The sequence below is a fragment of the Novosphingobium sp. SG919 genome, assembly GCF_012932495.1.
GTDB lineage: Bacteria > Pseudomonadota > Alphaproteobacteria > Sphingomonadales > Sphingomonadaceae > Novosphingobium > Novosphingobium rhizosphaerae.
The window spans coordinates 280,004-337,674 of record NZ_JABCNG010000006.1; the positions used below are offsets into that span (position 1 = coordinate 280,004).

The window sequence follows — 57,671 nt, forward strand, 5'->3', positions numbered from 1 at the left end:
GGGCAGTGCAACCGGCGGATGAAGATTTTCGACCGTCATGCTGCAATCGACCTCTTCCCTGATCCCGCCCGACTTGCTGCTGCGGGCTTATCGTGCCGGAATCTTTCCCATGGCCGATAGCCGGGACGATCCCGAAATCTATTGGGTGGAGCCACGGCTGCGGGCGATCCTGCCGCTCGACGGGTTCCACTGCTCGCGGTCCTTGGCGCGGACATTGCGGCGGGAGCGGTTTACCGTGACGTGCAATACCGCCTTCGATGCGGTGATCGATTCGTGCGCGGCGCCGCGCGATGGCGCGCAGGACAGCTGGATTTCACAGCGCATCCGCGAAAGCTATCGCGCGCTGCACGCACTGGGCCATGCCCACTCGATCGAGACCTGGATCACCGGGGCGGACGGGCAGCGCGAGCTGGTGGGCGGGCTCTATGGGGTGGGCTTTGCCCGCGTCTTTTGCGGCGAGAGCATGTTCAGCCGGCAAAGCGATGCGTCGAAAGTGGCGTTGGCCTGGCTGGTCGCGGCGCTGCGCCAGGCGGGCGCGGTGCTGCTCGATTGCCAGTTTTCCACAAGTCATCTCGCCTCGCTGGGCGCGGTGGAAATTCCACAAGCCGAATATCTGCGCCTGCTGGACGAAGCAGGGCGTTATGCAGCGCCTGGTTATTCCGTGGTCGAATCGCCCGGAGTGCCCGCGTCTTCCTCCACCGGCGCATCGTCGGCCGCAGGAGCATCATCGGGTTCGGGCGCCGCAGCAGCGGGCTTGCCAGCCGGCTTTGCCGCGCTCTTGGCCGCAGCGGCCGAAGCGGGGCTGTCTTCCTCGCCCGGGAACTTCATCGCGCAGTCCTTGACCCAGACATCGTAGACCGGGTGCTCGACCACGTTGAGCGAAGGCGAATTCTTGAACAGCCAGCCCGAAAACACCTTGTGCCAGGTGAGCTTCTGTTCGGTCGTCGCACGCTCTTCGACATAAAGCTGCACGAAAGCCCCGGTTTCGGCCGGGTCTTCCCATGGCGCGGTGCGCTCGCAGGTAGCCAGGCGCACGATGGCATTGCCGATGCGCCGCGCCTCGCCCGAACGCAGCACGATGTCCTGCGTGATATTGTTGCGCTTGTTGAGGAAGCCAAGCGTGGCCACGCGATCCTTGACCGGTGTGCCGAGCTCGCTTTCGGCTACGCCGCCGCTGGCTGCGGGCACTGGCGCGGCCGCCGTCGCCTCACCGGGCGGGGCCGTTTCGGCCGGCTCGCGATTGCAACCGGCCAGGGCGCCGCCCAGCAACAGGACGCCGCCAGCCAGCACGACCGCGACCGACGGCGCGCGGGCGCGCATCAGCCTTCAGGCGACCAGGCTTCGTAATCGCCGGTAGCGGCGGCGCGATGGCCGCCCCGCTCCAGCGCGCCCTGGGGGCGATAGGCCTGGGCCGTGCCCGTGGCATTGGGCGTGAATTCCACCTCCCAGATGCGCGGCGGCGGCAGGTTGCTTTCCGGCACGCCATCAAGCGTGCCGTGCAGCCAGCCGTGCCATTCGGCCGGCACGCGGCTGGCATCGTTGGCGCCGTTGTAGATCACCCAGCGACGCTCGCGCCCCTGGAACGGGTGCCCCTTGGGGAACGGCTTCTTCGCCCGGTAATACTTGTTGCCCTGGGCATCGTGCCCCACCAGTTCGCCATGGCGGGCGCTGTCGAGCAGGGTGCCGAAGGTGGCGCCGTTCCACCAGGTGAAGATCTTGCCGAGAATGCTCATGAAGCTCTTGTTCCAGTTGCAGCCCGCCGCTGACGGGCCATTTCGCCCCTAGCCCCTGAAAGGGGGAGTCGGCAAGGGTCTGTTGAAAGGGCTTGGGGTCCGTTTGGGAAATGCGCGATCGTGCAGTTTCAGCGCGGCCCCGGCCCGCTTACCACGCCACCTTGTCACCGGGCTTGAGCCCGATCTGCGCGGCGCGGCCGCCGTTGAGTTCGAGCACCGCCCCCGCCGGACCGGACGACGGCAGTGCGGTCAGATCGTAAGGCACGGCGTTGGCCGCCACATTGAGCACGCGGTGGTTGGCGCCGATGAAGATGATGTCGAGCGGGATCACCGTGTTCTTCATCCAGAACGCGGCCATGCGCGGCGGGTCCATCGGAAAGATCATGCCTTCGTCAGCGCCCATCGCGGTGCGAAACATCAGGCCCTTTTCCTGCTCTTCGCCCGAAGCGGCCACTTCCACGCGGAATTCATGGCGGCCGGACTTGGTGGCGATGGCCAGCGGAATGACCTTGAGGCCCGAAATCGGGTGCACCGTCACGGCGCCCGTGGGCGCCGCCAACGCATCGGACTTGTGGTGCCCGGCATCCGCAGTTGCCGGCGAGCATGCCATGGCGCCAGCGGCAAGAGCCAGCACCGCGCCCATCATGCCCATCTTAATCGTCTGCTTCATAAACCCAATCTTCCGCTTCGCGTTCGCCCGCTGCATCCACCAGCGCGCGGGCCATGGCAAGGGGGTGCCCTGCCCTGAGAAAAATGCCGACCTGCTTTTCGCGCAAGGCCGGCTCGATCCGCCCCTCGGCATCGCGCGGGCCGAACGGGCCAAGCCGCCGCTTGCGCGCCAGGGCCAGCGCGGCGGCCCGCGCATCCTGCCGCGAACCAAGCGCATCGTCGCGAAGATCGGCGGCGATGCCGGCATGGCCCAGATCCTGGGCAATGCGGCGCGCGCCCAGCCCGCGGCGGCGCAGACTGGCCCCACGCATGCGGGCATAGCCTTCGTCGCTGACATAGCCGGCATCCGCCATCCGGGCCACGATCGCGGCCACATCGGGCGGGACGGGCGAATCTTCTGCCCAGCCCCGTTCGCGCAGCTTGCGATTGAGATAAGCCGCCAGCTTGCCCGTGCTGGTGGCAAACCGCGCGACGTATCCCAAGGCCATTTCATCGAGCAGGGCAGCATCGAGCGGCCGGGCGGGACGGGACTTGCGACGATCTGGTACAGGAGGGCGGTTCACGCCATATTCGTGCCACACTCCGGATTAAATGAGAACCTCGGCTTACGGTTTCTTGACCAATGGGGCTTGCGTCCAGACGTTCCCCAAGCAAGGAGCCACGGCCAGTCAGCCGCCATTCACCGCATCGCGCGGAAGTGGCGGACCTGGCACAGACTGTTTTCATTTCCGGGGTTCCGCATGACCGTTTCGGCCGCCGTCGCAGAAAAGATGGCTCTTGTTCCAACGCCCAATGACGATGCGCAGCCGCGCCGTTACGCGGACTTTGCCACGTTTTGCGATGCGCTGGACTATGCCGCGCAAGGGGAGCGGGGGTTCAACTTCCACGACCCGCGCGGCACGCTGAAGCAGGTCTATCCGTTTTCGCAGCTGCGCACCGATGCGCTGGTCGCCGCTCGCCGCCTGGTGGCGCGCGGGGTGAAGCCGGGCGACCGGCTGGCCCTGATCGCCGAAACCGGCCCGGAATTCGCCGCGCTGTTCTGCGGTGCGGTCTATGCCGGCGCCTGGCCGGTGCCGCTGCCGCTGCCCACCAGCTTTGGCGGCAAGGAAAACTATATCGACCAGCTGGCCGTGCAGCTGGCCAGCTCGGATCCGTGCCTGCTGGTCTATCCCGGCGAGCTGGCCGAGATGTGCGGGCAAGCCGCCGCGCGCCAAGGGTGCCCGGGGCTGAGCTGGGCACAGTTCGATGATGGCGCGCTTTCGGATGACGCGCTGCCTGCGGCCGATCCCGACGCGATCTGCTATCTGCAATATTCCAGCGGCTCCACCCGCTTTCCCCATGGCGTGGCCGTGACGCACCGCGCGCTGCTGGCCAACCTGGCCGGGCATTCGCACGGCATGGAAATCGGCGATGGCGATCGCTGCGTCAGCTGGCTGCCGTGGTATCACGACATGGGCCTGGTCGGCTGCTTCCTCTCGCCGATCGCCAACCAGGTTTCGGTCGATTACCTCAAGACCGAGGATTTCGCCCGCCGCCCGCTCGCCTGGCTCGACCTGATCAGCCGCAACCAGGGTACCACGCTCTCCTATTCGCCCACCTTCGGCTATGACATCTGCGCCCGCCGCATTTCCAGCCAGACCAACGTGGCCGAACGGTTCGACCTGTCGCGCTGGCGCGTGGCCGGCAACGGCGCCGACATGATCCGCCCCGACGTGATGCAGGGCTTCGTCAACGCCTTTGCCGATGCCGGGTTCAAGGCCAGCGCCTTCCTGCCCAGCTATGGCCTGGCCGAAGCGACGCTGGCCGTGACGATCATGCCGCCGGGCGAAGGCATCCGCGTGGAACTGGTGGAAGAAGAACGCCTTTCGGGCACCCCGCGCGACTTGTCGCGCCCGGCCCGCTATCGCGCCATCGTCAACTGCGGCTTGCCCGTGCTGGGCATGGACGTGGCGATTCGCGGCGAAAATGGCGAAGCGCTGGAACATCACCACATCGGCAAGGTGTGGTGCCGCGGCTCGTCGGTCATGCACTCGTACTTCCGCGATCCGGAATCGACCGATGCCTGCATGGTCGATGGCTGGCTCGACACCGGCGACATGGGCTACGTCAACGCGCAGGGCTACCTGTTCATCGTCGGCCGCGCCAAGGACATGATCATCATCAACGGCAAGAACCACTGGCCGCAAGATATCGAATGGGCGGTGGAGCAGTTGCCCGGCTTCCACCAGGGTGACATTGCCGCATTCTCGGTGGAAACCGAAAACGGCGAAGAGACCCCCGCCGTGCTGGTCCACTGCCGCGTGTCCGACCCCGAAGAGCGCGTGAAGCTGCGCGACCAGATCCGCGACAAAGTCCGCTCGATCACCGGGATGAACTGCGTGGTCGAACTGGTGCCGCCGCGCACCCTGCCGCGCACCAGCTCGGGCAAGCTGTCCCGCGCCAAGGCCAAGAAGCTGTACCTTTCGGGCGAGATCGAGCCGTATAGCCTGGCGGCTTGAGGCTGCGCACACGCGGGGAGGCATAGGCCCCTCCCCGACGTTTCTCGCAGGCATATGACGTTCAGGCGGCTGGGACACATTCCACGCCGCCTGGCTCAAGATACCGGTTCAGTCTGCTCGGCAATGCGCCAGCCGCCATCGCTGAAACGGTAGATGTGCTGGGAAATGCAGCGCTCCTGTTGGGCGCAGTCATCGCGCACGATCTTGGCAAAACGTTCGAGGCTTTCCCCATCGGGCATCAGCCTGACCAGCACGAAGCCATCGGACACGACCGTAACCATCAGATCGGGGCCAACCGCCTTGGCCAGGCGGGCAAACGCAGAGCGCTGCACCAGAAGGCTGCCGAGGTAATCATAGCCTTCAAAGCCGACACCGCTGGCCTTCACCTGATCGGGCCCTGGCAGGGAAGGCAGGTGCGCGGCGGTCTGCTGTTCGGCCAAGGCCCAGGCCTGTTCCTCACCCAAGCCCAGTTGCGCCAGTTGCGAGCCGGTCACGATGCCGGTGGTTTCCGGCGCATCCATGGCAAGAATGGCAAAGAGATCATCGCCGATCCGGCGCAGGTAGGCGGTCGGCGTGCCATCCTTCTGCGGTGGCATTGCCCTGATCTGGTCGGCATAGCCCTGCCCCCGGACAATCACGCGCAGGCCTTCGCGTGAAAGCACCGGCGACGGCGCCAGAACCTTCGCCAGAAAGGCGCTCTTTACCTGCGAGCAGGTTGCCCTGTCGTTGGCCTGGCAGAACTGCCATATCCGGTCGAGGTTGATCATGACGTCATCCTCACCCTGCCGGATGATCTGAAGCTGGAGCGGATCGCTGGGGGTGGCAACCAGCTTTGCCTTGGGCAGGCGCCGAGCCATATCGGCCATGACGTCGGCGCGAAACTGTTCCGGGCTTTGTGCATGCAGCGGCTGGCCTGCCAAAGCCATGACCACTAAACCGAAATAACCCAACCCCCGCATACTGCACTTCTCCCCGTGCCGAGGTTGGCATGGCGCGGCGAGCGCGCCAAGTTTTTTCACCCCATTTCAGAACGGAATTTCGGCCCCGTCCCAAGCCCATAGCTTGCCGCTGTCGGCGGGTTTCAGCTTGTTCAGCACGGCCAGCATGGCGTTGGCGGAATAGTCCGGCGTGAACAGCTTGTCGGGGCTCACCCCGCGCTGGAACGGCGCGGACAGGGCCGTATCCACCGTACCGGGATGGAGCGCCGCAGCAACCGCCTGCGGATGGCTGCGCGCCAGTTCGATCGCCAGGCCGCGCAGGAGCATATTGAGCGCCGCCTTGGCCGCGCGATAGCCGTGCCAGCCGCCCAGGCGGTTGTCGGAAATCGAACCGACGCGTGCCGACAGCACGGCGAACACGCCGCGGCGTTCGCGCGGCAGCAGCGTGGGGATCTGGGCCATGACCAGGGCCGGGCCGATCGTGTTCACGGCAAACTGCTGGGCCAGCGCCGCGCCGCGCAAGCCGCGCACGCTTTTTTCGGGGCCACTGCCATCGGGCAGAGTCAATTGCCCGGTGGCGACGAGCACCATGTCGAGCGGGCCGGATCGGGCCAGGGCTTCACAAGCCCGCGCCACGCCGGGTTCATCGCCGTAATCGAACGTGAAGGGTCTAACCTTGGCCGTGGCAGCAATGGGGCGGCGCGCGCCCGCGTGAACCACTGCAATATCGTCTCGCGCCGCCAGCGCGGCGACCAGGGCCGCACCGATCCCGCCCGATGCGCCGAATACCGCAACCTGCCTGCCACCGTCCGTCATGCCAGGAATGTGGGAGCGCAGGCCGGCACTGTCGACCAGCCCGAAAGGACGGATCAGGCCACGTCGGCAACGCCCGCCGTGTCCCCGCATTCGTCGAGCGGGAGGTCTTCACGCAAGCGTGGGTGATCGAGCAGGAAGCCCTGCACCTGGGTGCAGCCGACCGAGCGCAGGAATGCCAGTTGCGCTTGGGTTTCCACCCCTTCGGCCAGGATCGGCACTTGCAGCGATTCGCCGATGGTGATGATCGCTTTCAACAGCATGCGGCCCTTGGGCTCCACATCGTAGGTCGTCACGAACGAGCGATCGATCTTGATCTTGTCGATCGGGAACAAGTTGATCGCCTCGAGCGAGGAATAGCCCACGCCGAAATCATCCACGGCAATCTGCACGCCCAGCGCTTTCAAGCGGCGCATCGCATGCAGCGCGCGATCGCGATGGGTGATCAGCGCGGTTTCGGTGAGTTCGAGTTCCAGCCGCGCGGGCGAAAGGCCGGTATCGACCAGAATCTGGTGCACCAGCCGATCGAACTGCGGATCGCACAGCTGCACTGCCGAGACATTGACCGCCACGCGCACCGGCTGCGGCTCACGCGCGGCGAGCTGGCAGGCCTCGCGCAGGACGAACGCCCCGATCGGGCCGATCAGGCCGGTTTCCTCGGCCAGGGGAATGAACACCGCCGGGCTGATCAGGCCGCGGGTGGGGTGGATCCACCGCGCCAGCGCTTCATAGCCCACCACCGTACCGGTCATCGTGTCGTGCTGGGCCTGGTAATGCACCACGATCTGGCCCCGCGCCACGGCAAGGGCGAGATCGTCAAGCAGCGCGACCCGGGTGCGCGAGGGCTCGTCGCTCTGCGGGTCATAGCGGGTATAGGCAACGTGCGGATCGGCCTTGGCCCGGCGCATGGCAAGATCGGCATTGCCCATCAATTCGTCGACGCACGAGCCATCTTCGGGCGAGAGCGCATAGCCGATGCTGCCACCCGTGCCCAAGACCAGATCACCGTCGTGCAGCGGTGTGGCCAGCGCGCAGGCGAGGCGCGAGAGGAAATCTTCGATGTCTTCGCTCTGCGACACCAGGCGGCAGGCGGCAAATTCATCGCCATGCAGCCGCGCGACATGCTCACCAGGCTGCAGTGCCTGGCGCAGCGCGCGCGCGACGGTGCACAGCAGGGCATCGCCCGCCTCGCGCCCATGGCGATCGTTGATCGCCTTGAAGCGCACCAGGTCGATCATCACGCACAGTGCCGCCGGCGGTTCGTCTGCCGTACCAGACAGCCCGACCGGCGCCATCGCCGGCCCAGCGCGGGCAGTGCCGGCCTCGACCAGCAAATGCTTGAGTCGCTCGGCAAAGGCACCACGATTGGGCAGGCCCGTCAGGCTATCGTGCGTGGCGAGGAAGGCATTGTATTCGGACAGCGCGCGCTTTTGCACCAAGGCCTGGCGGAACTGCTCGAGCGCGGTGCCGATCCGTCCGAATTCGTGGCTCGTGGCCAGACTCTCCACCGGTCGGTCGATGTTGCCATGGGCCATGCGCAGGGCAATCCGCTCCACCCGCCGCAGCGGGCGCAGCAAGGCCCGCCGCAGCCAGAGCGAGAGCGCCAGCAACGCGGCCAGCGCCACGCATACCAGCCACGTCACTTCATCAAGGAACATGCGCCGCCAGTGCGCACGCTCTGCCGCCATGTTCGCCTGCGCGCTGTAGACACCGATGACCTGCCCTGGGCGCAACGCGCCTGGTCCGGCGCCATGGCAGGCAACACAGCGCGCGTCGGCCGCGACGCCCTGGCCCAAGATCACCGGGCGCACGATGCGCACCGTGTCGCCGCGCGTGTCGATCAGTTCGCGCCTGCGCGCAAGGCCTGCCTTGTCGAGCGCATCACGCGGCGGTTCGATCGTGGCCGCGCCGCGGCGCGCCTGCCAGTACATCGTCTCGGCGCTCATCGCCATCCACACCTGGACATTGCCTTCATCGCGCGAAAAGGCGCTCATGGTCGCATCGAATGCGCGGGTTGCACCATCGTCGTCCGACAACGTCGCGCGGTTGAGCATGGATTGCACATGGAGCGTGGAAAGCAGATCGATTGCGCTTTGCGCCCGGCGCGTGGCGGCGTCGCGGATACTGTTGTCGGCCCGGACGATGGAAAAGACCACGCTGGACAGCAGCATCGCCACCAGGATCATCGCCACGCCAGCCAGCACCCCGCCAGCCAGCGAGCCGGGCCGACGGGTACGGGCTTCGGCCCCAATCAATCCGGCAGAAACTGCTCCAGGCATGACATCGCTTTCCCCGTGCCTTGCGCGCAAGGCCCCACTCCAAGGCGGCTTTATCCATCGGGGTTTCACGTTGCCTTGCCGGCCATTTCCGCAGGCGCGCGGATGCCGGGGCTATGCCCCTGTTAACCTTGCCACAGTTGCCGCCGGGCGAAATGCATGGGCCGTTCATCCGATCGGCCTTGCGCCGGGCGCATGCCGGGGCCATCTTCCCGCGGGGCGGCAAGCCCATGCCCGCCCATGCAAGACAGGATCGCTTGATGGCCTCGACCCCCTCCGCCGCAACCGCAAATCAGGCTGACATCGGCCAGGCTGCCACCATCACCCTGACCCCGCCCGATCCCGTGCCCGTGGTCGCGCCGCACCAGGCCGCCGGGCTGGTGCCGGTGGCCGAGGAAACGCGGAGCAAGCTGGAAGCCAAGGCGCAATCGTTCGTGGACGAATTGCTGGCGCAGGATGCCGCCAGCCCCGAATTCGGCAAGCGGGTGGACCAGTTGACCGCCATGGGACGCAAGGAAATCGCCCAGGCGGCGGGGATGTCCAACCGTTTCCTGGACCGGCCGATCCGGGCGATGGACAAGGATTCGGGCGTGGGCGCCGATCTGGCCCAGCTGCGCCGGACGATCGAAGACCTCGATCCCGCGCGCAAGGGCGCGCTGTCTTCGCCGCGCAAGTTCCTGGGCATCATCCCCTTTGGCAGCAGCATGAAGAAGTACTTCGACGGCTATGTTTCGGCCCAGGGGCACATCAAGGCGATCCTGGAACGGCTGGCCGCCGGCAAGGACGAACTGCTGATGGACAATGCCGCGATCGACGTGGAGCGGCAGAAGCTGTGGGAAGCGATGGGCCAGCTTGAGCAGATGATCGCGATTGCCCGCCTGCTCGACACCAAGCTGGAAGATGCCGCTGCCGACCTGGATCACACCGACCCGGCCAAGGCCAAGGCGATCCGCGAAAGCGCGCTGTTCTATACCCGCCAGCGCGCGCAGGACCTGCTCACGCAGATGGCCGTGACCGTCCAGGGCTACCTCGCGCTGGACCTGGTCAAGAAGAACAACGTGGAACTGGTCAAGGGCGTGGACCGTGCCAGCACCACCACCGTGGCCGCGCTGCGCACCGCAGTGACCGTGGCCCAGGCGATGACCAACCAGCGCCTGGTGCTCGAACAGATCACCGCGCTCAACACCACCACCGCCAACATCATCGATTCCACCGGCAAGCTGCTGCGCGAGCAGACCGGGCGGATCCACGAGATGGCGGCTTCAAGCACGATTCCCTTGGAAACCCTGCAGCGCGCGTTCCAGAACATATACGACACGATGGACACGATCGACACGTTCAAGCTCAAGGCGCTCGACGCAATGAAGCAGACGGTCGATACGCTTTCGGGCGAAGTGGAAAAATCCAAGGGATACATCGCGCGCACCGAAGGCGCGGCGCGGAACCAGGCGCAGGCCAGCGCGCCTTCGCTGCTGAGCTTGGAGGGGTGATGATTTCTGGCGTTGCCGGTGGCTCCCACCACGCCCCGACTCCCTCTTGTGAAGAACAGGGGGAGCAGACTGCCCTGAACAGCCGCCTACTGCTTCGGGTAAGGAGATCAGGGTGGTGGATACCGAGCGCAAACTTTTCACAGGCCCAACCATGACCGCATCCCAATCAGACCTTATCCTGCGCGAAGCGCGTGCCAGCCTGGCGCACCAGCGCGCCGGGGGCCGACGGCGCTCGATCGGCGTGCGCTCGGCCGAGCTCAAGCGGCAGCACGTGGCGAAAAAAGCCGCGCGCATGGCCATGGCCGTCGGCGCGGTGCTGGTGGCTGCGATGGCCGTGGGCCTGGTGATCGACGGCATCGGCTTGCTCGGCCTCTTGCTCACCATCCTGGCGGTAATCGGCGTGCTGGGTTTCTTTGCGACTTATCCGCGGCTCAAGGTGCCCGACCTCGCCAGCATCAACCGCGGCGACGTGCGCACCATGGTGGGCCGCACGCAATTGTGGCTGGAAGCGCAGGCACCGGCCCTGCCCGCCCCGGCGGTGCGGCTGGTGGACCAGATCGGCGGCCAACTCGATGGGCTGGGCCTGCAGCTTGAAGGGATCGACCAGGCCGAGCCAGCCGTGGCGCAAGTGCGCAGCCTGGTGGGCGAGCATCTGCCCGGCATGGTGGAATCCTGGCGGCGCATTCCTCCCCACTTGCGCCAGGAAGAGCGCGGCGGGCGCAATGCCGACCAGCAACTGGCCGATGGCCTGGCCAAGATAAGCGGCGAGATCGACGAGATCACCCGCCAACTGGCCGCCGGTGACATCGATGCCCTGGCCATTCGCGGCCGCTATCTTGACTATCGTTATGGCAATGCGCTGGAAGGCGCGGACGCGGCGCCGGCCCAATTGCCCCCCCTGGATCCGGCTCGGCCGGTGGAGACGAAATAATGCGCATTGCCCTGCCCCATACCCTTGGCAAGGACGAAGTCCGCACGCGCCTGCACACGCGCCTGGGCGATGCCTCGGGCAAGGCGAGCGAACTGATCGGTGGCATGGCCCAGGTGGAAACCGCCTGGACCGACGAGGATCACCTGACCATGACGGTTTCGGCGATGGGCTTTACCATCCCCAGCCATGTGACCCTGGAAGAAAGCCAGGTGCTGTTCGACGTGGATATCCCGGCCGGGCTGGGCTTTGCGCGCGGCATGATCGAAGGCATGATCCGCGAAAAGGGCGAAAAGCTGCTGGCCTGAGTGTTGGGGGAGCGGGCCGGTGTCGCAACGCCGAAACGAAGTTTCGGCACAGAGAATCACAAATCCTTGCGTTCCAGCTCCAGCAATTCGGGCGGCAGGCGCAGCGTGCTGGCAACCAGGCGGGTTTCCAGCAGCAGATAGATCAGGGCGATCATCAAGAGCGCGATGGCGATGAAAAAGGCCGTGGCCGTCACGTCACCCAGATGGGCGATGCCGGTCATCTGGGAAAAGAACAGCGATCCCACCGTCACCCCGATACCCAGCCCCGAAAGCACGAGCAGCAGGAGCGCGCGGCCGATTAGCTGGATGCGGCGATCGACATAGCGCATTTCCACCACCACGGCATCGTGGGCAAGGCCGGTGGTTTCCGCGTGCAATTTCTGCAGATGGCGCGAGCGATCGACAATCCGGCCCAGGCGGGTGGTGAGGATATTCATGATGTTGCCGATCGCCACCAGCACGAAGACCGGGGCAAGCGACAACTGGATGGTCTGGGCGATCATGCGGCCCTTATTGCCGCGATGACCGCCCGATGCGCAAGCGCGCTCATTCCATCAGTTTGAGGATATCGTCCACACCAATCGTGGCAAAGCCTACCGCGCTATCGGAAATGCCATAAGGCACCAGCAGGTTGTCTTCCACCATCAGCGCACCGCACGTGTAGACGACGTTGGGCACATAGCCATAGCGATCGGCATCGATCGCGGTGAGCAGCGGCACCTTGCTGCGCGCGATGACCTTGGATGGATCATCGCGATCGAGCAGGGCACAACCCAACGCATACTTGCGCATTGCCCCCACCCCGTGGGTAAGCAGCAGCCAGCCCTGGTCGGTGAGGATCGGGCTGCCGCAATTGCCGATCTGCACGAATTCCCAAGGGAACTTGGGCTCCATCAACAGGACGCCGTCATCGTCCCAGCAATCCAGCCGGTCAGAGCGCAGGAGGAACAGGTTCTTGCCATCCTGGCGGCCGACCATGGCATAGCGCCCGTCGATCGTCTGCGGAAACAACGCCATGCCCTTGTTGCGCCCGGCGCGGCCCTGGATGGGCTCCAGCCGGAAGCGACGGAAATCGCGGGTGCGCAGCAATTCCGAACGGATCGCGCTGCCCGAATAGGCCGTGTACGTGCCGATCCACTCGTATTCGCCATCGCCATGGTCAAAGCGCACGAGGCGCAAGTCTTCCAGCCCGCCGCGCTGTTGCTCGGTAATCGGGAAGATCACGCTGTTCGACAGGCTGCTTTCGGCGTGGCGATGCAGCCAGACGCCCTGGTCGCTTTCGTTGCTGCCAGCGGCAAGCGGCGCGCTGGCATCGGGCAGCATGGCGGTGGCAAAGGCACTCTGCGGCCAAAGCTGGAACGTACCGTCTTCGTATACCACGCCTTCGCGGAACACGATCGAGCTGATGTGCCCTTCGCCCACGGCGCGCAGGCTCATCACGAAACGCTGCGCACCATCCACCATGCCCGACTGGTCGGGATGGGGCACGATCGACGGGTTCATCAACGCGGCGGCCGCGTAGGTGTATTCGTGGCAGAAGTACGCACCGATCAGGCGCCGCCGGATGGGCGGAATGGCGCCGTCGTCCAGATCCAGCGCCTGGCGCACTTCGGCATAGCGCTCTTCGAACAACTGCTCGGTCTGCCAGTGGCGCTCCTCGAAATCGTGGAGCACCCGGGCATATTCGTCGGCCGCATCGGCTTCGTCGAGCGAGAGAACGTCCTTTACCAGGCGCGCGGCGCGCGATCCCCCGCCAGCGCCGCCCTGCCAGCCCAGATGAAAGGGCCGCAGGACAACGCGCGAAGGATCGGCATGGAGCCGCTGCTCAAGAATTCGCAAGCCGTTGCTGGCCGAGGGCGGGTTGGCCCCCGATCTGGCCGGCGAGAGGCTGGGCTTTGTATGCTCGGTCGCCAAGGACACTCCTTACCTTGCTGGTTTGACCAAGGGCCTGGGTTTCGCTGCCAACGCGCGGCGCCGCTGCGCGTTCCAGCCCGGCCAGCGCATAATGCGCCAGCTGGAATGCCAGGATCGATTCGGCCCCGCAATTGGCATTGACGCCGCGCGGGGTGATCCCGTCGCGACAACGCCCGCTGACCAGATCGCCCAGAGCCAGGCTCCGGTCGTTGGCACCCAGGAACCAGCGATAGGCCGCCTGGGCATGCCCACGCCACAAAGCGCGGGCCGAACCATCGGTATCTGCCTCACCATCGGCGTCAAGCGCGTGCCATGCCGCGGCGCAGGCTTCCACTGCGGCCCAGGCTTCCAGCGGCTGCTGGTCGAACGGCTTGGCTTCGTATGTGACGGCATGGGGAGGGGTAAAGGTTTCCGATCCGATGGCACGGAACTGTCCTTTGGCGGTGGTCTGTTGCGCCACGATGAACCGCAAGGCCTCGATGCCGCTTTCCAGCCAATCTGCCCGCTTTGTCAGATGGCCCGCCCGAATGAGGGCCTCAGGCAAGCGCGGATTGTCATAGCCCAGCATGGCCTCGAACCACGCCCAGTCCGGGCGCCTGCCCTTGGCCAGCAGCGCGTGAAGCAGGGCACCGCCACGCTCCACCAAGGCGCGGCTGGGGCCGTGATCGGGCTCCACGGCGAGCACGTGGACCGCGCCCAGGATGGCAAAAGCCATGCTGCGCGGATAGTCCACCTGGCCCAGCGGCCCGACAGCAATATCGTACCACTGGCGCGCCCACTGCCGGAGACCGGCATCGGGGGCATGGGCCACGGCGTGGCCCAAGGCCCACAGCGTGCGGCCGTTGCTGTCGTCCGAGCCCACGTCCTCGCACCATGAGCGATCGAAGGCCATGAAATTGCGGAAGCGCCCGGCCTCGGGATTCCACGCATGCTGGATGAACGAGGCGAATACCGTGGCCCAGCGCTGCCGCTCTGCCAGGGGAATGCCATCGGCCACGCCCATGAGCATCAACGCACGCACGTTGTCATCCAGGCAATAGCCATGGCGGCGGTCGGGCACGGTGCCGATCGCGTGCTGGAGCATGCCGGTGCTGTCGCACATCGCCCAGACGCCGCTGGCGCCCGGCGTAGCGGTGAGCGGAACCTGCAGCGGTGCGATCGCCGCCACGGTCTTGACCAGTTGCGCGCAGCCCTCGGCAAATCGCGGCCAGATGGTTTCGCGCCCGCGCGCATAGGCACGGCGTTGCATCGCATCGAGCGCCTGCGAATCGCCAAGCAAGGCGTTGACCGCGCGGGCGAGCGCGGTGGCCGAACGCGGCGGCACCAGGGCGCCCACGCCATCGGCCAGCAACTCGCTGGCATGGAGATAGGGGGTAGACACCACGGCCTTGCCCAGCGCCACCGCATAGCTCAGCGTGCCCGAGGTGGACTGCTGAAGATTGGGATAGGGCGTGAGGTAGATGTCGCAGGCTTCAAGCTGGTCGAGCAGTTCGCCGGTTTCGAGGAAGCGGTTGTCCCACAGCACATGATCGGCCACGCCCAGATCACGGGCAAGGTCCATCAGGCTTTCGCGATAGGCTTCGCCTTCGGCGGCAACCAGGTTGGGGTGCGTGGCGCCCACGATGCGATAGACCGTGTTGGGATGCTGGGCGACGATCGCCGGCAGTGCCTCGATCGCGGTTTCCAGGCCCTTGCCCTGGCCAAGCAGGCCAAAGGTCATGATCACGTTCTTGTCGGCCAGGCCAGCGCGCGCCTTGAATTCGGCGCTGCGCCCGAACGGCCGATCGGGTGCGCCATGGGCAATCACCGTGACCCGGGCGGGATCGACGCCATAGACACGTGACAGAACATCGCGGCCGTGCTCGCTCATCACCATCACGCCGCTGGCGCGGGCCAGGATATGTTCGAGCACCGCACGCTGCTGGGCCGAAGGGTCGGCCAGGACGGTGTGCAGCGTGACGATCAGCGGCGCTGCCACACGGTCGACGAGTTCGAGAACCAGCGCGCCCGAGGCGCCGCCGAAAATGCCGTATTCATGCTGAAGCCACACGGCATCGACCGCATCCTCGTTGATGCGCCGCGCTGCGGTACGATAGTCCTCGGCACGGTCAGAGCGGATCACGCTGCGCGCCTGGGGATAGGCATGCGGCTCGGTCGGGCTATCGATCACATGGAGATCGACCGACAGCTCGGGATGGTGCAGGCCCAGTTGCTCGAACAAGTCGGTGGTAAAAGTGGCAATGCCGCATTTGCGCGGCGCAAAACCGCCGATCAGCGCCAGTCGGCGGGCCGGCTGGCGAGCGCCATCGGCGGCGAAGAAATCAAGCACGGCCCCTGCCACAGGGGTGGCGCGCCGCAGGGAATTGGAAAGGTCGCTTGTCATCTGGCTGGCTCGCCCCGAAATCTGTCTGTTCGATGAACCAAACGATGCAGACCGGATAAAGTTGCATTGCGCTGCAACGCCATCCGATCGCGAGCCACTGATTTTGTCGCTGAAAAAGGGCAGTTCAAGGGTGTGGCGATGCAAAAATTATCGCATGTTGGCAAATGCCGCGCCCCGTCGCTAGGGCGCCCACCAGCGCTGGCGCCAACCATAGTCGGCGGCCACCGGCTGCCCCTGCGCATCGCGCGCCGGACGGAAGCGGAAGCGTTGCATCGCCAGGCGGCAGGTGATGGCATCGGCTTCATCGTTGCCGCTGGGCTGTTGCACGCGGCAGGCGGAGGGCGTGCCCTGGGTATCGACACGCAGCACGATCACCACTTGGCGGCCGGCACGATCGGCGCGCCCGGCGGCGGGATAATCGCGCGTTGCGGTAATGTCGCCGGCGATCTTGGCCACGCCTTGGGCCAGGCCAGCGCCGTCGCCCGTGCCGCCCGAACCACTGCCGGTGCCGCTTCCCGCCGTGCCACCGCCCGTGCCGGTGCCGGCTGCGCCTGCGCCCGATCGCGTGGCATCGCCGTTGGCAGCCACCGGGGCCGCGGCCAGCGCGGGGATGACGATGCGCGGGGGCGGCGCAATGATCGCCTTGGGCCGGGCCTTGCGCCCGATCGCGCCGGTTGCCCCCGCTTCCGCGTGGCTGGGCGCGGGTGGCGGCGTAGGCTGGCGTGTTGGGCTGGGCACGGGCGCGGGCGGGGTAAAGACCACCAAGGCCGAAACGGGCAAATGCAGCGCGGGCATGCCCCCCGCAAGGCCCTTTACCAAGGCCAGAATCAGGCCCACGTGCAACAAGGCAACCGCGCCGCCAATGGCCAGATGGCGTTTCCAGCGCGCGTCCCTGGCGCTTTGGCGAATCACGTAGGAAGCCATGGCGGAGGCATAATCGTTCGCAGGCCAATCGGGTTCCCGGCGGCACGACACGGGCAAAAAACGGGACAGGGCGTTGCAACCAGGGGATAGACCCCCGCGATGCCACCCATTTCGTATCATCGGCAGTTTCGCCAATCCCCCATATGCGGTAGGCTTTGGCAAAGATGGGGTGCTGCCAGACCGTGCGTTCGGCCTGCGACAGGCGCCACCAAGGATTGAGCGCATGAGAATTCTGGTTGTCGAGGACGAGCCCTTGCTCGCAATGCTGCTGGAGGAAAACCTGGCAGACCTCGGCCATGACAAAGTGACAGCGGTGGCCACGGTGGACCAGGCGCTTTCGGCACTGGACGAAGGCCCGGTGGACGCCGCGCTGCTCGACTTCTCGCTGGGCAGCGACACCACGTCAGTGCCCGTTGCGTTGCGCCTGCGCGAAGAAGGCACGCCGTTCTTCTATCTTTCGGGCCACGCTTCGTTCGATCCCGATTCCGGCGCGCCCGAAGCGCCGATGCTGCCCAAGCCCGTCAGCCTGAGCGCGCTGCGCGAGGCCCTCTCGTCGCTGATCGAGGCGAACTAAGCGGGCGCCGGGGCTGTTCCCCGCCTCTCAACTTTCCAGAAAACTGTCTTCCCGCGCCAGGCTGACCAGTCGCAGCCCGTGCGCCTGCGCGCGCTCTACCGCCAGGGTAGAGGCAGCCGAAACGGTGACAAGCAGGGGCACGCCCGCGATCACCGCCTTTTGCACCAGTTCGAAGCTGCACCGCGCGGTCAGCACCACGAAGCCATCTGCCGGGTCCCGCCCGACGCGGGCCAAGGCCCCCACCAGCTTGTCGAACGCGTTGTGCCGGCCCACGTCTTCGCGCAACAGCACGATCGCACCATCGCGCGTGCAAAAGGCGGCGGCGTGGGCCGCCCGCGTCGCCCGGCCCAGCACTTGGCGATCCCCCAGCGCGGCGGTGGCGCGAAAGATTGCGGCATCGTCCACTGCCAGCTGCACCAGTACCTGCGGGAGCGGGCGCAAGACCTGCTCCAGGCTTTCGATCCCGCACAACCCGCACGATCCCTCGGAAAGGCGCAACCGCGCACGTTCCAGCAATGGCGCGGCATCGCCCGTGGCGAGCGTGATGCGCAACATCCAGCCGCGCCCCTCGATTTCGGCAGCCTGTGCCGCAACGAACCCGCTGGCATCGGCAATCAATTGTTCGGCAAGGCAAAAGCCCAGCGCATAGTCTTCCAGATCGGTGGGCGTGGCCATCATCACGGCATAGCCCAGGCCATTGATCTCGATGGCCACCGGCGCTTCTTGCGCCAGGGCGCGTTCGTGCGCGGTCGCCGCGCGGCCATCGGCGAAGTGTTCGGCAAAGCGATGCGCGGTGGCACCTGGCGGCAGGCTATCCGGCATCGGCGCCATGGTGCGCGGGATCGGTCGCCTTGGTCTGCGGCGGCGGGGCATGGCCGGCGGCCAGTTCCGCCAGGGCCGCGCGCGCCACGGGATCGATCCCATCTTCGCCCTGCATGGCAAGATGGGCAAAGACCTGCCGCAACATCGCCGGGCTCCAGAACGCGCGGATATGATCGGCCACGGCGGCGACCGGGTGCGGCTCGTGCTTCAGATTCCGCGCGATCTGGTTGGCCATGTAGACCAGCTTGGCTTCGGTCTGCCCGCTCATTCGGCCGGCTCCATCGCGCTGCCGGCAATGCGGCGCGCCTGGCGGGTCTGCTCGGCATAGTCCTGCTGCCATTCGCTCGGCCCGTTCGACGGGGTGATCTGCACCGCCGTCACCTTGTATTCCGGGCAATTGGTGGCCCAGTCGGAATAGTCGGTGGTTACCACATTCGCCTGCGTCGCCGGGTGGTGGAACGTGGTATAGACCACGCCCGGCGCCACGCGATCCGTCACCGTGGCGCGCAGCGTGGTTTCGCCCGAGCGGCTGGCCAGGCGCACCCAGTCCCCGCTCTTGATCCCGCGATTTTCCGCGTCGGTGGGATGGATTTCCAGCAGGTCTTCGGGGTGCCACACGCTGTTTTCGGTGCGCCGGGTCTGCGCACCCACATTGTATTGCGACAGGATGCGCCCGGTGGTGAGCAGCAGCGGGAAGCGCGGGCCGGTGCGCTCGTCAGTGGGGACATAGTCCGTCACCACGAACTTGCCCTTGCCGCGCACGAAGCCTTCGATGTGCATGATCGGCGAGCCATCGGGCGCGGCGTCATTGACCGGCCATTGCAACGATCCCTCGGCATCGAGCCGGGCATAGTTGACCCCGGCAAAGCTGGGGGTGAGGCGGGCGATTTCGTCCATGATCTGGCTGGGGTGTGTGTAGTTCCAATCCAGGCCCAGCGCCCGGGCCAGTTCCTGGGTCACTTCCCAATCCTGATAGCCGTTCAAGGGCTCCATCACCTTGCGCACCGGCTGGATGCGGCGTTCGGCATTGGTGAATGTGCCGTCCTTTTCCAGGAAAGAGGAGCCGGGCAGGAAGACGTGGGCATAGTTGGCGGTTTCGTTGAGGAACAGGTCATGCACGATGACGCAGTCCATCGCCGCGAGGCCCGCCGCGACATGCTTGGTATCCGGGTCTGACTGGAGGATGTCTTCGCCCTGGATATAGAGGCCCTTGAACAGGCCATCGGTGGCCGCATCGAGCATGTTGGGAATGCGCAGGCCCGGTTCGGGATCGATCCTGACGCCCCATTCCGCCTCGAACAGGGCGCGGGTGGCGGCGTCCGACACATGGCGATAGCCCGAAAGCTCATGCGGGAAGCTGCCCATGTCGCAGGCGCCCTGCACGTTGTTCTGCCCGCGCAGGGGGTTCACCCCCACCCCGCGCCGGCCGACGTTGCCCGTCGCCATGGCGAGATTGGCAATCGCCATCACGGTGGACGAACCCTGGCTGTGTTCGGTCACGCCCAGGCCATAATAGATCGCGCCATTGCCGCCCGTGGCGAATAGCCGAGCGGCACCGCGGATGAGATCGGCCGGCACGCCGGTGACGGGTTCGAGGAATTCGGGGCTGTTGCGTTCTTGCCCCACGAATTCGGCCCAGTGCTGGAATTCATCCCAATCGCAGCGTTCGCGCACGAAGGCTTCGTCTATCAGGCCCTCGGTGACGATCACGTGGGCCAGCGCGGACAGCACCGCCACATTGGTGCCCGGGCGCAGCGGCAGGTGGTAATCGGCCTGGATATGCGGGCTGCGCACCAGATCGGTGCGGCGCGGATCGATCACGATCAGCTTGGCGCCCTGGCGCAGGCGGCGCTTCATCCGGCTGCCGAACACGGGGTGACCATCGGTCGGATTGGCGCCGATCACCAGGATCACGTCGCTGTCTTCCACCGAATCGAAATCCTGCGTGCCGGCAGAGGTGCCGAACGTGGTCTTGAGGCCATAGCCGGTGGGCGAGTGGCAGACGCGGGCGCAGGTATCGACATTGTTGGTGCCGAACCCGGCGCGCACCAGCTTCTGCACGAGGAAGCCTTCCTCGTTGGTGCAGCGGCTGGAGACGATGCCGCCCAAGGCGTTGTTGCCGTGCTGCGCGGCGATCGCCTTGAAGCGGCTGGCGGCAAAGCCGAGTGCTTCCTCCCAGCTCGTTTCGCGCCAGGGCTGGTCGATGGATTCGCGCACCATCGGCTTCAAAACGCGGTCCTGATGCTGGGCATAGCCCCAGGCAAAGCGGCCCTTGACGCAGGAATGGCCGCGATTGGCCTTGCCGTCCTTCCACGGCACCATGCGCACGACCTGCTCCCCGCGCATTTCCGCGCGGAACGTGCAGCCCACGCCGCAATAGGCGCAAGTGGTCACCACGGCGCGCTCGGGCTTGCCGATCTCGGTGACGGCCTTTTCCATCAAGGCAGAGGTGGGGCAGGCCTGGACGCAGGCGCCGCACGACACGCATTCGGAAGAGAGGAAATCGTCGGATTTCACGCCCGCCGAAATCTGCGAGCCGAAGCCGCGCCCTTCGACCGTGAGCGCCAGGGTGCCCTGCACTTCATCGCAGGCGCGCACGCAGCGCGAGCAGACGATGCACTTGGTGGCGTCGAAATCGAAATAGGGATTGCTGGCGTCGGTTTGCGCTTCCAGATGGTTGGCGCCTTCATAGCCGAAGCGCACATCGCGCAGGCCGACAGCGGCCGCCTGGTCCTGAAGCTCGCAATCGTTGTTAGCGCTGCAGGTAAGGCAATCGAGCGGGTGGTCGGAGATGTAGAGCTCCATCACGCCGCGCCGCAGCTTGGCGAGCTTTTCGGTCTGGGTGTGGACCTTCATGCCCTCCGTTACCGGCGTGGTGCACGAGGCGGGCGTGCCGCGCATGCCGTCAATTTCCACCAGGCACAGGCGGCACGAACCGAACTGCTTCAGATTGTCGGTGGCGCAGAGCTTGGGGATGGAGCCACCCGAAACCGCCGCCGCGCGCATCACGGTGGTGCCGGCCGGCACGGTGACGGCACGGCCATCGATTTCCAGCGTCACCTGGGTATCGGAACGAACCTCGGGGGTGCCGAAATCGGCCTGGCGTTCATAGCCCATGGGCATGCTCCTGCGCGGCGGCAAGATCCGCCGGGGTGTTGATATTGTGAGGAATGCTATCGAGCGCAACGGCGCGCGCGCCGAGCGTTTCGGCAAAGGCGCGCAAGCTGTGCTTGCCGTTGCCGGCGAGCAAGGCATCGAGCACGGGCGCGGCGCTGGCCGGCCACAAGCCGATCACGGGTTGGCTGGCGCAATAGGCCGGCGCGGGGGAAAGCTGGGTGGCGAGATCATCATCATAGCCGAAGCTGTCGACGGCCGTGGTCAGCACGGCGTCGAACCCGTTTTGCGCAGCGTATTGGAGCGCGGCGGCTATCCCGCCCAGCGGTCCCATGCCGGCGCGGGGCCGATCGGACAGGCACGGCACGGGGGCTTCGCTGCGGCCGACCACGACCACGGCCTGGCATTGGGATGCAAGCGTTGCGACCGCGCGGGCCAGCAGGGTTTGTCCCGCCAGTTCGGCCAGGGCCTTGTCGCTGCCGAAGCGGGTGGATTGGCCACCGGCGAGGACGGCGCCCAGGATCATGGCTGCACCCTTGTGCTAGAGCCCTTCGACAGGCTCAAGGCGAACGGACGTGGGGAGTGCAAACCCTTGAAACCCGTTCGGGCTGAGCTTGTCGAAGCCCATTGGCTCAAGAACGCACTCACTCCGCCGCCTCCGCCGCATCGGGCACGGCACCGAAATCCTCGGGAAAGCGGCGCAGGGCAGAGAGGACGGGATAAGGCGTGAAGCCGCCCAGCGCGCAGAGCGAGCCGAACTTCATTGTCTCGCACAAGTCTTCGAGCAGGGCGATCTCGTCAGACAGCGTGCGCGCACCCTTTCGCGCGTTGTGGATCTGCGGCAGCGCCTCCACCGCGTCCGCCGCGCGGCCCTGGCGGGCACGGATGCGGTCGATCACTTCTACCCCGCGCGTGGAGCCAAGGCGGCAGGGTGTACATTTGCCGCAGGATTCGGCGGCGCAGAACTGCATGGCAAAGCGGGCCTGCGCGCTCATGTCCACGCTGTCGTCGAACACGGTAAGGCCAGCGTGGCCGATCAGGCCATCGGCGGCGGCAAAGCTTTCATAGTCGAACGGCAGATGGAAATCGGCGGGCGGGTGGTAGGCGCCCAATGGCCCGCCCACCTGCACCGCGCGCACCCGGCGGCCCGATGCGGTGCCGCCGCCGACAACCTCGACCAGTTCGCCCAGGGTGATGCCGAAGCCTACTTCGTAAAGCCCGCCATACTTCACGTTGCCCGCGATCTGGATCGGCATGGTGCCCTTGGACCGGCCGAAGCCGACATCGGCATAGGCGGCGCCGCCGTTTGCCACGATCCACGGTACGGCGGCGAGCGTCAGCACATTGTTGACCACGGTGGGCTTGCCGAACAGGCCTTCCAATGCCGGCAGCGGCGGCTTGGCGCGCACTTCGCCACGCTTGCCTTCCAGACTGTTGAGCAGCGAGGTTTCCTCGCCACAGACATAGGCGCCGGCACCCACGCGCACCTCGACTTCGAATGGGGCGATATAGGGCCGCGCGGCTTGCGCGGCGGCCTGCATCTTGGCGATGGCATGGGGATATTCGCTGCGGATATAGACATAGCCCTTGGCCGCGCCCACGGCATGGGCAGCAATCGCCATGCCTTCGATCAGCATGAAGGGATCGCCTTCCATCACCATGCGGTCGGCAAAGGTGCCGCTGTCGCCCTCGTCGGCGTTGCAGACGATATACTTGGGCGCGGCAGCAGCCTTGGCCACTGTGGTCCACTTGATCGCGGCGGGAAAACCCGCGCCACCCCGGCCGCGCAGCCCCGATGTCATGACTTCGGCGATGGTCGCTTCGGGCCCGATCTGGCGCGCCTTGGCCAGGCCGCTCCAGCCGCCGTGGGCCTCGTAATCCTCAAGGCTCAGGGGCCGGGTCTTGCCGGCGCGGGCAAAGGTGAAGCGCTGCTGGCTGGCGATGAACGGATGATCGGCAATCGGGCCGATGCCCTTGTCACTGCTGCCGGCCAGCACGGCCGCCGCGTCGGCGGGTTCCAGCGGGCCGAAGCCCTGCCCGTCGATCTCGGCCAGCGGTTCGAGCCAGTGCATGCCCCAGCTGGACACGCGTTCCACCGTGCACCCCGCCGCTTCGAAAGCGGCGGCCACGGCATCGGCACCGCAGGCCAGGGCCAGCGCGTCGTCAGAAATGCGCACGACCGTCATGCCCACATTCGTCATACCAGGCCTCCCACCAGGGCGCCCAGCTTTTCAGGCGTCAACCGCGCGTGGAGCGTATCGCCCACCATGACGTTCGGCCCCACGCTGCACAGCCCCAGGCAATAGACCGTTTCCACCTTCACCGGACCATCGGCCGGCAGCCGTGCGGCCAGCGCTTCCACGCCGCGTGCCTGGCAGCTTTCGGCGCGGCACAGCTTGACCACCGGGCGCGGTTCGGGCCGGGTGCGGAAATCGTGGTAGAAGCTGACGACACCATGCACTTCGGCGCGGCTGAGGTTGAGCGCATGGGCAATCGCCCGCTCTGTATCCTCGCTCACATGGCCAAAGACGGCCTGCACATCGTGCAGGATCGGCAGCAGGGCGCCTTCGCGCCCGGCGTGGGCGGCAAGGATCCGGTCCAGTTCGGCAGGTTCGGTCATGGCCCGAAATGTCGCGCAGGAGGCCGGCAGCGTCAAATCGAATTGCGCGAAGTGTGATAGAGAATGTCTATCAAACCGACAGCGCCCGTGCCACGTCGAGCGCGGCGAGAGCCAGCGGTCCCATCGGCTGGCGATCGAGCACCACCAAACCCAGGCGGCGTGCCGTTTCGGCGCCAGCCATGGGGCAGAGCGTGGCCCAGTCCAGCCCGGTCAGCAACGCGGCATAGCCATCGGGAATGATCGTGGCAAAACGCCCGGACTGTACAAGCGAGAGCAGCGCGACATAGCTGTCTGCCACCGCGCGCGGGGTCACGCTCAAGCCGCGCGCAGCAAACTGCGCGTCCAGGATACGGCGATATTGCATGCCCTGGTGCAAGAGGCACAGCGGCTGCGCCGCAGCCTGCGCCCAATCCATGCTCGCCGGTGTCCCTTCACCTATCTCCTCCGCCGCATCCCGCCGCGTAACGAACAGATAGCGTTCCTCTGCCAGCGGCACCGCCACGACATGGGCGGGCGGTTCGTGATCCAGGTATGTCAGCCCGGCATCGCACGAAAGCGCTTGAAGATCCTGCTCGATTGCGCGGCTGGTGGCCTGGTGCACGGCCAGTTGCAGCCCCGGATGACGGCGCAGCAGCGCATCGCCAAAGCGGCCCACCAGCGGCAGCGCGGCGGGAATTGCGGCAAGGCGAAACGGCCCGGCCAGCGGCGCCGCGGTGGCGGCCACGGCCTGCGCCATGCTGCCCATCGCGCCCAGGATCTGTTCGGCCCAGGGCAGCATCGCCTGGCCCTGCGCCGTCAGGCCGATGAAGCGGCGATCGCGCTCCACCAGCCGCTTACCCACTTCCTGTTCCAGCGCCGCCAGGCCAGCCGAAAGCGTGGGTTGCGACACCCCGCATTCCGCCGCCGCGCGGGCGAAATGGCCATGGCGGGCCAGCATCACGAAATAGCGCAAGTGGCGCAGTTGCATCGACCCGCCCAACCCCCTCGAAAATTGAGAGGACGTTTCTATCACAAATGGCACCGCAATGCATGGCCCGTGCCGTCACGAACGGCCAAGGCGGCGGGACTATCGCTTCATTTCCGTGGGAACAGCAGGCCTGAAGCGGCCGAGGTGGGACTACTAAGGGCCAACCCCGATGGGCGGCGGCACGGATCGCGCTGGCGGGGGCAATTGGGGCATGCGCAAGCGGCAAGGGATTTTCGATGAAGCCAACGGGCCAGATCGCAGCACACCAGATCACGGCGCAGGCAGCGCCGGGCATGATGCCGGCCATGGAACTGCTGGCGCGGGGGCGGCACGTGATCCAGGCAGAAGCCGACGCGCTCGATCGCCTGGCGCTGACGCTCGACGCGCGCTTTGCCGATGCGGTGAACCTGTTGCTGGCAACGCAATCGCGAGTGGTGGTCAGCGGCATGGGCAAATCAGGCCATGTCGGGCGCAAGCTGGCCGCGACCCTGGCCGCCACCGGCACGCCCGCGTTCTTCGTCCATCCGGCCGAAGCCGCCCATGGCGACCTGGGCATGATGACCGCGCACGACGCGCTGCTGGTGCTGTCCAATTCGGGCAACACGCCCGATCTGCGGCAGATCCTGGCCCATGCCGCACAGTTGGGCTGCCCGGTGATCGGCATTTGCGGCCAGCCGGATTCGGTCCTGATGCGCGCGGCCACGGTTGGCCTGGTCCTGCCCCCGGCGCGCGAGGCGTGCCCGGCCAACATCGCGCCGACCACATCCTCCACGCTGATGCTCGCCCTGGGTGATGCGCTGGCGATTGCCACCATGGCCGCGCGCGGCGTGACCCATGCCCAGTTGCGCCAGTTGCACCCCGGCGGCTCGATCGGGCTGGGCCTGGTGACCGTGGGCGAGATCATGCACCGGGGCGAAGCGCTGCCGCTGGTGCCACGGGCCATGCCGATGCGCGAGGTGCTGCTGGAAATGACCGAAAAGAGCCTGGGCATTGCCGGCGTGGTCGATCGCACCGGGCGCTTGCTGGGCGCGATCACCGACGGCGACCTGCGCCGCCATGTCCATGGCCTGCTCACTGCCCGCGCCGAAGACGTGATGACACCCGCGCCGCGCACCGTGCGCACATCGGCCCGCGCGGGTGAAGCGCTGGCCCTGATGTCGCAAGCCCAGGTTTCAGCGCTGTTCGTGGTGGAAGACCATGGATCGGACCTGCCGGTGGGCGTGCTGCATCTCCACGATCTGGGCCGGCTGGGGCTGAACTGATGGACCGACGCTGCACCACCCGGACCGGTTTTGCCGCCTGCCCCAATCCTACCCCGATGACGAAAGAACACGCGTGAACCTGCTGGGCCACTCCATCGACGTCGACGATACCGGCCGTCCGTTCCTGATCGCCGGGCCTGGCACAATCGCAAGCGAGGCGCGGTGCGTGGACGCGGCGCAGGCCTTGCGCCAGCTGGCCGATCGCACCGGCACGCTGGTGATCTTCCAGGCCGACCTGGGCCCAACTCACCTTGGCGCGCATTCGGGCCATCACGGGCTGGGGCAGGATGAAGCACTGCGCGTGCTGGAAAAGGTGCGCAGCGAAACCGGGCTGCCGGTGCTGGCCCGCGTGCACGATGCCGCGCAAGTGGCCGCCGCAGCCCAAGTGGCAGACATGCTGCAAACGCCTGGCGTCCTCGCCGGCCAGGCAGACCTGATCATGGCGGCCGCCGCCTCGGGCCGGCCGGTGAACCTGGAAAAGGGACCGTCCATGTCTCTAGCCGGCGTGGCCCGCATGGTGGGCATGGCACGCACCGCTGCCCAGGCCGCGGGCCATCGCCAAGATGCCTTCACGGTGTGCGAAGGTGGCACGCTGTTTGGCCCCGACAATCTCGTGGTGGACATGCGCAACCTGATCCAGTTGCGTGAGATCGGTTGCCCGGTGGTGTTCGATGCCACGCATGCCCTGCACGATCCGGTCAGCCAGGGCGGGTCATCGGGCGCGCAGCGCGAATTCGTGGCGCCGCTGGCACGCGCGGCGGTGGCGGTGGGCGTCGCCGGGCTGATGTTGGAAATCGACGCACAACCCGATCACGCGCCATCACGCGGGCGCCATGGGGTGTCGCTTGCGCAGGTGCCCGATCTTGCCGAAGCCTTGCTGCGCCTGGCCGATTGCGCTGCATTGGCCGCTGCACCGGCACCAGCGCCGTTGTTTGCCTGGCACCGGCGCAGGCCGGTAGCAGTGGCCTGAGCGCCATGGCCGGTTCCCCTCCCCGTTCCTCGTTAGCGGTCACCTGGTCGGTCTGGCGCGCGTTGATCCTGCGCGAGGCGCTGACCCGGCTGTTCGCCACCCGCATTTCCTGGGCTTGGGTCTTGTTCGAGCCGGTGTTCCATGTTGCCTACCTGCTCGTGCTCTATTCCGCCGTGCAAGTGCGCAGCGTCGGCAACCTCGACACGCCGGTGTGGATCATGGTTGGGATCCAGGCCTTCTTCCTGTTTCGCAAGACGGCCGACCACGTTGCCGGCGCGCCGGCCGACAATTCCGCCCTGTTTGCCTATCGCCAGGTCAAGCCGGTGGACACGCTGGTTGCGCGCGGGCTGCTCGAAGGGGCGAGCTGGCTGGTGATCACGCTGTTGCTGATCGCGTTCCTGGCGATGTGGGGCCACCCGTTCGTGCCGCAATTCCCCTTGGCCATGGCCGGCGCCAGCGCGGCAATGTGGCTGCTGGGCGTGGGGTTCGGCATGGTGGTTTCGGCCTGCACCACGATGATGCGCGAAACGCGCCAGGTGCTGCAGATCGTGCTGCGCCCGCTCTACATGATTTCGGGCGTGATGTTTCCCATCGGCTCGCTGCCGGCCGATTGGCGCGCGCTGCTCATGCTCAATCCCCTCGCCCACGGGGTGGAACTGGTGCGCATGGGGCTTTCCGACAATTACCAGGCAGTGCCCGAAACCGATGCAGGCTATCTCTTCGCCTGGGTGCTGGGGCTCTTGCTGCTTGGCCTGGCGCTGCAACTGCGGCTGGCACACAAGGTGGGTGCGCGATGATCGTGGGGCGCGGCCTGAGCAAGCGCTACATGACAGCGCACGGTGCCGGGCCGTGGGTGCTTGATGACGTAAACTTCGTCATTCCGCCGCGGGTCAGCGTGGGCATCCTGGGGGCCAACGGAGCGGGCAAATCCACCCTGCTGCGCATCCTGGCAGGGGTGGACAAACCCACGCGCGGCGCGGTGGAGCGGCATTGCCGTGTATCCTGGCCGCTCGGCTTTGGCGGCGGGCTGCAAGGCACGCTCACCGGGCGGCAGAATGCCCGTTTCGTCTGCCGCATCCATGGGCACGAGGATGACATCCCCGAACGCCTGGCGCGCATTGCCGAATTTGCCGCGCTGGGCGACCGCTTTGACGAGCCGATCCGCACCTATTCCACCGGCATGGCTGCGCGCCTGCGCTTTGCCATCTCGCTGGCGTTCGATTTCGACGTGTACATTTCCGATGAAGCCACATCGGCCGGTGACGCCAGCTTTCGCGCCCGCGCTGCCGAGGAATTCCGCCGCCGCGCCAACCAGGCCAGCGTGATCATGGTCAGTCATGATCCCGGCACGCTCAAGCGGTTCTGCACCGCCGGGATGCTGTTGCACGAAGGCAAGCTGACCTGGTTCGACCGGCTGGGCGAGGCGATCACGGCCTACAAGGAAACCCTGCCCGCATGAGCACCGAGCTTGCCTTTCCGCCGCCCCCGGCGAAACCGGAAACCGATCCTGCCCCGCCGGTTGCCCGCACGCGGCCAGCGCCCGACAGCGAGCCCGACCAGGCATTCCAACCCGGCGTCCCCCCCCCATCGAGCGATGAAGCCGCGCCGGCCGTGCCGCTGGCCGGCCCACGCCGGCCCGCAAGCGGCACGCTGGTGCCCCCTTCGCTACCCCGCCGGCGCTGGCGCGCGGCAAAGGTGCGCAACCTGGTGCTGGGCCTGGCGGGCGCGGCAAGCCTTGGCGCCACGGCCTATTGGTGCCTGATCGCGTCGGATCTCTATGTCTCGGAAACAGACGTGGTGGTGCAACGGGCCGACATGGGCGCCATCGATCCCGGTGGCTTGGGCGGGCTGCTTTCCGGCCTTTCCGGCGCTGGCAATCGCAATGACCAGATGCTGCTGCGCAACCACCTGCTGTCGCAGGACATGCTCGCCCGGCTCGATGCCAGCCTGCATTTGCGTGCCCATTATGCCGATCGCCGGCACGATTGGCTGTCGCGTCTTTCGGCGCCCGACGTGCCGCTAGCCCGCTTTCGCGACTATATGAAAGCGCGGGTGAAAGTGGATTACGACGACAACCAGGGCGTGCTGCATGTGGAAGCCAGCGCCTATGCCCCCGGCGTGGCGCAGGCGATCGTGGCTGCCATGCTGCGCGAAGGCGCTGCGTTCATGAACGCCAACGACCATCGCCTCGCCCAGACGCAAGTGGATTTCCTGGCCGGCGAGGCGGCGCAGATGGGCCAGCGCAACGAGGCCGCGCGCAAGGCGGTGCTCGATTTCCAGAGCAAGGCCGGGATGGTTTCGCCCGATGGCACGCTGGAGGCCGTGGCCGGCACGATCACACAGCTGGAATCGCGCAAGAGCGCGCTGCAGACCCAGCTCGGGACGCTGGAAGCCTATCTCGTGCCGGCCCATCCCGATGTGGTGGCCGTGCGCCAGCAGATTGCTGCGATCGACGCCGAACTCGCCCGCGAACGGGGCCGCGCCACATCGTCGGATTCGCAGGCGCTCAACCGCCGCGCCGATGCCTTTCGCCAATTGCAGCAAGAGGCGCAGTTCAGCCAGTCGCTGTACCAGACCACCTTGGCCGCGCTGGAAAAGGGGCGGATCACCGCGATGCAGGCGATGAAGCAGATTTCCGTGGTCCAGGCGCCCACCCTGCCCGAATACCCCGCCCGCCCACGCCGGCTCTACAATTCCCTTGCGTTCACCCTGGCCGCTTTCGTCGTGGCAGCGATCCTGCTGCTGCTGGTGTCGGTGGTGCGCGACCATGTCGACTGAATTGCAACCCTAAGGAGCGCCACCATGCGCCGTGATTGCCATTCCATGCCCAGCCGCGGCCGGCTGGCGCTGGGCCTTTCGCTTGCCTTGCCCCTGCTGGCTTCGCCCGTGCAGGGCTCAGCCCAGGGGCTGCCGCCCGGCCTGGTCAGCCAGGTCTTGCAGAATGCCGACCCCACCACCCTGGCCACGATCGCCAATGCCATGGGCAATGCCGGCATGGGCAATGGCGGCAGCATGCCCAGCGTGCCATTGGCCGTACCGACCGCCAGCCCGACGTCGCCGCCGGCGGCTCTGGTCGATGCTGGGGCACCGCCCGTTACCCCCGGCGCGGCACCGGCGGCCAGTTATGCCGCCAATGCGGCCAGCCCGGTGTTTGGCGCGCAGCTGTTCACCGGTGCCTTTGCCCGCACGGGCGCAGCCCATTTCAACCCCGATTACGTGGTCACGGCGGGAGACCGGGTGGTGCTGCGGCTGTGGGGAGCGTTCCAGTTTGCCCAGGTGCAGACGGTGGACCCGCAAGGCAACGTGTTCCTGCCCAATATCGGCCCGATCCACCTGGCCGGCGTGCGCAACCAGGATCTGCAACGGGTGGTCACGGGCGCGGCGGCCGCGACGTTTCGCAGCAACGTCTATGTCTATGCCTCGCTGGCCGAAGCGCAGCCGGTGCGCGTGTTCGTGGGCGGCTTCGTGCGGCGGCCGGGGCTTTATGACGGCACCAGCATGGATGGCCTGCTGCATTACCTGGACGCAGCCGGCGGCATCGATCCCGATCGCGGCACTTTCATCGATGTGGAGGTCAAGCGCGGCGAGCAGGTGCGCGCCCACGTGAATCTCTACCAGTTCCTGTTTCGCGGGGTCATGCCGCCGGTGCCGCTGGGCGATGGCGACGTGATCTTCGTCGGGCCGCGTCAGCAGACGGTGAGTGTGCTGGGCCTGGCCAACAATGCCAACGTCTTTGAATTTCCGCGCAATGCCCACCCCACCACCGCCGATGTCATGTTGCTCGCCGGGCCGCAGCCATCGGCCACGCACATGCGTATCACGCGTAACACCGGGCCGGTGAAGAACGTGGATTATCGCCCGCTCGCCGATGCCGGCGCCCTGCCAGTTGGCAATGGCGATACCATCGAATTTACCGCCGACAAGAAGGCCGGCACGATCACCGTGCGGATCGAGGGCGAGCATGAAAGCCCGCAGGAATATGTGCTGCCCTATGGCGCGCACCTGGGCGATCTGTTGCAGCAGATCCGCTTTTCGCAGCGATCGGATGCGGGCAGCATCCAACTGTTCCGGCAGAGCGTGAAGGACCGGCAAAAAACCATGCTGGACGCCAGCCTGCACAGCCTGGAACAGGCCGCACTGACGGCGCGATCGGGCACCAACGATGAAAGCCAGTTGCGCCGCAACGAGGCCGACCTGATCCTGCAATGGATCGACCGCGCGCGAAAGGTGCAGCCGCTGGGCCAGGTGGTGATCGGCCAGGGCCCGGCGCGCGACGACCTGCTGCTGGAAAACGGCGACCTGCTGCACGTGCCCACGCGCGATGGCCTCGTGCTGGTTAGCGGCGAAGTTCTGTTCCCCAATGCCGTCGCCTGGCAACAGGGCCTGGACGCCAATGGCTATGTCAGCCGTGCAGGCGGCTATACCCAGAAAAGCGCCGCGCGCCGTATCGTGGTGGCCCACGCCGACGGCAGTTTCGAGGAAGTTGCCGCACAAAGCCACGCCGTGCGCAGCGGCGATGACCTGCTCGTGCTGCCCCGCATCGACACAAAATCGCGCCAGATCCTCAAAGACATGACGCAGATCCTCTACCAGATCGCAGTGAGCGCCAAGGTTGTGCTGGGGCTTTGACCAACGGGGTTTGGCGCGTTCTGCCTACAGGCAGCAATCGCACCCCGTTGCAGCGCAACGGTCCTTGCCGGGAACTGTGAGCAGAACCATTCGACCTATTTGCAATCATCATGCGTCAGGCAGCATCCCGAACGCTAGGCATGCGTCTCTTTGAAGAGTGACCCTGCCCATGTCCCTGATTGCTGAGCGTCATGAGACGGCCGACCGGTATTGCCGCGCCGGGGTGGTTGACCGCACGCTGCACGTGCTTCCCCCCTTCGGCGCCAGCTTGTCATGACCCGCTATTCTGCTGCCCATTGGGGCGTCTATGAGATCAACGCCGGGGCGGGCGATGATGCGCCGCACCTTTCGCCGCTGCGCGCCGACCCCGATCCCAATCCCATCGGGCTCGACCAGTTGGACGACAGCATGACCCGGCTGCGCATCGCCCGCCCGGCCGTTCGAAAAGGTTGGCTGGAGGGACGAAAGCGCGCGGGACGCGGCGAAGAACCGTTTGTCGAGCTCTCCTGGGACGAAGCGCTGGACATGACCGCCGCCGAAATAGCGCGGGTACGGCATAACCATGGCAACGAGGCGATCTTCGGCGGCTCCTACGGATGGGCCAGTGCCGGCCGCTTTCACCACGCGCAAAGCCAACTCCATCGCTTCTACAATGCGCTGGGCGGTTATGTGCGGAGCGTAGACAGCTATAGCCTGGGCGCGGGGCGGGTGCTGATGCCGCATATCGCCACCAGCATGGACGAAAGCAACGCCTCCCATACGAGTTGGGACGTGCTGGAGGCGCATTGCAGCCTGTTCGTCAGCTTCGGCGGTGTCCCGCTCAAGAACACGCGCGTCTCTTCCAGCGGTGCTGGCCGTCATCGTGCGCGCGCTGGCCTCAAGCGCCTGCGAGAAGCCGGCGCACGGATCATCAACATTGGTCCGGTGGGCGATAATCTGGGCGACGGTGATGCAGGGGAATGGATTGCCATCCGCCCCAACACCGACACGGCCATGATGCTGGCACTGGCGTGGGTGGTGCTGCACGATCCGCTGTTCGACCGCAGCTTCCTGGACAGTCACACGGTCGGCTTCGACATCTTCCGCGCCTATCTGCTGGGACAGGCGGACGCCACGCCCAAAACACCGCAATGGGCAGCGGCGATCACGGGCGTCCCCGCGGCTCGCATCGCCGCCCTCGGCCATGACCTGCTGCGCCATCGCACCATGCTCAATTGCGCCTGGGCGTTGCAGCGCGCCGCGCACGGCGAACAGCCATTCTGGGCATTGGTGGCGTTGGCCGCAATGGTCGGCCAGATCGGTCTGCCCGGGGGCGGCTATGGCCTTGGCTATGGCGCGATGAATGTCATGGGCAGCGCCCACCCGCGCCTGCCCGGCCCGGTCTTTCCGCAGGGGCGCAACAGCGTTGTAACGTTCATCCCTTGCGCCCGCATTGCCGACATGCTGCTGCATCCGGGGGAGCGCTTCACCTATAATGGCGGATTGCACAGCTATCCAGATATCCGCTTGGTGCATTGGGCCGGTGGCAATCCCTTCCACCATCACCAGGATCTGAACCGGCTTCGGCAGGGATGGGCGCGTCCGGATACGATCATCGTGCAGGAACAGCATTGGACCCCGGTCGCGCGGCAGGCCGACATCGTCCTGCCTGCAACCATCTCGCTGGAACGCGACGATATCGGCTTTGCCACGCGCGAAGGGCTTTTCGTGGCCATGCGCCAGGCCACGCCGCCGCAGGGGGAAGCGCGCGATGATCACGAAATCTTCGCCGCTCTCAGCCGTCGTCTTGGCGTGGAGCAAGCCTTTACCGAGGGGCTAGACACGACCGGCTGGCTTCGCCGCATCTATGGCGAATGCGCGGAAAAGATCGCAGCCAACGGGATCGACCTGCCCGACTTCGATCAATTCTGGGAAGACGGGCTGATCGATCTGTCAGTCCATGACGCCCCCCATGTGATGCACGCCGATTTCCGCGACGATCCGCGCGCGCATCCACTGCCGACGCCATCGGGCAAGATCGAAATCTTTTCGGAGCGGATCGCCGCTTTTGACCTTCCCGACTGCCCCGGCCATCCCGTGTGGCTCGAGCCGTTCGAGTGGCTTGGCCATGAAAAGGCCGAAACGTATCCGTTGCACCTGCTGTCCGATCAGCCCGAGCGGCGATTGCACAGCCAGCTTGACGCAAGTCCTTATAGCAGAGCGGGAAAGGTTGCCGGGCGCGAGCCGGTCTACCTCAACCGTGCCGACGCGGCCGCGCGCGGCATCATCGATGGCGATCTGGTCGAATTGTTCAATGATCGGGGCCGCTGCCTTGCCGGCGCGATCCTGAGCGACGCGATCATGCCGGGCGTCGCGCGGCTGGCGACCGGCGCCTGGTTCGATCCCGGCACGGACCTTGAACGGCATGGCAATCCCAACGTGCTGACGCTCGACCGGGGCGCCTCGGGCTTGTCCCAGGGGTGCGTTGCGCAAACCTGCCTGGTCCAGGCGCGGCTGTTCGCAGGAGAACCGCCGCCCGTGACGGTGTTCGATCCGCCGCCGATCGCGCAACGCGATGGCAACCTCTAGAACCGGGAACTTTCGGCGCCAGATCAGAAAGTTGTCCAAACAACCTTGTTGCGCGCCGCGCATGACAAATTCTTCATGGAACTCCACCGCCCTTCCCACGCTGTGTCGCGACGAAGGAGATAGATGATGCGCAAAGGTCTTGTTCTGATTGCCGCCTTGGCCACCGCCACCCTTTCCGTCCAGCCGGCCATGGCCAAGGGCTGCATCCGGGGTGCCGTGGCAGGTGGTGTGGCCGGACATTTCGTGGGCAAGGGCCATGCCCTGGCCGGTGCGGCGGCGGGCTGCGTGGTGGCGCATCATCACTATGCCAAGAAAGCGCGGGCCCAAGCACAGGCAGGCCATCCCGGTTGAAGATCACCCCCGATCGCCGTGACGCCGCGCTGGAGGCACGGCGCGCGTTGAAGATGGCGCGGTCGGTCCATGCCTATGTGCGGGGCAACACGGCGCAGTTCTACCAATGGCTGCAAGCCTCACCCGCCATGGCGCATATACCGGCTGGGCCGGACGTGTGGATTTGTGGCGACTGCCACTTGGGCAACCTGGGCCCGCTGGCTGATCGGCACCACGATTTTGCCATCCAGATTCGCGATCTGGACCAGACGGTGATCGGCAACCCGGCGCTCGATCTCATTCGCCTGGGACTGTCGCTCGAAACCGCCGCACGCAGTTCCGACCTGCCGGGCGTTGTCACCGCGCAAATGCTGGCGGCGATGATCGATGGCTATGCCCGCGCGCTGTCCCCCGAAACCGAAGACGACCCGACCGAGCCCAAGGTGGTGCGCGCCGTGCGCCGCCGCGCTGCGGGCCGCCGGTGGCGGCATCTGGCCAACGAGCGGATCGATGGCCCCGCCCCCACGCTGCCGCTGGGCAAGCGGTTCTGGCGCCTGGCCGATCACGAGCGTGATGCGGTGGATGCGCTTTTTGCCGATTCGCACGTGCGAACGCGGGCCCTGGCGCTCGCCGGCTATGGCGAGGAAGGACACCTGCGCGTGCTGGATGCGGCCTATTGGCGCAAGGGGTGCAGTTCGCTGGGCCGCTTGCGCCATGCCGTGGTATTGGGCGTGCGCGCCGACAAGCATGGCCCCGAATACCTCGCCTTGGTCGATATCAAGGAAGCCATTCCTTCAGTGGCGCCAGCAGCGCCGGGGGCGACCATGCCATCCGATCCCGCGCAGCGCGTGGTCGCTGGCGCCCGCGCGCTGGCGCCCAACCTGGGCGAGCGGATGATCCCCGCCCACCTGCTGGGCAAGTCTGTGGTGCTGCGCGAACTGGCACCGCAAGACCTCAAGATCGAGGTGGCACAATTCTCGCGCCGGCAGGCGGTCGCAGCAGCATCTTACCTCGCCTACATCGTCGGCATGGGCCATGCCCGGCAGATGAGCGATGCCACGCGCTACGCCTGGCGCGACATGCTGCTGCCGGACCAAGCACAGGCCGATGGGCCATCCTGGCTGTGGCAAACCGTGGTCGACCTGGCGGCGCGGCACGAGGCCGGCTACCTTGAGCATTGCCGCAACCTGATGTGACCGGCCCGCCGGCTGCCTGCCTTCCGACCAGATAGTCCATCCTGCGCCGTGACGGCAGATTCGCCACACGTCGCGCTTTCTCGACCGGGCAAGGCGAGGATGCGCTTTTGGCGTGTTCCGGCAAGGATTGCGCGGCCCAAGGCCGCTTGAAATGCCGGCGCGCTCGCCGGTCTGCTCCGAAACGAAAGTAAATACTGAGTATTTGTGCGGATAGTGCATTTCGCGGCGGCGCGATTCATTGCTTCCGGAGGTTTCTCGGCTCGCACCGGGGGCGGAAGTGAGGAATTGTTGTTTCACCGGCAGCAAGACGCAGCCGAAAAAATGCAAACGGTCGCCCGCGCGGCGGTGGCTCCGGTCTGCCATCCACTGGCCGAACCACCGCCCGCCATGGCGCCCGATGCACACGGATTTCAGACCTGTCGCCACGCAAAGGCCCGCCAATATTAAGGCTTTTGCCACGGGATATCACGTATGAAAGGGGGCATGCGCCATGGCCACTGCGGCGCCTTTGAGGGATGAAACCGAAGAGATGATGACCCCTGCCCACCGCTTCAAGCGGGTTTCCGTGATCGGCCTTGGCTATATCGGCCTGCCCACTGCCGCCGTCTTTGCCTCACGCGGGATCGATGTGATCGGCGTGGACGTGAACGAAATCGCAGTGCAGACGATCAACAAGGGCCGCATCCACATCGTGGAGCCCGACCTGGACATGGTGGTGCATGCCGCCGCACGGGAAGGGCGCCTGCGCGCGACATTGAAGCCCGAGCCGGCCGACGCGTTCCTGATCGCCGTGCCCACCCCGTTCCGCGATGGCCACGAACCCGATCTTTCCTACATCGAGGCAGCAGCGCGCGCGATTGCGCCGGTGCTGGCCAAGGGGAACCTCGTGGTGCTGGAAAGCACCTCGCCCGTGGGCACGACTGAACAAATCGCGGCCTGGCTGGCCGAAGCGCGCCCGGACCTGAGCTTTCCGCAGGAAGCGGGCGAAGCGGCGGACGTTGCCGTCGCCTATTGCCCCGAACGCGTGCTGCCCGGCCATGTGCTGCGCGAGCTGGTGGAGAACGATCGGGTGATCGGCGGCCTCACCCCGCGCTGCTCGGCCGAAGCCGTGGCGCTCTACAGCACGTTCGTGAAAGGCGAATGCGTGGTCACGTCCGCTCGCACGGCCGAGATGTGCAAGCTGACCGAAAACGCGTTTCGCGACGTGAACATCGCCTTTGCCAACGAGCTGTCGATGATCTGCGACAAGCTGGACATCAGCGTGTGGGAACTGATCCGGCTGGCCAACCGCCATCCGCGCGTCAATATCCTGCAGCCGGGGCCGGGCGTGGGCGGGCACTGCATCGCCGTTGACCCGTGGTTCATCGTCAACCGCAGCCCGGACGAATCGCGCCTGATCCACACCGCGCGCCAGGTGAACGACAGCAAGCCGCACTGGGTGGTGGAAAAGGTCTTGGCTGCGGCGCGCGCGGTGGCCGCACGCAAGGACTGCGCCCCCGAACAGGTGCGCGTGGCCACGTTTGGCCTGGCGTTCAAGCCCGACATCGATGACCTGCGCGAAAGCCCTGCGGTGGAAATCGTCAAGGACCTGTCCACCCATTTCTCGCGGCCGCTGCTGGTCGTGGAACCCAATATTGCCGTGCTGCCGCCTGCACTGGCGGCCTGCGGCGTTGAACTGATCGATGGCTTTGCCGCTCTCGATCAAGCCGATGTCTGGACCCTGCTGGTCGATCACCGCCCGTTCAAGACCGTTTCGCCCAAGCGGCGCGACGGGGTGGAGATTGTGGACGCACGCGGGATCTGGACGGACTGAGCGCCCGATCCGCAACCCCGCCTTGCGCGCGGCTGACGAACTGACCTTCGTCACGCGCCAGGCGGCGGGGGCCAGCCGCCAGAGGGCGGACGGCAGCGGATAACGCAGCGGCGGTGGCCGGGGGCCACCAGACCAAGCCGCCAGCGTTTCGGATCGGGCTCTCTTCCACAACTGTGCAAGCCCCGGTCGATCGGGGCGCCGTGGGGAGCCGATGATCGAAACGCCAACCCGAGACGCGTCTGTACCCGGCCATGCGGCAAATGCCGTGCTGGCGCCCGCAGCTCCAATGGAAACGGCAGATGCAGCACAGCATGCGCAAGTGGCCCAGAGTGGCCATGTCTCGGCAGAGGGCCTCCAGGCTGGCGCGGCTGGGGCATTCCTGCTGACCGGCTGCGGCGCGCGGGGCGATGCCACCCTGCTGGCAGCCGATCTGGCCGCCATTAAGGCCGAAAGCGCAGCCTGGCGCGCGGCCGCCGAACATGCCCGCCTTGCCACCATGCGCCAGGCCGAGCGCCACGAACGCACCGTGGCGGCCTATGAAACCCGCCTGTGCCAATTGCAGGGATCGCCGGCCTATCGCCTGGGCGAGACGCTGCTCCACGGCTTGCGCAAACCGGGCCGCTGGTTGGCGCTACCCGGTGGACTGCTGCCGCTGCGCCGGCCTTCGAGCAAGCGCGATGCAGACTTGCCGCTGCCCGGCCTTCCTCTGGCAGAAGCCGCCATCGATCCGCCGGTCGGCCCGCCTGATGTCGTGCCCAATCGGGACGAAGCACCAACCGCAGCGCCGCTCGCCCCCCTGCCGCCGATGACCCCTGCCACTCTGGCTCGGGCAGAAGAGCGCGCCCGCAAGAAAGCGCAGCAGCAGGAACAGCGCGCCCGCGCCGCACGGGCCGATGCCCATGCCGCCCGCGCCCGCGCGCTGCGCCATAGCGATCCGGTGGCTGCGGCACAGGCCGCGCAAGCCGCGCATGACGCCGATCCGCAGCCGTGGCGGGCGAAGTGGCTGGCGTTTCGCCTGCACGATGCGGGGGAACTGACGCGGCCGGCAGCGCTGCTCCAGGGCCTGCCGCAGGACCTGGGGCTGAGCGCATCGGAAAGCAGCCGCGCGCAGCAGATCCTGGCCTTGGCCGCCATGGCGCAAGCCCTGCCCGAACTGCCGCCAGTGGCAGCGCCCGCCTATGACCCGCGCCCGCAAAGCCTGCTCTATTGCGCCGCGAGCGCCCTGCCCTGGCACACCAGCGGCTATACCACCCGCACCCAGGCGCTGCTGCAGGCGCTGGCCGCGCAAGGCGTGGACCTGGTCGCCCTTACCCGCGCCGGATATCCGTGGGACCGCGCCGATAGCGCCGGCACGCCCGAGGCGCTGGCCACCCGCCATGATGGCCTCGATTGGCAGCACTTGCGCCAGCCCAGCCAGTCGTTGCCGCTCGACATCTATATCGAGCGCGCCAGCATCGGCATCGCCCGCCTGGCCAAGGCCCGCCGCGTCGCCGCGATCCAGGCTGCCTCCAACCACGTCAATGCCCTGCCCGCCCTGCTGGCCGCACGCCGCCTGGGCATTCCCTTCCACTATGAGCTGCGCGGCCTGTGGGAAATGAGCCGCGCGGCCAATGTGCCCGGCTTTGCCGGCACCGAGCGCCACGCCCTGGGCCTGGAACTGGAAGCCTTCGTGGCCCGTGCGGCGACTCGCGTCTTTGCCATCTCGCAGCCCCTGGCCGATCATGTGATCGCGCAGTGGCGCCTCGATCCCGCGCGCGTGGCGCTGCTGCCCAACGGTATCGATAGCGCCGGCTTTGCAAGCATTTCGGCCGATCCACTGCCGCGCACCACGATCGGCTATGCCGGGGCGCTGGTCAGCTATGAAGGGCTCGACCTGCTGATCGAGGCCTTGGCCCTGCTCAAGGCACAAGGCCTGGATATCGACCTGTTGGTGATGGGCGATGGGCCCTTGCGGGCGAGCCTGGAGGAACAGGCCCAGCGGCTGGGCCTGGCCCAGGCCGTCACCTTTACCGGCCGCCTCGATCCGGCGCAGGCCCGCGCGCGCATGGCCGCCTGCCACATTGCCTGCCTGCCCCGCCGGCGCAGCGACGTGACCGAACTGGTGCCACCGATCAAGCTGGTCGAGGCCATGGCCCTGGGCCTGCCCGCCGTGGTGCCGGACCTGCCCGTGTTCCGCGCCGAGGCGCAGCACGGCGAGACCGCCCTGTTCTTCACCCCCGACCACGCCGCAGACCTCGCCCGCGCCATCGCCACGCTCGCGACCGATCCCACCCTCGCCCAGCGACTGGGCCAGGCCGCGCGCTCCCACGCCGCCGCAAATCGCGATTGGAACACCATCGCCAACGCCGTCGTGCAAACCTTGCCACAAGCAGAGCCAGAGCCGGAGCCCGAACCCACGCCCGAACCGGCCACCTTGGCCGCTGCCGAAGAAGCGCAGCGCCGGGCACAAGCGCTGCAACGCGCCGAGGCGCTGACCCGCCAGGCCCGCGCGCTCTATGCCATGGATCTGCCCGCCGCGATTGCCCTGGCGGAAGAGGCGCAGACCCTCGACCCGCAACCCTGGCGGGCAAAATGGCTGGCATTCCGCTGGCATGAAGCGGGCGATACGGCGCGTGCGGCGCAACTGCTGCAAGCCCTTCCGGCCAATCTGGCGCTGAGCCGTTCGGAACGGAGCCGCATCGACCAGATCCTCGCCCCACCTACCGTGGCGCCAGCGCCAACTCCCGAACCGACGCCCGACCCGGCCGTCTTGGCTGCCGCCGAACAAGCGCAGCGCCGGGCACAAGCGCTGCAACGCGCCGAGGCGCTGACCCGCCAGGCCCGCGCGCTCTACGCCAGCGACCTGCCCGCCGCGATTGCGCTGGCGGAAGAGGCGCAGGCCCTCGACCCGCAACCCTGGCGGGCCAAATGGCTGGCATTCCGCTGGCATGAAGCGAGCGATACGGTGCGCGCGGCGCAACTGCTGCAAGCCCTCCCGGCCAATTTGGCGCTGAGCCGTTCGGAACGGAGCCGCATCGACCAGATACTCGCCCCACCCACCGTGGCGCCAGCGCCGACAGCCGAACCGGCTCCCGACCCGGCCGCCTTGGCTGCCGCCGAACAAGCGCAGCGCCGGGCGCAGGCACTGCAACGCGCCGAGGCACTGACCCGCGAGGCCCGCGCCGTCGATGCGAGCGACCTGCCCACCGCGATTGCGCTGGCGGAAGAAGCGCAGGCCCTCGACCCGCAACCTTGGCGGGCCAAATGGCTGGCGTTCCGCTGGCACGAAGCAGGTGATACGGCGCGGGCCACTCAGCTGTTGCAAGCCCTGCCCACCGATCTGGCGCTGAGCCGTTCGGAACGGAGCCGGATTCGCCAGATTCTCACCCCCCGTGCTTCCAAGCCGATGCCTGACCCGGCCGAGGCAGAAGAAGCGCGGCGCCGGGCGCAGGCACTGGACCGTGCCGACGCGCTGACCCGGCAGGCACGCGCGCTGTACACCAGCGACCTGCCCGCCGCGATTGCCCTGGCGGAAGAGGCGCAGACACTCGATCCACAGCCTTGGCGCGCCAAGTGGCTGGCGTTCCGCTGGCATGAAGCAGGCGATCCGGCCCGCGCCGTGCACCTGTTGCGATCCCTGCCGGCCGATCTGGCGATGAGCCGATCGGAACGCGGCCGCATCGAACGGATTCTCAATCCACCCGCGCCCGAACCGGCACCCGATCCCGAAGCGCTGGCCGCCGCCGAGGAAGCGCACCGCCGCAGCGAGGCCCAAGCCCTGGCCCGCAGGCTTACCGAACAAGCGCGCACGGTGCAGGACACAGACCCACATGAAGCCGCACGGCTTGGCCTGGCCGCGCATGACGCCGATCCACAGCCGTGGCGGGCGAAGTGGCTGGCGTTTCGCCTGCACGATGCGGGGGAACTGACGCGGCCGGCAGCGCTGCTCCAGGGCCTGCCGCAGGACCTGGGGCTGAGCGCATCGGAAAGCAGCCGCGCGCAGCAGATCCTGGCCTTGGCCGCCATGGCGCAAGCCCTGCCCGAACTGCCGCCAGTGGCAGCGCCCGCCTATGACCCGCGCCCGCAAAGCCTGCTCTATTGCGCCGCGAGCGCCCTGCCCTGGCACACCAGCGGCTATACCACCCGCACCCAGGCGCTGCTGCAGGCGCTGGCCGCGCAAGGCGTGGACCTGGTCGCCCTTACCCGCGCCGGATATCCGTGGGACCGCGCCGATAGCGCCGGCACGCCCGAGGCGCTGGCCACCCGCCATGATGGCCTCGATTGGCAGCACTTGCGCCAGCCCAGCCAGTCGTTGCCGCTCGACATCTATATCGAGCGCGCCAGCATCGGCATCGCCCGCCTGGCCAAGGCCCGCCGCGTCGCCGCGATCCAGGCTGCCTCCAACCACGTCAATGCCCTGCCCGCCCTGCTGGCCGCACGCCGCCTGGGCATTCCCTTCCACTATGAGCTGCGCGGCCTGTGGGAAATGAGCCGCGCGGCCAATGTGCCCGGCTTTGCCGGCACCGAGCGCCACGCCCTGGGCCTGGAACTGGAAGCCTTCGTGGCCCGTGCGGCGACTCGCGTCTTTGCCATCTCGCAGCCCCTGGCCGATCATGTGATCGCGCAGTGGCGCCTCGATCCCGCGCGCGTGGCGCTGCTGCCCAACGGTATCGATAGCGCCGGCTTTGCAAGCATTTCGGCCGATCCACTGCCGCGCACCACGATCGGCTATGCCGGGGCGCTGGTCAGCTATGAAGGGCTCGACCTGCTGATCGAGGCCTTGGCCCTGCTCAAGGCACAAGGCCTGGATATCGACCTGTTGGTGATGGGCGATGGGCCCTTGCGGGCGAGCCTGGAGGAACAGGCCCAGCGGCTGGGCCTGGCCCAGGCCGTCACCTTTACCGGCCGCCTCGATCCGGCGCAGGCCCGCGCGCGCATGGCCGCCTGCCACATTGCCTGCCTGCCCCGCCGGCGCAGCGACGTGACCGAACTGGTGCCACCGATCAAGCTGGTCGAGGCCATGGCCCTGGGCCTGCCCGCCGTGGTGCCGGACCTGCCCGTGTTCCGCGCCGAGGCGCAGCACGGCGAGACCGCCCTGTTCTTCACCCCCGACCACGCCGCAGACCTCGCCCGCGCCATCGCCACGCTCGCCACCGATCCCGCCCTCGCCCAGCAACTGGGCCAGGCCGCGCGCTCCCACGCCGCCGCAAATCGCGATTGGAACACTATCGCCAACGCCGTCGTGCAAACCTTGCCCAGCCGCGATATCGACGCGCAGGATGGAGGGGGCGACCTTGCCGAACCGAGCGGTGACGGGTGGATCGTGCCGGATGCGGAAAGTCTGATCGCCGCTTTGGTACAGGCAAATCCGGCACCGGCGCGTGCCGCCATGGCCACCGCGCCCTTTACCGATGCCGCCCAGGCCGCGCGCGAATGGCTACGGCTGGGCAAGGCCGCAGGCGAAGCGGGCGCCGGAACTGCTGAGTTGTGCGCCGCGGAGGAAGCCGTCGGGCTGGACCGCGGGCTTGCCACTTTGGCAGGCGCCTATGCCGCTGCCCAGCGTGCCGGGGCGTTTGACCATTGCGCGCAATGGATGCTGGAAATGCGCCATCATCCCGATGCGCGGGCCGACCGCGCAGCCCAGGCCCGTATCGAGCGGTTGGCCCAGGGCCTGGCCGGACAGCTTGACCTGTTGCACCTGATCACCCCGCGCCGTGCCCGCGCGCTGGCCCCGGTGCCGGGCCGGGTGTGCTATATGCTGCACAACAGCCTGCCCTATGCCACCGGAGGCTATGCCACGCGCACCCATGGCCTGGCCTGCGGCATGGCCGCGGCGGGGTGCGAGGTTCTGGCAATGACCCGGCCGGGCTTTCCCTACGATGCCGTGGCGGGCCTGGCCGATGGCGATGTGCCGGAGGCGGAGGTGATCGACGGGATCACTTATCTGCGCACGCCCAACCCCGCGCGCATCGACATGCGCTATGTCCATTACATTCCCGCTGCGGCGCGCGCGCTGGAGGAACGCTATCGCGCGCTGCGCCCGGCGCTGGTCATGGCCGCGTCGAACCACCTGGTGGCGCTGCCCGCGCTGATCGCGGCGCGGCGGCTGGGCATTCCGTTTGCCTATGAAGTGCGGGGCTTTTGGGAAGTGACCAAGATGTCTCGCGAGGAAAGCTATCGCGCGACGCCGGCCTACCAAGTGCAGGAAAGGCTTGAAGCGGCCATCGCCCAGGCGGCCGACCAGGTCTTTACCCTGACCGGCCCGATGGCGGAAGAACTGGTGGCGCGCGGGGTGGAGCCGGGCAAGATCGCGTTGCTGCCCAATTCCTGCGACCCGGCCCGCTTTACCCCCCGTCCGCGCGATATTGCCCGCGCGCATGCGCTGGGGATTCCCGCCGACGTGCAGGTGATCGGCTATGTCGGCACTTTCGTGGATTACGAAGGGCTGGACGACCTGGCCGCCGCCTGCGCGCTGCTCAAGGCGCAGGGCCATGCGTTCCGCCTGCTGCTGGTGGGCAGCGAAAACACCAGCGGCAGCGAGCGCGGACCGATTGCCGAGGCAATTGCCGATATTGCCGCGCGAGGTGGCTTTGCCGAGTGGCTGATCATGCCCGGGCGGGTGCCGCATGACGAGGTGGAAAGCTGGTATTCGCTGATCGACGTGTGCCCCTTTCCGCGCAAGCCCTGGCCGGTGTGCGAGATGGTTTCGCCGATGAAGCCGCTGGAAGCGCTGGCCATGGAAAAGGCGGTGGTGGTGTCCGATGTGCGCGCCCTTGCCGAAATGATCGCGCATGAGGACACCGGCCTTGCCTTTGCCAAGGGTGACGTGGCGAGCCTGGCCCAGGCGTTGGCGCGCTTGATCGGTGATCCGGCGTTGCGCGCGGCGCTGGGGCGGCGCGGCCGGCGCTGGGTGGAGGCAGAGCGAACCTGGCTGGGCGTGGGTGAGCAGGCCGTGGCCCTGATGCAGCACGATCTGGCGCAGGCCCCCGGCAACACTCTGGCAGAGGCAGCGGAATGACCAACATGACCGCATTCGTGCGCAGCCTTCGGCGCAAGTTGGGCCAGGCGACGCCGGGCGACAATCGGTTCAATGTGCGCACTGGCGGCTTGCTGAGCACGGGCCGGCCGGACTGCCTGCCCCTGCATTTCCGCGTGCGTCATGTGCCAGGCGCCACGCGCATGCTGGTCACGCTACATGGCGCCGCCGATGCCGCGCGGCACGGACGGCCGGTGTTCAACGGCTTCAATCCCGATCTGGCCGATTGCATCCAGGTGGCGGTCAGCGATCCTTCGCTGCAATTGCCCGGCGATTTCGGAATCGCCTGGTTTGCCGGGCACCAGGATTTCGACACCCCGGCCCTGCTGCGCCGCGCCTTTGCCGAAATGGCCAAGGCCTGGGGCGTGGAACGCACGATCTTTTTCGGCACGTCTGGCGGTGGGTTTGCCGCGCTGGCGCAATCGCATGCCATGCCCGGATCGATCGCCGTGGTCGGCAATCCGCAGACCCGCATCGCCCGCTATCATGCGCCCTCGGTCACGGCCTATCGTGAAGGGTGCTGGCCGGCATTGGCCGACAATGCCGCGCTGGAGCGCGTAACCCTGGCCGATTGCACGGCACTTTATGGTGCGGGTTTTGCCAACACGGTGATCTATGCCCAATCGATGGGCGACCGCCATCACTGGCGCGCGCACATGCTACCGTTCGCAGCGGCTGTGGCTGGCCGGGGCAATGCCGATCGGGTGCTGTTCCACACCGATTTTCATGGGGTTCACGGCCACGCCCTGCCGCGCGAAGCCTATGCCATCTGGCTGCGCGCAGCGGTGATCAGCCCGACCACGATGCCGGCCGACCTGCTGGATACCTGGCACGCCTTGCGCCAGGCGGGTGTGCCCCGAAACGCCCCCGCCCGCCGCCGCGGCAAGGCGAAGGCCCCCGGCGACACGGCGCTCCTCAACCCGCCCGAGACGCTCTCGGCAAGTGCCCGCCTGGAAGCCTGGCTGGCGCGCCACCCTGCCGCCGCAGCACCGGCAGCCCAGCCCCCACACGAGCCCGAAGATGAGCCGCCCGCGCCGGTCAACCCGGCCGATGCCAGCAAGGAAGCCGCCTGATGCACAATCCCTATCGCGGACGCGATGCCCGCGCCTTTTGGAAAAGCGCCGTGGCCGAGCACCACCTGGCCGATATGACCGATGTGTGGGACCCGATCGCCTTGAACCCGGAGGATTGCATCGCCACGGCGGGCAGTTGCTTTGCCCAGCATATCGGCCATGCCCTGGCCACGCGTGGCGCGCATTTCCTGGATTGTGAACCGCCGCCACCGGTCTTTGCCGATGCAGCCGAAGCGCGGCGGTTCGGCTATGGCGTGTTTTCGTGCCGTTATGGCAATGTCTATACCGCGCGGCAGATGCTGCAACTGGCCCAGGAAGCGCTGGGCCTGCGCCGCCCGGCCGAAGTGGTGTGGGAACGCGAGGGGCGCTTTTACGATGCGCTGCGCCCGGCGGTGGATCCGGCCGGCCATGCCACCCCGGAAACCGTGCATCTGGCCAGGCGGCTGCACCTGGGCGCGGTGCGCACCATGCTGGAAACCATGGACGTGCTGGTGTTTACCCTGGGGCTGACCGAATGCTGGGAAAGCCTGGCGGATGGCACGGCCTATCCCACGGCGCCGGGCACCATCGCGGGCAGTTTCGACCCCGCCGCCCACGCGTTTCGCAACATGCGGCATGGCGAGGTGGTGGCCGACATGACCGCGTTCTGGGCGCTGGTGAAAGAGATCAATCCCGGTGCGCGCATGCTGCTGACCGTTTCCCCGGTTCCGTTGATGGCCACGGCCAGCGGCGGCCATGTCCTGCCCGCCACGGTCTATTCCAAATCCGTGCTGCGCGCGGCGGCGGGAGACCTGGCCGCCGACCTGCCCGACACCACGTATTTCCCCAGCTACGAGATCATCGCGGGCCATCCCAGCCGGGGCCTGTTCTTCAACCCCGATCTGCGCACGGTGAACCCGATGGGGGTGGACCTGGTCATGCGCCATTTCTTTTCCGGGCCGCTGGCCAATGTCTTTGCCCCGCCCGGCCACACCGCCGAGCGAGCGCCCGAAGCAATCTGCGAAGAAGGCCGCATCACCGAAACGCTCTGAACCACAAGGACGATAGCCCTGTGCCCGTGCCCCAACGCCTGCCATTGGAAACGTTTGTCGTGCTGTGCGGGATGCCCCGCTGCGGGACGCGCCAGTTTGCCGATTTCCTCAATGCCCATCCGCGCCTGTGCCTGCAGGGAGAAATCCGCAGCGCCCTGGTGGGCACGATCCGCGCCACGCTGGAGGCGGGCGATCGTGCCTATGCCAGTGGCTATGCCGCCAGCTATTACCGGCAAAAGCGTGCGCAGGGGGCGATCGATCTGTTCACGCTGCTGTCCAAGGCCAAGCGGCTGACCAAGCCGGGCGCCGACATCCACGGGTTCAAATGCCCACAGATGGAGCGCCAGAGCGCGGCGATCGCGGCCATCGCGCGCCCCGCATTCCGTCGCCTGGCCTGGTTGCACTGCGTCCGCAATCCGGCCGATTGCTGGCTCTCGCTCAAGGCGATGCCGTGGTTTTCCGATGGCATGGACCAATTCGTGGAACGCTATTGCAACAGCCTGGACCAAGCGCGCGCCATTGCCGATGCGCGATCTCCTCATGACTTGGCGCCAGATGGCCTGGAAACGGCGATCAGCCCGCTCGATCTCGACGCGTTCATCGCGGCCGCCAACAAGGCGGATTGGCTGGGCCGGCATCTGTTCGCGCCGCTGGGCGTGGCAGCAAGCGAAGCAGAACTGGCGCGGTTCGTGGCCACGGTCGACAATCGCAACGCGACCGAGCGTGCCACCGGCAGCGCGCGGGCCAAGCTGCTGTGCAGCGAGGATCATGCCGCCATGGCACGCCACGCCACGCGGCTGGATACGGCCATTGCGGCCTATAACGCCAGGTTTGGCACGGCGCTCGCGCTGCGCCTGCCGCTGGCGGAGGCAGCCTGATGCGCCGGCTCTTGGCTGTCATGGCGCTGGTACTGCTGCCGATGGCGGCGCAAGCGGCCACGCTCTATCTGGCGCCGACCGGCAACGACCAGGCCGATGGCCGCACCGCCCAGACACCGCTGGCCACGCTGGCCGCCGCCGTGGCGCGCGCGCAGCAAGCGCCAGCGGGAGAGGAAACCCGTGTGATCGTGGTGCCCGGCGTCTATCGCGGGCAAAGCGTGGACATCGACGGGCGCCGGCTGCAAGGCCGCCTGACGATTGCCGGGACGGCCAGCGACCCGGCGGCCTTTCCCGCCTTCCTGGGCGATGGCACCAGCACCTGGCTGCACTATCGCGGCGCCGAAGGGCGCGATACCGGCCTCACCGTGCAGGCCTTGCGCGTGGCCCGCTATGCCACCGCGATCAGCCTCAACGGCAACCGCAACGATCCGGCCGCGTTCAACCGCGGCACGGTGCTGGAAAACCTGGTCCTGGCGCAGATCGGCAGCGATGGCGGCACAGCCAAGCCATCGACCGCCGCAATCCGCCTGGTCAACGCCAAGGATACCGTGGTGCGCGGGGTGTTTTTCCACACCATCCGCAACACGCCGCGCGACACTTGCGGCGGGCTCCACGCGATCTATCTGGCCAGCCATTCCACCGGTGCCCGGATCGAGGGCAACACGTTCCAGGATTTCTGCGGCAGCGCGATCAAACTGCGCGATGATTCGGGGGGCGCCACGATCCGCGCCAACCATTTCCGCGATGCCGACGGCGCGCCGGGAATCGAGGAATGGTTCTGCGACATGGACCGCACCAGCGAATGCACCAAGGCTGGCGGCGAATGCCCATCGACCGGCATCACCGTGACCGGCAACGATTTTGGCAATCTGCCGGCAGACCGCCGCGTGCTGGTGCGCGGATCGCGCGTGCCCCGCCCGTGGTGCCCGCCCGGCAGCGCCGGCGCGCCCCGTTTTCTGCTCGACCGTGGCCAGACCCTGCCTTGAAGGAGTGCCCCGCCATGCCGAACGCTTCGCTCAAGATCGCGCTGGTGGCCGACGAGTTGACCCGCGCCTGCCTGGTGCCCGAATGCCGCATCTTGGACGTGCCCGCGCTGGCCACCGCGCAGGGTTTCCATCGGTTGCTTGCTGCCAACCGGCCCGATCTGCTGCTGGTTGAAAGCGCCTGGGCGGGATGGGAGCAGACCTGGCGATACCGCGTGGCCAGCTATCCAGGCTCTTGGCTGCGTTCGATCCGGCGGCTGCGCGTGCTGGTGCACACCGCGCGCGACATGGGCATTCCCACGGTGTTCTGGAACAAGGAAGACGGCGTCCACTTTCAGCGTTTCATCGCCAGTGCCAGGCTGTTTGACCACGTGTTCACCGTCGACGCCAATTGCCTGGCCCGTTATCGCACGGCGATGGGCGCGGATGCTTCGGTCCACGTCATGCCGTTTCCGGTGCAGCCGGCCTATCATCGCTTCACCGGGTTTGCCTTTGCCCGCAACCAGGCAAACTTCGTGGGCAGCTATTCCACCCACGTGCATCCCGCCCGCCGTGCATGGCAGGACATGGCCTTTTCCGCCGCGCTGGACACCGGGCTGGGCCTGACCGTGTATGATCGCAATTCGGAACGGCCATCGCGCATCTATCGCTATCCGGCACGGTGCGGGCTGGAAGTGCACCCGGCGGTGGCGCACATCGAAACGGCGCGAATCTACAAGGAAAACCTGGTCTCGCTCAACGTCAACACGGTGACGGATTCGGCCACGATGTTTTCCCGCCGCCTGGTGGAAATCCTCGCCTGCGGGGGCATTGCCGTCACTTCAGCGGCGCGATCGGTAGACACGCTGTTTGCCGAATTTTGCCACGTGGTGCGCGATGCCGCCCATGCGCGCGACCTGTTTGCCCGCCTGCGCCACGGGCCCAGCGCGCAAGACTTGGAGCGCGCGCGCGCCGGCGCCGCCCATGTGGCCGCGCATCACACCTGGGATAGCCGGCTGGCGCAACTGGCGGCCGTGGCCGGCGTCTGAAAGACCGACCCTTGCCCATCTCCACGGGATGCCGTTGGGTCCATATCGAAGCGGTCCTTGCGCTTCATCGGGCGCCAGCCTGATTGCGTGACGCTCTCGCCCAGGCCGCATGCACCATCACAGGACGCACCTGCGCCGAAAAACCAACCGCTTACTGCCTGCGAAACGGTTGTTTCCGCACTGGTTGGTGCCCGTGATGGCCGCCATCCTGCCTGGCCTGAACCACAAGGCATGATGGATCGGGAGTGCAAAGGTGAACGACCATGACCGCGACGGCTGGGCGCAGTTTGCCGGCAAGCGGATCTTGCTGTTGCAAGGGCCAGTGGGACCGTTCTTTGCCCACCTGGCGCGGGACCTGCGCGCCGCCGGGGCCCAGGTGTGGAAAGTCAATTTCCACGCCGGGGACCAGGTGTTCTTTCCCGGGGGAATCACCTGGCGCGGGCAAATGGCCGATTGGCCGGCCTGGCTGGAGCAGCAACTGGACCAATGGCAGATCGATTGCGTGCTGCTGTTCGGCGATTGTCGCCCGGTGCACCAAGGCGCGCGTGCGGCCTGCGCCCGGCTGGGGGTGGCGGTGGGGGTGTTCGAGGAAGGCTATCTGCGTCCGCACCATGTGACATTCGAATGGGGTGGGGTGAACGCCGACAGCGCCTTGCCACGCGAAGCGGCGGGTATTCTGGCCGTACCGGCATCGCCAGCGTCCCCGTCCCTGGTTCCGGTGCCGGCCACGTTCTGGCGCATGGCTTGGTGGGCGGTGCTCTATTTCGCGGTGGGTGCGCTGCTCGCCTGGCGGTTTCCGCACTATGTCCACCATCGGCCACTGGCCCTGGTACAGGCCCTGCCCTGGTTGCGTTCGGCCTGGCGCAAGCCGCTTTGCGCCTTGGCCCAGCGCGGCATGCTGGCGCGCCTGACCGGCCCGGCGAGCGGCCGCTGGTTCATGGTACCGTTGCAGGTGCACAACGATTCGCAAGTGCTGCATCATGCCGCCACCGGCGGCGTGGCGGGGTTCATCGCCAGCACGATCGCCTCGTTTGCCCGCCATGCCCCGCCCGATTGCCTGCTGGTGATCAAGCATCACCCGATGGACCGGGGATACCGTGATTATCGCGCCATGGTGGCCGATGAAGCCGCACGCCATGGCTGCGCCGGGCGGGTGCGGTGCCTGCACGATCAGCCCACGCTGTTACTGTTGCAGCATTGCCGTGGCGTGATCACGATCAACAGCACCGTGGGGTTGAGCGCACTGGCCCAAGGCCGCGCCACCAAGGCCGTGGGCACGGCATTCTACGACATACCGGGATTGACCTATCAAGGGCCGCTGCACCGCTTTTGGCACGAAGCGCCGCTGGCCGTGCCCGATCCGGCATTGTGGCGCCGTTTCCACGCGCTGATCCTGGCGCGCGCCCAGATCAACGGCAGCTTTTACCGCCGCGTGGTGCAGGGCACGGCCACGGGCCTTGCCCAAGCTCTGCCGCCGCCGCCCGGATGGGCGGCGGCGGCGGGATGGCGGCCCATGGCAAGACCGCCGGTGCCGCTCACAGGCTCCAGTATTGCACCCCCTCGGGAAGCGCTTGTGGCTTGAGCGCCGATTTCACATCGACCAGCACACCACCCGGGCGCAGCATGGCGGCAATGGCATCCCCGCCCAGTGCGGCATATTCACGATGCGAGACGGCATAGATGACCGCATCAAGCCCGGTGAAATCGTCCAGCGAAGACAACGTGATGCCGAATTCATGCGCTGCGGCGGCCGGTTCGGCCAGGGGATCGTGAACCAGGGGTGCGATGCCGAAGTCCTTCAATTCACGCCAGATGTCTTCCACCTTGGAATTGCGGATATCGGGGACGTTTTCCTTGAACGTCAGCCCCAGGATGCCCACCCGCGCGGTCTTGAGGGCGCAACCGGCACCGGCCAGCATCTTGACCGTGCGCTGGGCAATATACGCCCCCATGCCGTCGTTGATGCGCCGCCCGGCGAGGATCACCTGCGGGTGATAGCCCAGCTGCTCGGCCTTGGCGGTGAGGTAATAGGGATCGACGCCGATGCAGTGGCCACCGACCAGGCCAGGATAGAAGCGCAGGAAATTCCACTTGGTGCCTGCGGCCGCCAGCACTTCGCTGGTGCGAATGCCAACGAGGTCGCAGATCTTGGAAATCTCGTTCATCAAGGCGATGTTGATGTCGCGCTGGGTGTTCTCGATCACCTTGGCGGCTTCGGCTACCTTGATCGAGCTGGCCTTGTGGATGCCGGCCTCCACCACCGCGCCATAGAGATCGGCCAGGAGGTCCAGCGTTTCCTGATCTTCGCCGGCCACGACCTTGACGATCTTTTCGAACGGGTGATCCTTGTCGCCTGGATTGATGCGTTCCGGGCTGTAGCCCAGCTTGAAATCCTGCCCGGCTTTCAGGCCCGAAACCGCCTCGATCGTGGGCGCGCAGACTTCCTCGGTGGCGCCGGGATAGACGGTCGATTCGAACACGATCACCGTGCCTTTGCGGATCACCTTGCCCAGCGTTTCGCAGGCCATGCGCACGGGCGTGAAATCAGGGCGGCGGCTTTCGTCCACGGGCGTGGGCACCGTGACGATGATTACCGGGCAATCGGCCAGCGCGGCGGCATCGTCGGTCACGACCAGCGAAGACGCGGCCAGATCCTGCGCCGAAACCTCCCCTGTATAATCGTGATGCGCGCGCAGCGTGGCAATGCGGTGCGCGCTGACGTCAAAGCCGACCACGGCAAACTTGCGGGCAAAGGCAATGGCCAGCGGCAGGCCAACATAACCAAGCCCGACCACACCGATCTTTTGCGAAAACACCCCGTTGCCCTGCACGCCTGTTCCATTCCTGCTTACGCCAACAATCTTTGGCCATAATCCCATGGCGTTACCAATCCGCAAATGGATTGGATTTTGGCGCTGTCGAAGCCCAGCGGAATGCGCCGTTGCCGCACCTGTCCAAGCCGACAGGTTTGGCGCAGCCTTTCAAGGCGTGCAACGGTGGGCCTTCCCCTGTCTGCGCAGTTTGACTAAGGGCACGATTAAACCGTTTCCCTCCCGCTCATTCCGAACGGAGTCGCCCGATGTCCGACCTTGCCACGCTCGAAGCCCCCGCCACCAACCCGGCGGTGCGCACCGACTGGAGCCGCGAGGAAATCGCCGCGCTGTTCGACCTGCCGTTTACCGAACTGGTGTTCCGCGCCGCGGCCGTGCACCGCGATCACCATCGCGCGGGCGAAGTGCAGCTGTGCACGCTGCTGTCGATCAAGACCGGCGGCTGCCCCGAAGATTGCGGCTATTGCTCGCAAAGCGTGAAGGCCGACAGCGGCGTTGCCGCCAGCAAGCTGATGGATGTGCAGGCCGTGCTGCAATCGGCCGCCCAGGCGCGCGATGCTGGATCGAAGCGGTTCTGCATGGGCGCGGCCTGGCGCAACCCCAAGGATCGCGACATGGGCGCCATCGTGCAGATGGTGAAAGGCGTGCGCGAAATGGGCATGGAAACCTGCATGACGCTGGGCATGCTCACCCCCGATCAGGCTGCTCAACTGGCCGAAGCTGGCCTGGACTACTACAACCACAACATCGACACCTCGCCCGAACGCTATAACGAGGTGATCACCACCCGCACGTTCCAGGACCGGCTCGATACCTTGAGCGTGGTGCGCGAAGCAGGGATCAACGTCTGTTCGGGCGGCATCGTGGGCATGGGTGAAACCCGCGCCGATCGCGTCGGCTTCGTCCACGCGCTGGCCACGCTGGAACAGCACCCGGAAAGCGTGCCGGTCAACGCGCTGGTGCCGGTGAAGGGCACCGTGCTGGGCGACATGCTGGCCGATACGCCGCTGGCCAAGATCGATGACATCGAATTCGTGCGCACCGTGGCCGTGGCGCGGATCACCATGCCGCTCTCGATGGTGCGCCTTTCGGCCGGTCGCGAAAGCATGAGCGAGGCGACCCAGGCACTATGCTTCCTGGCGGGTGCGAACTCGATCTTCACCGGCGACAAGCTGCTGACCGCGCCCAACGCGGGCGATGACAGCGACGCAGCAATGTTCGCGCGCCTGGGCCTCAAGCCCATGGAAGGCGAAGAGCCGCTGCGGGCGATGAAGGCAGTGGGTGGTTGCTCGGGCGGCTGCGCGGCCTGATCCCATGGACAGCGTGATCGCCACGGATCTGTGGCAGGCCCAGTCCGCCGATCTGGCGGCACTGGAAAGCCGCGCCCGCCTGCGCGCGCTGACCCCGCGTTCCGGGGTGGATTTCGCCAGCAACGATTATCTCGCCCTGGCGCAATCACCGCGCTTGCGCGCCGCCGTGGCCGATGCCCTGGCGCGCGGAGTGGCGGTGGGTTCGGGCGGATCGCGCCTGCTGCGCGGCAACGATCCCGAACACGAGGCGCTGGAGGCCCAAGCCGCCGCGTTCTTTGGCTGCGAAAGCACGCTATGGTTCAGCGCGGGCTATGCCGGCAACGTGGCGCTGATCGCCACCCTGCCGCAGCGCGATGACCTGGTAATCTGTGACGAATTGATCCATGCCTCGGTCCATGAAGGGCTGCGGCTGACGCGCGCGCAAACCGCCATGGCCGCGCACAACCAAGCCGATGCCTTTGAAACCCTGGCACGGGAATGGCGCGCGGACGGCCACAAGGGGCGCCTGTGGCTGTGCGTCGAAAGCCTCTATTCGATGGATGGCGATCGCGCGCCGCTGGATGACCTGGCCGCCGTGGCAGAACGGTACGGCGCGATCCTGATCATCGACGAAGCCCATGCCACCGGCGTATTTGGCCCGGATGGCCGGGGCTTGGCCGCGCATCTCGATGGCCGGGAAGACGTGATCCTGCTGCGCACCTGTGGCAAGGCGCTGGGCTGCGAAGGCGCGCTGGTGTGCGGGCCGCGCGTGGTGCGCGATTTCCTGGTCAACCGGGGCCGCCCGTTCATCTTTTCCACCGCGCCCAGCCCACTGATGGCAAGTGCTGTGCGCGAGGCCTTGCGCATCTGCGCCGAGGAACCGGAGCGGCGCGCGGCGCTGGCCACGTTGATCGACCATGCCGCACGGGTGCTTGGTCCCTTGGGCGCCAGCGTGAGCGGCAGCCAGGTCATGCCGCTGATCTTAAAGGACGATGCGCGCACCATGGCCGTGGCGACACGGCTGCAACAGGCGGGGTTCGACATTCGCGGCATCCGCCCGCCCACCGTGCCGGACGGCACCAGCCGGTTGCGCATTTCATTGACGCTCAACGCCAGCCCCGCCGATGTGGACGCGCTGGCTGCCACTCTGCAAGAGGTGCTTTGACATGCCCCGTTATGTCGTGACCGGAACCGATACCGGCATCGGCAAGACCGTGTTCAGCGCCGCGCTGGCCGGTGCGCTGGGCGCGCACTACTGGAAGCCGGTGCAATCGGGCCTGGATGACGGCGCCGACCGCGATGCCGTGGCCACCCTGGCGCAATTGCCGCCCGAGCGCGTGCTGCCCGAAGCCTATCGCCTGACTCAGCCACTTTCCCCCCATCGTGCGGCAGAACTGGACGGCTTGCAGATCGATCCGGCCCGGCTGGCCCCGCCCGAGCTGGACAACCTGGTGGTCGAGGGCGCCGGCGGCGCGCTGGTGCCGATCACGCGCGGCACGCTCTATGCCGATCTGTTCGCCTGGTGGAACCTGCCGGTCATCATCGTTGCGCGCACGGGCCTGGGCACAATCAACCACAGCCTGCTGACCGTGGAAGCATTGCGTGCGCGCGGGGTGCCGATCCATGGCATCGCCTTTGTCGGCGCGGCCAACGAAGACAACGAGCAGACGATTGCCGCCATGGGCAAAGTCCGCCGGCTGGGCCGGCTGGACCGGCTTGATCCGCTGACACCGCAAACCCTGGCCGCTGCCTTTGCCACAGGCTTTGCGCTGGAGGATTTCGCGTGAGCCAATCGCCCGTCTGGCATCCGTTCTGGCAGCATGGCCTGGGCCTGCCGATCCCCACGGTGGCGCGCGGCGAAGGCGCGGCGCTGATCCTGGAAGATGGCAGCCGCGTGATCGATGCGATCTCGTCCTGGTGGGTGACCACGCACGGGCACAACCACCCGCGCATCATGGCCGCGATCCGCGCGCAGACCGAAAAGCTCGACCAGGTGATCTTTGCCGGGTGGACGCATCAACCGGCCGAAGACGTGGCGCGCGGCCTGGTGGCCATGTTGCCCGAGCCGCTGACCCGCGTGTTCTTTTCCGACAGCGGCAGCACTTGCGTGGAAGTCGCACTGAAAATGGCGCTGGGTTTCTGGGCCAACACGGGCGAGGCGCGCGACCGCATCCTGGTGATGGAGCATTCCTATCACGGCGATACCATCGGCACGATGTCGGTGGGAGAGCGCGGGGTATATAATGCGGCCTATGCCCCGCTGCTGTTCGACGTGGGCACGGTGCCGTTTCCGCATGCCGATGGCGCCAACACCATTGCCGCGCTGGAAGCCGCCTGCCGCGAAAAGCCCGCCGCCCTGATCGTGGAGCCGCTGGTGCTGGGCGCAGGGGGCATGCTGTTCTATCCGCCCGCCATACTGGCCGAAATGGCGCACGTCTGCCGCCGCCATGGCGTGCTGCTGATTGCCGATGAAGTGATGACCGGGTTCGGCCGCACCGGCACGCTGCTGGCCTGCGACCAGGCCCACGTGGTGCCCGATATCCTGTGCCTGGCCAAAGGCCTGACCGGCGGATCGATGCCGCTGGCGGTGACGGTGGCGCAGGAGCCGATCTTTGCCGCGCACTGGTCCACCGACCGGGCCAGGTTGTTCTACCACTCTTCGAGCTACACGGCGAATCCGATCGCCTGCGCGGCGGCGGTGGAAAACCTGGCGATCTGGCGCGAGGAGCCGGTACAGGCGCGGATCGACACGCTGGCGCAGAACCAGCAGGCCTTGCTGGACCGGCTGGCCAGCCTGCCGGGCGCCAATAACCCGCGCCGCTGCGGCACGATCATCGCGGTGGACTTTGCCACGCCCGATGGCGGCTATCTCTCTGCCCTGGCGCCGCACCTGATGGGCTTTGCCCGCGACAACGGCGTACTGCTGCGCCCGCTGGGCAACACCGTCTATGTGCTGCCGCCCTATTGCATCACGCCAGAGGATCTGGCGCGCGTGGGCGATGTGGTGGAAGCAGGGCTGGCAGCCCTGCCCCGCTGACCACACAAGCTCAGTAAGCGCTGCGCGTCGAAGCCCCCATGAAGGGGAAGCGAACCACGCGGCCGGTCAGCATCGCGGACTTGAACAGGATGCGCGCCTTGTCGGCCTCTTCGATCGTCAAGAAAACCACATGGGTGCCGCCCGACTTGAGCGGTTCGATCGAACTGATGCGCAGCGACTTGGCTTCGCATTGCTTGATCGCAGCCGTCTCTTCGACCGAAATGTTGAGCGCGCGGGTGGTGACAATTGCCGTCATGGGGAAATCTCCTGGCCGGAAGACCCGGTTCGCAAGGCTTGCGAAACGGGCAACGTGGGCAAATGCGCCCGATTGCGTTTGGGCGATCAGGCCGCCGCGGGCGCGTCCGGCTGGGCAAACCATTCGGGATAGGCCGCAACGCCCAGCTTCTGGCGCAGCCGGGCAATGCGCGTTTCGTAATGGCGTACGAGATCGTAACGGCTGCCCGCACGGCGATCACGCGGCGCTTGGGCATCCATCACCGCAACCTGATGCTGAAAAAGAAGATGATTGAGGTCCACGGTCGTTCTCCTGCCAGATGCGGGAGCGCGATGGTCTCTCAGGCGCCTGATGCATCCAGGATATTTGCATCCATGACAGGGGGCGATGCGCAGCTTATGGCAAATCACGCCAATAATTGCAAGTGAAATTTAAAAATCGAATTTCAAGTACATTTCGATCTTCAACTGGCTTATATTTATGATCTATTCGAATTATGCTGAATTTAATTTTACAATATTAAAATAGACAG

At 66.8% G+C, this 57,671-nt stretch carries 47 protein-coding genes and 1 pseudogene; 27 read left to right on the top strand and 21 right to left on the bottom strand.

Features of this window, described 5'->3' with window-relative positions:
- Positions 1-37: 37 nt before the first annotated feature.
- Positions 38-856, top strand: a complete 819-nt coding sequence (gene aat, locus FHT19_RS21440; protein ID WP_211185028.1) for a leucyl/phenylalanyl-tRNA--protein transferase — start codon at positions 38-40, stop codon at positions 854-856.
- 35 nt (positions 857-891) lie between these two features.
- On the opposite strand, the pseudogene FHT19_RS21445 reads toward aat, so the two are convergent.
- The 4 genes and pseudogenes from FHT19_RS21445 to FHT19_RS21460 all read right to left on the bottom strand — a co-directional run.
- Positions 892-1,320: pseudogene (locus FHT19_RS21445) on the bottom strand (DUF2155 domain-containing protein); the annotation flags it as partial.
- The gene (locus FHT19_RS21450) at positions 1,320-1,733 is read right to left on the bottom strand and encodes an NADH:ubiquinone oxidoreductase subunit NDUFA12 (protein WP_168556270.1); all 414 of its coding nucleotides are present in this window, start codon (positions 1,731-1,733) and stop codon (positions 1,320-1,322) included. The gene FHT19_RS21450 and the pseudogene FHT19_RS21445, both read right to left, overlap by 1 nt.
- Before the next feature lie 148 nt (positions 1,734-1,881).
- Positions 1,882-2,403 carry a DUF192 domain-containing protein gene (locus FHT19_RS21455; protein ID WP_169476736.1) on the bottom strand — a complete coding sequence of 174 codons (522 nt, stop codon included), beginning with the start codon at positions 2,401-2,403 and terminating at the stop codon, positions 1,882-1,884.
- Positions 2,387-2,965, bottom strand: coding sequence for a RecX family transcriptional regulator (locus FHT19_RS21460; RefSeq protein ID WP_248290593.1), 579 nt, complete (start codon positions 2,963-2,965; stop codon positions 2,387-2,389). The genes FHT19_RS21455 and FHT19_RS21460 overlap by 17 nt, the downstream gene beginning before the upstream one ends.
- A 177-nt stretch (positions 2,966-3,142) precedes the next feature.
- Between FHT19_RS21460 and FHT19_RS21465 the strand changes: the two genes are divergently transcribed.
- Positions 3,143-4,900: a fatty acyl-AMP ligase gene (locus FHT19_RS21465; protein ID WP_168556268.1), complete on the top strand. Its 1,758-nt coding sequence runs from the start codon at positions 3,143-3,145 to the stop codon at positions 4,898-4,900.
- 95 nt (positions 4,901-4,995) lie between these two features.
- On the opposite strand, the gene FHT19_RS21470 is transcribed toward FHT19_RS21465, so the two are convergent.
- The 3 genes from FHT19_RS21470 to FHT19_RS21480 all read right to left on the bottom strand — a co-directional run bounded on the left by FHT19_RS21470 (position 4,996) and on the right by FHT19_RS21480 (position 8,930).
- A complete protein-coding gene (locus FHT19_RS21470) occupies positions 4,996-5,766 on the bottom strand; it encodes a hypothetical protein (RefSeq protein ID WP_169476737.1) in 771 nt (256 codons plus the stop codon).
- Between the two features lie 159 nt (positions 5,767-5,925).
- Entirely contained in the window at positions 5,926-6,654 is a 729-nt protein-coding gene (locus tag FHT19_RS21475; protein ID WP_169476738.1) for an SDR family NAD(P)-dependent oxidoreductase, read from the bottom strand.
- A gap of 53 nt (positions 6,655-6,707) precedes the next feature.
- Positions 6,708-8,930, bottom strand: coding sequence for a bifunctional diguanylate cyclase/phosphodiesterase (locus FHT19_RS21480; RefSeq protein WP_169476739.1), 2,223 nt, complete (start codon positions 8,928-8,930; stop codon positions 6,708-6,710).
- Positions 8,931-9,187: 257 nt separating this feature from the next.
- Here FHT19_RS21480 and FHT19_RS21485 point away from each other — a divergent pair, with 257 nt between their 5' ends.
- The 3 genes from FHT19_RS21485 (at position 9,188) to FHT19_RS21495 (ending at position 11,653) form a co-directional block, all read left to right on the top strand.
- Complete coding sequence (locus FHT19_RS21485; protein ID WP_168556265.1) at positions 9,188-10,417, top strand: toxic anion resistance protein; 1,230 nt, start codon at positions 9,188-9,190, stop codon at positions 10,415-10,417.
- Between the two features lie 151 nt (positions 10,418-10,568).
- Positions 10,569-11,348, top strand: coding sequence for a hypothetical protein (locus FHT19_RS21490; protein ID WP_168556264.1), 780 nt, complete (start codon positions 10,569-10,571; stop codon positions 11,346-11,348).
- Complete coding sequence (locus FHT19_RS21495) at positions 11,348-11,653, top strand: polyhydroxyalkanoic acid system family protein (RefSeq protein WP_168556263.1); 306 nt, start codon at positions 11,348-11,350, stop codon at positions 11,651-11,653. The genes FHT19_RS21490 and FHT19_RS21495 overlap by 1 nt, the downstream gene beginning before the upstream one ends.
- Before the next feature lie 56 nt (positions 11,654-11,709).
- Here the strand turns inward: FHT19_RS21495 and FHT19_RS21500 are convergent, their stop codons facing one another.
- The 4 genes from FHT19_RS21500 to FHT19_RS21515 all read right to left on the bottom strand — a co-directional run bounded on the left by FHT19_RS21500 (position 11,710) and on the right by FHT19_RS21515 (position 16,874).
- Positions 11,710-12,156 carry a DUF2721 domain-containing protein gene (locus FHT19_RS21500; protein ID WP_168556262.1) on the bottom strand — a complete coding sequence of 149 codons (447 nt, stop codon included), beginning with the start codon at positions 12,154-12,156 and terminating at the stop codon, positions 11,710-11,712.
- Between the two features lie 43 nt (positions 12,157-12,199).
- The gene (locus FHT19_RS21505) at positions 12,200-13,492 is read right to left on the bottom strand and encodes a glycoside hydrolase family 130 protein (protein WP_168556261.1); all 1,293 of its coding nucleotides are present in this window, start codon (positions 13,490-13,492) and stop codon (positions 12,200-12,202) included.
- Positions 13,479-15,950 (bottom strand): glycosyltransferase family 4 protein, encoded by a 2,472-nt coding sequence (locus FHT19_RS21510; protein WP_169476740.1) that lies wholly within the window; start codon positions 15,948-15,950, stop codon positions 13,479-13,481. The genes FHT19_RS21505 and FHT19_RS21510 overlap by 14 nt, the downstream gene beginning before the upstream one ends.
- 180 nt (positions 15,951-16,130) lie before the next feature.
- Positions 16,131-16,874 (bottom strand): TonB family protein, encoded by a 744-nt coding sequence (locus FHT19_RS21515; protein ID WP_169476741.1) that lies wholly within the window; start codon positions 16,872-16,874, stop codon positions 16,131-16,133.
- 223 nt (positions 16,875-17,097) lie between these two features.
- Here FHT19_RS21515 and FHT19_RS21520 point away from each other — a divergent pair, with 223 nt between their 5' ends.
- A complete protein-coding gene (locus tag FHT19_RS21520) occupies positions 17,098-17,448 on the top strand; it encodes a response regulator (protein ID WP_168556258.1) in 351 nt (116 codons plus the stop codon).
- A 27-nt stretch (positions 17,449-17,475) separates the two neighbouring features.
- Here the strand turns inward: FHT19_RS21520 and fdhD are convergent, their stop codons facing one another.
- From fdhD to FHT19_RS21555, 7 genes are all read right to left on the bottom strand, one after another.
- Entirely contained in the window at positions 17,476-18,279 is an 804-nt protein-coding gene (gene fdhD / locus FHT19_RS21525; protein ID WP_348981810.1) for a formate dehydrogenase accessory sulfurtransferase FdhD, read from the bottom strand.
- Entirely contained in the window at positions 18,260-18,538 is a 279-nt protein-coding gene (locus FHT19_RS21530; protein ID WP_168556257.1) for a formate dehydrogenase subunit delta, read from the bottom strand. Before FHT19_RS21530 ends, fdhD begins: the two co-directional genes overlap by 20 nt.
- Entirely contained in the window at positions 18,535-21,387 is a 2,853-nt protein-coding gene (gene fdhF / locus FHT19_RS21535) for a formate dehydrogenase subunit alpha (RefSeq protein WP_169476742.1), read from the bottom strand. Before fdhF ends, FHT19_RS21530 begins: the two co-directional genes overlap by 4 nt.
- Entirely contained in the window at positions 21,377-21,910 is a 534-nt protein-coding gene (locus FHT19_RS21540; RefSeq protein ID WP_169476743.1) for a molybdenum cofactor guanylyltransferase, read from the bottom strand. Before FHT19_RS21540 ends, fdhF begins: the two co-directional genes overlap by 11 nt.
- A gap of 118 nt (positions 21,911-22,028) precedes the next feature.
- The gene (locus FHT19_RS21545; protein WP_169476860.1) at positions 22,029-23,570 is read right to left on the bottom strand and encodes an NADH-ubiquinone oxidoreductase-F iron-sulfur binding region domain-containing protein; all 1,542 of its coding nucleotides are present in this window, start codon (positions 23,568-23,570) and stop codon (positions 22,029-22,031) included.
- An 11-nt stretch (positions 23,571-23,581) separates the two neighbouring features.
- Entirely contained in the window at positions 23,582-24,004 is a 423-nt protein-coding gene (locus FHT19_RS21550) for an NAD(P)H-dependent oxidoreductase subunit E (protein ID WP_169476744.1), read from the bottom strand.
- 70 nt (positions 24,005-24,074) lie between these two features.
- Entirely contained in the window at positions 24,075-24,971 is an 897-nt protein-coding gene (locus tag FHT19_RS21555) for a LysR family transcriptional regulator (protein ID WP_169476745.1), read from the bottom strand.
- A 236-nt stretch (positions 24,972-25,207) separates the two neighbouring features.
- On the opposite strand from FHT19_RS21555, the gene FHT19_RS21560 reads away from it, so the two are divergent.
- The 17 genes from FHT19_RS21560 to FHT19_RS21640 all read left to right on the top strand — a co-directional run bounded on the left by FHT19_RS21560 (position 25,208) and on the right by FHT19_RS21640 (position 51,329).
- Positions 25,208-26,233, top strand: a complete 1,026-nt coding sequence (locus FHT19_RS21560) for a KpsF/GutQ family sugar-phosphate isomerase (RefSeq protein ID WP_248290594.1) — start codon at positions 25,208-25,210, stop codon at positions 26,231-26,233.
- 73 nt (positions 26,234-26,306) lie between these two features.
- Positions 26,307-27,203: a 3-deoxy-8-phosphooctulonate synthase gene (locus FHT19_RS21565; protein WP_248290595.1), complete on the top strand. Its 897-nt coding sequence runs from the start codon at positions 26,307-26,309 to the stop codon at positions 27,201-27,203.
- Positions 27,204-27,208: 5 nt separating this feature from the next.
- Entirely contained in the window at positions 27,209-28,000 is a 792-nt protein-coding gene (locus FHT19_RS21570) for an ABC transporter permease (RefSeq protein WP_169476746.1), read from the top strand.
- Positions 27,997-28,662: an ABC transporter ATP-binding protein gene (locus FHT19_RS21575; protein WP_168556249.1), complete on the top strand. Its 666-nt coding sequence runs from the start codon at positions 27,997-27,999 to the stop codon at positions 28,660-28,662. The genes FHT19_RS21570 and FHT19_RS21575 overlap by 4 nt, the downstream gene beginning before the upstream one ends.
- Positions 28,659-29,981, top strand: coding sequence for a chain-length determining protein (locus FHT19_RS21580; protein ID WP_169476747.1), 1,323 nt, complete (start codon positions 28,659-28,661; stop codon positions 29,979-29,981). Before FHT19_RS21575 ends, FHT19_RS21580 begins: the two co-directional genes overlap by 4 nt.
- Positions 29,982-30,005: 24 nt before the next feature.
- Positions 30,006-31,832: a polysaccharide biosynthesis/export family protein gene (locus tag FHT19_RS21585; RefSeq protein WP_211185029.1), complete on the top strand. Its 1,827-nt coding sequence runs from the start codon at positions 30,006-30,008 to the stop codon at positions 31,830-31,832.
- Between the two features lie 273 nt (positions 31,833-32,105).
- On the top strand, positions 32,106-34,400 hold the full coding sequence (locus FHT19_RS21590) for a molybdopterin-dependent oxidoreductase (protein WP_169476748.1): 2,295 nt from the start codon (positions 32,106-32,108) through the stop codon (positions 34,398-34,400).
- A 126-nt stretch (positions 34,401-34,526) separates the two neighbouring features.
- On the top strand, positions 34,527-34,751 hold the full coding sequence (locus tag FHT19_RS21595; RefSeq protein ID WP_168556246.1) for a hypothetical protein: 225 nt from the start codon (positions 34,527-34,529) through the stop codon (positions 34,749-34,751).
- Complete coding sequence (locus FHT19_RS21600; protein ID WP_282436454.1) at positions 34,748-35,926, top strand: DUF2252 family protein; 1,179 nt, start codon at positions 34,748-34,750, stop codon at positions 35,924-35,926. The genes FHT19_RS21595 and FHT19_RS21600 overlap by 4 nt, the downstream gene beginning before the upstream one ends.
- Positions 35,927-36,455: 529 nt before the next feature.
- On the top strand, positions 36,456-37,739 hold the full coding sequence (gene wecC, locus FHT19_RS21605) for a UDP-N-acetyl-D-mannosamine dehydrogenase (protein ID WP_348981809.1): 1,284 nt from the start codon (positions 36,456-36,458) through the stop codon (positions 37,737-37,739).
- A 286-nt stretch (positions 37,740-38,025) separates the two neighbouring features.
- Entirely contained in the window at positions 38,026-44,736 is a 6,711-nt protein-coding gene (locus FHT19_RS21610) for a glycosyltransferase (protein WP_169476749.1), read from the top strand.
- Positions 44,733-45,827, top strand: a complete 1,095-nt coding sequence (locus tag FHT19_RS21615) for a hypothetical protein (protein WP_169476750.1) — start codon at positions 44,733-44,735, stop codon at positions 45,825-45,827. The genes FHT19_RS21610 and FHT19_RS21615 overlap by 4 nt, the downstream gene beginning before the upstream one ends.
- Positions 45,827-46,858 carry a GSCFA domain-containing protein gene (locus FHT19_RS21620; RefSeq protein WP_169476751.1) on the top strand — a complete coding sequence of 344 codons (1,032 nt, stop codon included), beginning with the start codon at positions 45,827-45,829 and terminating at the stop codon, positions 46,856-46,858. The genes FHT19_RS21615 and FHT19_RS21620 overlap by 1 nt, the downstream gene beginning before the upstream one ends.
- A gap of 20 nt (positions 46,859-46,878) precedes the next feature.
- Positions 46,879-47,736, top strand: a complete 858-nt coding sequence (locus FHT19_RS21625; RefSeq protein ID WP_169476752.1) for a tetratricopeptide repeat protein — start codon at positions 46,879-46,881, stop codon at positions 47,734-47,736.
- Between the two features lie 20 nt (positions 47,737-47,756).
- Positions 47,757-48,722 (top strand): hypothetical protein, encoded by a 966-nt coding sequence (locus FHT19_RS21630; protein WP_169476753.1) that lies wholly within the window; start codon positions 47,757-47,759, stop codon positions 48,720-48,722.
- Between the two features lie 14 nt (positions 48,723-48,736).
- Entirely contained in the window at positions 48,737-49,747 is a 1,011-nt protein-coding gene (locus FHT19_RS21635) for a glycosyltransferase (RefSeq protein WP_168556240.1), read from the top strand.
- Positions 49,748-50,000: 253 nt separating this feature from the next.
- A complete protein-coding gene (locus FHT19_RS21640) occupies positions 50,001-51,329 on the top strand; it encodes a capsular biosynthesis protein (protein WP_169476754.1) in 1,329 nt (442 codons plus the stop codon).
- On the opposite strand, the gene FHT19_RS21645 is transcribed toward FHT19_RS21640, so the two are convergent.
- Positions 51,283-52,578, bottom strand: a complete 1,296-nt coding sequence (locus FHT19_RS21645; RefSeq protein WP_248290596.1) for a nucleotide sugar dehydrogenase — start codon at positions 52,576-52,578, stop codon at positions 51,283-51,285. The genes FHT19_RS21640 and FHT19_RS21645 overlap by 47 nt on opposite strands.
- Positions 52,579-52,826: 248 nt before the next feature.
- On the opposite strand from FHT19_RS21645, the gene bioB reads away from it, so the two are divergent.
- The 4 genes from bioB to FHT19_RS21665 are packed head-to-tail and all read left to right on the top strand — an operon-like array spanning position 52,827 to position 56,904.
- A complete protein-coding gene (gene bioB / locus FHT19_RS21650; RefSeq protein WP_168556237.1) occupies positions 52,827-53,888 on the top strand; it encodes a biotin synthase BioB in 1,062 nt (353 codons plus the stop codon).
- A gap of 4 nt (positions 53,889-53,892) precedes the next feature.
- Complete coding sequence (locus tag FHT19_RS21655; protein WP_169476756.1) at positions 53,893-55,032, top strand: 8-amino-7-oxononanoate synthase; 1,140 nt, start codon at positions 53,893-53,895, stop codon at positions 55,030-55,032.
- A gap of 1 nt (position 55,033) precedes the next feature.
- Positions 55,034-55,654: a dethiobiotin synthase gene (bioD, locus tag FHT19_RS21660; RefSeq protein WP_169476757.1), complete on the top strand. Its 621-nt coding sequence runs from the start codon at positions 55,034-55,036 to the stop codon at positions 55,652-55,654.
- On the top strand, positions 55,651-56,904 hold the full coding sequence (locus tag FHT19_RS21665) for an adenosylmethionine--8-amino-7-oxononanoate transaminase (protein ID WP_169476758.1): 1,254 nt from the start codon (positions 55,651-55,653) through the stop codon (positions 56,902-56,904). The genes bioD and FHT19_RS21665 overlap by 4 nt, the downstream gene beginning before the upstream one ends.
- A gap of 10 nt (positions 56,905-56,914) precedes the next feature.
- Here the strand turns inward: FHT19_RS21665 and FHT19_RS21670 are convergent, their stop codons facing one another.
- The gene (locus FHT19_RS21670) at positions 56,915-57,160 is read right to left on the bottom strand and encodes a hypothetical protein (protein ID WP_210425654.1); all 246 of its coding nucleotides are present in this window, start codon (positions 57,158-57,160) and stop codon (positions 56,915-56,917) included.
- A gap of 86 nt (positions 57,161-57,246) precedes the next feature.
- Complete coding sequence (locus tag FHT19_RS21675; protein WP_168556233.1) at positions 57,247-57,441, bottom strand: hypothetical protein; 195 nt, start codon at positions 57,439-57,441, stop codon at positions 57,247-57,249.
- Positions 57,442-57,671: the final 230 nt, after the last annotated feature.

Coding starts and splice junctions, on each gene's coding strand:
- FHT19_RS21630 (WP_169476753.1), top strand. CDS start 47,757: ATGGCGCTGGTACTGCTGCCGATGGCGGCGCAAGCGGCCACGCTCTAT.
- FHT19_RS21670 (WP_210425654.1), bottom strand. CDS start 57,160: ATGACGGCAATTGTCACCACCCGCGCGCTCAACATTTCGGTCGAAGAG.
- aat (WP_211185028.1), top strand. CDS start 38: ATGCTGCAATCGACCTCTTCCCTGATCCCGCCCGACTTGCTGCTGCGG.
- FHT19_RS21520 (WP_168556258.1), top strand. CDS start 17,098: ATGAGAATTCTGGTTGTCGAGGACGAGCCCTTGCTCGCAATGCTGCTG.
- FHT19_RS21450 (WP_168556270.1), bottom strand. CDS start 1,733: ATGAGCATTCTCGGCAAGATCTTCACCTGGTGGAACGGCGCCACCTTC.
- fdhF (WP_169476742.1), bottom strand. CDS start 21,387: ATGGGCTATGAACGCCAGGCCGATTTCGGCACCCCCGAGGTTCGTTCC.
- FHT19_RS21510 (WP_169476740.1), bottom strand. CDS start 15,950: ATGACAAGCGACCTTTCCAATTCCCTGCGGCGCGCCACCCCTGTGGCA.
- FHT19_RS21530 (WP_168556257.1), bottom strand. CDS start 18,538: ATGAGCGGGCAGACCGAAGCCAAGCTGGTCTACATGGCCAACCAGATC.
- FHT19_RS21585 (WP_211185029.1), top strand. CDS start 30,006: ATGCGCCGTGATTGCCATTCCATGCCCAGCCGCGGCCGGCTGGCGCTG.
- FHT19_RS21595 (WP_168556246.1), top strand. CDS start 34,527: ATGCGCAAAGGTCTTGTTCTGATTGCCGCCTTGGCCACCGCCACCCTT.
- FHT19_RS21555 (WP_169476745.1), bottom strand. CDS start 24,971: ATGCAACTGCGCCACTTGCGCTATTTCGTGATGCTGGCCCGCCATGGC.
- FHT19_RS21490 (WP_168556264.1), top strand. CDS start 10,569: ATGACCGCATCCCAATCAGACCTTATCCTGCGCGAAGCGCGTGCCAGC.
- FHT19_RS21500 (WP_168556262.1), bottom strand. CDS start 12,156: ATGATCGCCCAGACCATCCAGTTGTCGCTTGCCCCGGTCTTCGTGCTG.
- FHT19_RS21455 (WP_169476736.1), bottom strand. CDS start 2,403: ATGAAGCAGACGATTAAGATGGGCATGATGGGCGCGGTGCTGGCTCTT.
- FHT19_RS21610 (WP_169476749.1), top strand. CDS start 38,026: ATGGAAACGGCAGATGCAGCACAGCATGCGCAAGTGGCCCAGAGTGGC.
- FHT19_RS21470 (WP_169476737.1), bottom strand. CDS start 5,766: ATGGCCGATATGGCTCGGCGCCTGCCCAAGGCAAAGCTGGTTGCCACC.
- FHT19_RS21620 (WP_169476751.1), top strand. CDS start 45,827: ATGCACAATCCCTATCGCGGACGCGATGCCCGCGCCTTTTGGAAAAGC.
- bioB (WP_168556237.1), top strand. CDS start 52,827: ATGTCCGACCTTGCCACGCTCGAAGCCCCCGCCACCAACCCGGCGGTG.
- FHT19_RS21540 (WP_169476743.1), bottom strand. CDS start 21,910: ATGATCCTGGGCGCCGTCCTCGCCGGTGGCCAATCCACCCGCTTCGGC.
- FHT19_RS21575 (WP_168556249.1), top strand. CDS start 27,997: ATGATCGTGGGGCGCGGCCTGAGCAAGCGCTACATGACAGCGCACGGT.
- FHT19_RS21475 (WP_169476738.1), bottom strand. CDS start 6,654: ATGACGGACGGTGGCAGGCAGGTTGCGGTATTCGGCGCATCGGGCGGG.
- FHT19_RS21515 (WP_169476741.1), bottom strand. CDS start 16,874: ATGGCTTCCTACGTGATTCGCCAAAGCGCCAGGGACGCGCGCTGGAAA.
- FHT19_RS21480 (WP_169476739.1), bottom strand. CDS start 8,930: ATGCCTGGAGCAGTTTCTGCCGGATTGATTGGGGCCGAAGCCCGTACC.
- wecC (WP_348981809.1), top strand. CDS start 36,456: ATGATGACCCCTGCCCACCGCTTCAAGCGGGTTTCCGTGATCGGCCTT.
- FHT19_RS21635 (WP_168556240.1), top strand. CDS start 48,737: ATGCCGAACGCTTCGCTCAAGATCGCGCTGGTGGCCGACGAGTTGACC.
- FHT19_RS21655 (WP_169476756.1), top strand. CDS start 53,893: ATGGACAGCGTGATCGCCACGGATCTGTGGCAGGCCCAGTCCGCCGAT.
- fdhD (WP_348981810.1), bottom strand. CDS start 18,279: ATGGCGCCGATGCCGGATAGCCTGCCGCCAGGTGCCACCGCGCATCGC.
- FHT19_RS21615 (WP_169476750.1), top strand. CDS start 44,733: ATGACCAACATGACCGCATTCGTGCGCAGCCTTCGGCGCAAGTTGGGC.
- FHT19_RS21560 (WP_248290594.1), top strand. CDS start 25,208: ATGAAGCCAACGGGCCAGATCGCAGCACACCAGATCACGGCGCAGGCA.
- FHT19_RS21465 (WP_168556268.1), top strand. CDS start 3,143: ATGACCGTTTCGGCCGCCGTCGCAGAAAAGATGGCTCTTGTTCCAACG.
- FHT19_RS21570 (WP_169476746.1), top strand. CDS start 27,209: ATGGCCGGTTCCCCTCCCCGTTCCTCGTTAGCGGTCACCTGGTCGGTC.
- FHT19_RS21495 (WP_168556263.1), top strand. CDS start 11,348: ATGCGCATTGCCCTGCCCCATACCCTTGGCAAGGACGAAGTCCGCACG.
- FHT19_RS21590 (WP_169476748.1), top strand. CDS start 32,106: ATGACCCGCTATTCTGCTGCCCATTGGGGCGTCTATGAGATCAACGCC.
- FHT19_RS21550 (WP_169476744.1), bottom strand. CDS start 24,004: ATGACCGAACCTGCCGAACTGGACCGGATCCTTGCCGCCCACGCCGGG.
- FHT19_RS21545 (WP_169476860.1), bottom strand. CDS start 23,570: ATGACGGTCGTGCGCATTTCTGACGACGCGCTGGCCCTGGCCTGCGGT.
- FHT19_RS21485 (WP_168556265.1), top strand. CDS start 9,188: ATGGCCTCGACCCCCTCCGCCGCAACCGCAAATCAGGCTGACATCGGC.
- bioD (WP_169476757.1), top strand. CDS start 55,034: ATGCCCCGTTATGTCGTGACCGGAACCGATACCGGCATCGGCAAGACC.
- FHT19_RS21580 (WP_169476747.1), top strand. CDS start 28,659: ATGAGCACCGAGCTTGCCTTTCCGCCGCCCCCGGCGAAACCGGAAACC.